A 57,671-nucleotide genomic window follows, 5' to 3' on the forward strand; every position below is an offset into this window, starting at 1 on the left:
CCGTCGATGCCGGCGCCGAGCTGACCACCAACGGCAGCCGCAAGGGAGCGTTCTACCCACCGGGTGTGCTCACCAACGTGCCCGCCGACTACCGCGAGGAGCTCTTCGGTCCGGTGGCGTCGGTGTACAAGGTCGCCGACGAGGACGCGGCCGTCGAACTGGCCAATGACACGCCGTTCGGCCTGGGCTCGTACGTCTACACCACCGACGACGCGCAGGCCGCCCGGGTCGCCGACAAGATCGAGGCCGGCATGGTGTTCGTCAACGCGGTTGGCGCCGAAGGTGTCGAGCTGCCGTTCGGCGGGGTCAAGCGTTCCGGCTTCGGCCGCGAACTGGGCCGCTTCGGAATCGACGAGTTCGTCAACAAGAAGCTGATCCGCATCGGCTGATCTCGAGTGATTTGTGCACGTTTACCGGCGTCGAGCGCCGGTAAACGTGCACAAATCGCGGGTCAGCGCTTCGTGAAAATGGTCCGGTGCCAGCCCTTTTCGGCCACGCCGGTGATATCGCTCATCACGTGCTTGATGGTGAGGTACTCCTCGAAGGAGTAGTCGCTCATATCCTTGCCGAACCCGGACGCCCCGACGCCGCCGTGCGGCATCTCCGAGATGATCGGGATGTGGTCGTTGATCCACACGCAGCCAGCGTCGATCTCACGCGACGCGCGCTGGGCGCGGTAGACGTCGCGGGTCCACGCCGAGGCGGCCAGCCCGTAATCGGTGTCATTGGCCTGACGCAGCGCGTCGTCGTCATCGGTGAAGGCGCGCACCGTCAGCACGGGCCCGAAGATCTCGTCCCGGTAGATCTCGGAATCCTCTGCGACATCGGCGATCAGCGTCGGACGGTAGAACGAGCCGGGCAGGTCGGGGATGACGCCGCCGGTGACGACGCGGCCGCCCTGGTCGGGCGCCCGCGAGACCATACCGGCCACCTTGTCCCGGTGTGCGGTGGTGATCAGCGGGCCCAGATCGGTGTCGGGATCGTGCGGGTCGCCGACCACGATCTTGCTCATCACCTCGGCCACCCCGGCGACGAAGTCGTCGTAGAGGTCGCGGGCCACGATCGCGCGGGTGGCCGCCGTGCAGTCCTGGCCGGTGTTGATCAGTGCCCCGGCGACCGCGCCCTGGATCGCGGCGTCGAGATCGGCATCGTCGAACACGACGAACGGCGCCTTGCCGCCGAGTTCCAACTGGGTGCGGTGTCCGTGTGCGGCCGCGGCGGTCATCACCTTGCGGCCCACGGCCGTCGACCCGGTGAAGGTCACGACGTCGACGTCACGGTGCCCGGCCAACGCCGTGCCGACATCGGCGCCCGACCCGGTGACGACGTTGAGCACCCCGGCGGGCAGGCCGGCCTCTGCGGCGATACGGGCCAACGTGAGGGTGGTCAACGGGGTGATCTCGGCGGGTTTGATGACGACGGCACAGCCCGCGGCCAGCGCCGGGATGACCTTCCACACCGCCATCTGCAGCGGATAGTTCCACGGCGTGATGGTGGCCACCACGCCGACGGCCTCGCGGCGGATGCTGGAGGTGTGGTCGGCCGAATACTCGGCACTGGCTTTGCCTTCCAGATGCCGCGCCGCACCGGCGAAGAACGCCACGTTGTCGACACTGCCCGGGACGTCGAACTCGGTGGCCAGCCGTACCGGCTTGCCGCACTGGGCCACTTCCTCGGCGATGAACGTCGCCGCGTTGGCCTCCATCAGTTCGGCGAGCTTTGCCAGCACGCCGGCCCGCTCGACGGGGGCTGCCTTGGCCCAGCCCGGTTGCGCGGCGCGCGCGGCGGCAACGGCGGCGTCCACATCCGCGGGAGTGGCCAGCGCATACGTCGACACCACCTCACCGGTGGCCGGGCTGATCACCGCGAAGGGCTGACCGCCGGTCTTCACCGCCTCGCCGTTGATCCAGCTACCAGCGACAACAGAGGTTTCAGTGAGGGCCACGGAGCACCACGCTACCCGAGGACTGCTGCGCATTCCACCGGTCGAGGACACCGGAAACGCGCGATTTAATCGAAATGGTTGCCTCAAACTACGGATTCCGTGCACAATCGTCAGCATGTCGAACCCAGATTCACAGCCCGGCGCCTCCGCCGTCTCCCTGCGAATCAACCACTCCCGGCCAGGCGCGGCATTCCAGCTCGACGAGCTGTCCAAGTCGATCATCGAGAAGCTGCAGCAGGACGGCCGACGTTCGTACGCGGGCATCGGCAAGGCCGTCGGCCTGTCGGAGGCCGCGGTGCGCCAGCGCGTCCAGCGGATGGTCGATGCCGGCGTCATGCAGATCGTCGCCGTGACCGACCCCATGCAGCTGGGCTTCGCGCGCCAGGCCATGATCGGCATCCGCTGCACGGGCGACACCACCAAGGTCGCCGAAAAGCTCTCAGCCATCGAGTCCGTGGACTACGTGGTGCTCACCGCCGGAACCTTCGACGCCATCGTCGAGGTGGTCTGCGAGGACGACGGCGATCTACTCGACCTGCTCAACACCAAGATCCGTGCCGTTCCAGGGGTGATATCAACCGAGACTCTTGTCTATCTCAAACTTGTCAAACAGCAATACAACTGGGGCACGCGATGACAACAACCGATGTAGCACAATCCTTTTCCAACGACACGGCACTTTCCGCCGATCTGGCCGCCAAGGCCAAGCGCCACCTGTGGGGGCATTTCGCCCGGCACGGTGCCGATATCACCCCACCCATCATCACCCGCGGTGAGGGCGTCCACATCTTCGACGACCAGGGCCGCCGTTATATCGACGGGCTCTCGGGCCTGTTCGTGGTCCAGGTCGGGCACGGGCGCACCGAACTGGCCGAGGCCGCCGCAAAGCAGGCCGAACAGCTGGCCTTCTTCCCGCTGTGGTCCTATGCCACCCCGACGGCCATCGAGCTGGCCGAACGGCTGGCGCACTACGCGCCGGGTGACCTGAACCGGGTCTTCTTCACCACCGGTGGTGGCGAAGCGGTGGAGAGCGCCTGGAAGCTGGCCAAGCAGTACTTCAAGCTCACCGGCAAACCCGGTAAGCACAAGGTGGTTTCGCGGGCGATCGCCTACCACGGCACCCCGCAGGGCGCGCTGGCGATCACCGGCATTCCCGCCTTCAAGGAGCCGTTCGAACCGCTCACCCCGGGTGGCTTCCGCGCACCGAACACGAACTTCTACCGGGCGCCGGAGGCCTACGCGCACGACGAGAAGGCGTTCGGGCGGTACTGCGCCGACCGGATCGCCGAGGCCATCGAGTTCGAGGGTCCAGACACGGTGTGCGCGGTGTTCCTGGAGCCGGTGCAGAACGCCGGCGGTTGCTTCCCGCCTCCGCCGGGATACTTCGAGCGGGTCCGCGAGATCTGCGACGAGTACGACGTGCTGCTGGTGTCCGACGAGGTGATCTGCGCCTACGGCCGCATCGGTTCCATGTTCGCCTGCGACGATCTCGGTTACGTTCCCGACATCATCACCAGCGCAAAGGGTTTGACGTCGGGTTACTCGCCGATCGGCGCGATGATCGCCAGCGACCGGCTGTTCGAGCCGTTCAACGACGGCAAGACGGTGTTCGGGCACGGCTACACCTTCGGCGGGCATCCGGTCTCGTCGGCGGTGGCGCTGGCCAACCTCGACATCTTCGAGCGCGAGGGCATCAACGCCCACGTCAAGCAGCAAGCCCCGGCGTTCAAGGCCACCCTGGAGAAGCTGTACGACCTGCCCATCGTCGGCGATGTCCGCGGTGAGGGCTTCTTCTACGGCATCGAACTCGTCAAGGACAAGACCACCAAGGAGACGTTCAACGACGAAGAGTCCGAGCGGTTGCTGCGCGGTTTCCTGACCCCCGCGCTGTGGGAGGCGGGCCTGTACTGCCGCGCCGACGACCGTGGCGACCCGGTGGTGCAGCTGGCTCCCCCGCTGATCAGCGGGCAGAAGGAGTTCGACGCGATCTACGACATCCTGCACGGGGTGCTGAGCGAGGCCGGTCGCCTGCTCTAGATCACCGACGTCACGACGGCCGGGCGGGAAACCGCCCGGCCGTCGCCGTCTGCGGACTACCGTCGGTGAGGTGTCGGCCGCTGTCGAGAAACCCGCCATCCATCCCGTCCGCTGGCAGCCGCCGCCGGTGGACCCGCTGCCCGACTACCCGCTCCCCGAGCTCACCCTCGTGCCGGTGCCCGGACCCGGACCCGAAGATGTGGTGACCGATGCCCAGGGCCGGCTGTGGACCGGTTTGACCGACGGCCGCATCGTGCGCCTGGACCCCGACGGGGCCGCGACCGTCGTCGCCGACACCGGCGGGCGGCCACTGGGCATGCACGTCGCCCGCGACGGCCGGATCCTGGTCTGCGACAGCCACCGCGGGCTGCTGGCCTTGGACCCCGGCACCGGCGAGCTGACCACGCTCACCCGGACGGTCCCAGTCGATGGCGTCGGCTCCGCGCCGCGCGGCCGACCCCTGCGGTTCTGTTCCAACGTCACCGAAACAGGCGACGGCACAATCTATTTCACCGAGTCCACCAGCGACTACCACTACGAGTGGTTCAGGGCCGCGATCATGGACGCGCGCGGCACCGGCGGCCTGTACCGGCTGAACAACGACGGCACCGTCGACACCGTGGCCGGCGGACTCTATTTCGCCAACGGGCTCACGGTCACCGCCGACGGTTCGGCGCTGGTGTTCGCCGAGACGCAGGCCCGCAGACTGTCGAAGTACTGGCTGACCGGTCCGCAGTCCGGCACCGTCACCCCGCTGGTACAGCACCTGCCGGGCATGCCGGACAACATCTGCACCGGCGCCGACGGCCGGATCTGGGTGGCGCTGGTCTGCCCGGTGAACAAGCCCGCCGATTGGCTGGCCGCCCGGCCGCCGGTGCTGCGCAGGGTGGTGTGGAAACTGCCCGCGGCCCTGCAGCCCCAGATGCCCTCGGAAGTGTGGGCGGTGGCCTTCGACGCGGACTCGGGCGCCCCGGTGGCCGGCATCCACGGTCGCCACCCGCGGTTCGGTCAGGTCACCGGACTGATCGAGCGGGACGGCCGGCTGTGGCTGAGCACCATCGGCTCGGCTGCGCTCGCACATTGCGCCCTGCCGAAGTAGTCACCTTTGTAACTTAAACCCCACCAGTCACAGCGCGGCTCCTCGAGATCGGTGCCGTCGTCACCTAATCTGCTGTCACGATGGCGACCACGAAAACCCCGCTCCACCGCGCTGCAGCCCTGGCTGCAGCGCTTTTCCTGGCCGTCGGACCGGCCCTGGCACACGCCGAGCCCGGCCCGTCCGATCCCTGCCCGTTCCGGGTGACGACCCCACCCGCCGTGGACTCATCCGAGGTACCCAAGGCGGGCGACCCGCCGGCCCCGCTGCCCGTGCCCGCCACCCCGCTGGGCGGGGACGCCATGGGCAACTGTGGAGTCGTCGTGGCACCCGACACCCCGCCCCTGCCCAACGACATCTCGGCCGAGGCCTGGGTGGTCGCCGATCTCGATACCGGCGATGTCATCGCCGCCAAGGACCCGCACGGCCGGCACCGCCCCGCCAGCATCATCAAGGTGCTGATCGCGATGCAGGCGATCAACGAGCTCCCGCTGAACCGTCAGGTCGTCGGTACCTCCGACGACGCGGCCGCCGAGGGCACCCGGGTCGGCGTCGACGAGGGCGGGCGGTACAGCGTCAACGACCTGCTGCACGGCCTGCTGATGCACTCCGGCAACGACGCCGCGCACGCGCTGGCAGTGCAGGTCGGCGGCATGGACACCGCCCTGCAGAAAATCAACACGCTGGCCAACAAGCTCGGCGGCCGGGACACCCGCGCCGCCACACCGTCGGGTCTGGACGGACCGGGCATGAGCACCTCGGCCTACGACATCGCCCTGTTCTACCGCTACGCCTGGCAAAACGACACCTTCGCACGCGTCGTGGCCACCGAGAAGTACCCGTTCCCCGGGCACCCGGCCCGCCCGGGCGAGGACCACGACCATCCCGGTTACGACCTGGAGAACGACGTCAAACTGCTCTACAACTACCCGGGCGCCCTCGGCGGCAAGACCGGCTACACCGACGATGCCGGCCAGACCTTCGTCGGCGCCGCCAACCGGGACGGCCGCCGCCTGGTCGCGGTGCTGTTGCGCGGCACCCGCGAACCCATCGCGCCCTGGGAGCAGGCCGCGCACCTTCTCGACTACGGCTTCGCCACGGCACCGGGCACCAAGGTCGGCAAGCTGATCGAGCCCGACCCCTCCCTGCTGGCCAAGGCCAAGCAGGACACGCCGGATCCCACCGCCGTGGCGGCCACCGCGCTACCGCCCGCCGACGCCGTGCCGGTGCGGGTGGGTGTCGGCCTGGTCGGCGCGATCATCGTCTTCGCGCTGATCATGGCCGCCCGGTCGATGAACCGCCGGCCTCAGGCCTGACCCGCCAGCCGGGCCACCACCTCCGCCGCCCCGAGCTCCTCCCGCAGTTCGCCGACGCCCTGACCGGCGTTGACCGCCGAACCGCGCAGCACGCGCTCGGGAATGGTTGCCGGCCAACGGTATCCGGCGGCGATATCGAATTCCCGGGTGAGTTCGGTCTCGCTGCCCGCCAGCAATTCGACACGGGCCCGCGGCGGCGTCAGCGCCTCGTGGCACACCGTGAACGCCGTCCCCACCCACACCCCGGCCGCCCCGGCGGTCAGTGCGGCGGACACCGCGGCGGCCGAGCCGATACCCCCGGCGGCCAGCACCGGGACATCGACGGCGTCGACGACGTCGGCGAGTACCACCCGGGTCGCCGACAGCGGTTCGCCGTGGCCCCCGCCCTCGGCGCCCCGGGCCACCAGGACATCCACCCCGGCAGCCACCGCGCGCTCGGCGGCGCCCCGATGCGCCACTTGGGCGCACACCCGGACTCCTGCGGCGTGCGCGTCGGCCACCCAGGACCAGTCATCTCCGAAACTCACCGCGAGCAGTGTGGGCCGCGCCGCCACCGCGATCTCGAACAGTTCGGGCTGCTCGGACATCACCCAGTGCACCAGCCCGACACCGAACGGGCCGTCGTGGTCGCCCAGCTCGGCAAGCTCCCGGCGCACCGCATCCGGGGTGGCCGCGCTGCCCATGCCGATCATCCCCAACCCGCCGGCTCTCGACACCGCGGCGGCCAACCGCCCGCCGGCCACGCCGCCCATCGGGGCGTTCACGATCGGCACCGCGATCCCCATGGCCTCGCACCATGCCTGGGCCGGTGTCATCGCGAGCGGCGGCGCCATCGCGAAAGGCCGAACGCCCCGATCGCTCCCGCCGCGAACGCGGCCACCGCACCGCGGACTCCGACTCCCTCGCGCACCTGCACCCGAGGGGCGATGGCCGCCGGACCGGGCGGTCCCACCGGCACCAGCAACATGCTCTCCGCCGATGTCGCCGCCCACGCGGTGGCGAACAGGATGAGCCGGGCGGTCACGTAGGCGAACACCATCAGACCGAGCACCGGACCGAAGGTGGCGCCGGCCGGGCCGTGCATGACCGAGCCCAGGTAGATCGACCCGACCTGTTTGAAGATCTCGAATCCCACCGCAGCCAGCAGCCCGCCCTGCACCGAGCCGCGGAAGGCGACCGGCTCACGCGGCAGCCGGGCGATCATCCAGGTGAACAGCAGCCAGGACACCAGCGCCGAGAGCAACCAGGACACCGCGCCCAGCAGCCGGCCCAGCGTCGTGATGTCGTGCAGCCCCACCCAATCCAGCACCCGCGTCATCACCGACTTGTTGGCCAGCGCGGTCAGCGCGATGGTGAGCACCATGGCGACGAACACCGAAACCAGAGCCGCCAGATCCGACAACTTGGTGCGCAGGAAGCCGTCCTTCTCGGTGCGCTGCTCCCACATCTGACTGAGCGCCTCGCGCAGGTTCGACATCCAGCCCAAGCCGGCCCAGGCCGCGGTGGCCAGGCCGATGACACCCACCGTGCCGCGGGAGGAGATCGCCGAGTCCATCAGCTGCACCAGTTGGGTGCCGAGGTCACCCGACACCGTCTCCTTGATCCGCAGTTCGATATCGGCCATCAACTGTGGCCGGCTGGCCAGCACGAAGCCGGCGGCCGCGAAGCCCACCATCAACAACGGAAACAGCGCGAACACCGTGAAGTAGGTGACTCCCGCGGCGTAGAAATCGCCCTTGCGGTCGTCGTAGCGTTCCTGGGCCCGCATGATGCGGTCGAACCACGGGAACCGGGTGCGCAGTCGGTCCAGCACACCCGGTGTGTCGTCCGGCTCAGCCATGGCGGTTTCTCCCCGGGTGTCAGCGCGTGGGCGGCAGGAAGCCCACCCTGTCATATACCCGCCGCAGCGTCTTTTCAGCGACCTCGCCGGCACGCTCGGCGCCGGCGGCGAGCACCGCCTGGAGTTCGGCCGGATCGGCCAGCAGATCGTCGACCCGGTTCTTGATCGGGGTGACGAATTCGACTACGGCATCTGCTGTTTCGGACTTCAGGTCGCCGTAGCCGCGCCCCGCGTAACCCTCGACGAGCTTGTCGATGTCGGTACCGGTCACCGCGGACTGGATGGTCAGCAGGTTGGACACACCCGGCTTGTTCTGCGGATCGAACCGGATCTCGCGCTCACTGTCGGTGACCGCCGAGCGGATCTTCTTGGCGGTCTTCTTCGGATCGTCGAGCAGGCTGATCAACCCGGCATCGGTGGACGCCGACTTGCTCATCTTCGCGGTCGGGTCCTGCAGGTCGTAGATCTTGGCGGTGGCCTTGGGGATCATCGCCTCAGGCACCACGAAGGTGCCGGGGAACCGGCCGTTGACCCGCGCGGCGACATCGCGCGCGAGCTCCAGATGCTGACGCTGATCCTCCCCGACCGGTACCACGGCCGTGTCGTAGAGCAACACGTCGGCGGCCATCAACACCGGGTAGGTGAACAGACCGACGGTGGTCGAGTCGGCGCCCTGCTTCTGCGACTTGTCCTTGAACTGCGTCATCCGGGAGGCCTGGCCGAATCCGGTGAAACACCCCAACACCCACGCGAGTTCGGCGTGCGCGGGCACGTGACTCTGCACGAACACCGTCGCCTTGGCGGGATCCACCCCGAGGGCCAGATACTGCGCGGCGGTGGCCAGCGTGCGCGTGCGCAGCACCTCGGGATCCTGCGCGACCGTGATGGCGTGCAGGTTCACGACACAGAAGTAGGCGTCGTAGTCGTGCTGCAGGCTCACCCACTGGTTGACCGCCCCGAGCGCGTTACCGAGGTGCAGGGAGTCCGATGTGGGCTGCGCGCCGGAGAAGACGACCTGGCGAGCGGAGCTGCTGGAATCACTCATGATGTGTTGATTTTGTCATGCGCGGATTTCGGACTGCACCGACTACTATTTGCGCCACCGTCAATTACTTGGGAGGGTCGTGTACCGCTTCTTGGTCGGCCTGTTGGTCTTCGCCCTCGCCACCGCGTTCAGTATCGGAATCGCCCACGCCGCACCGCGATCCGCGGGCCGCGCCGTCGTCATCGTGTCCGGCGGGGACGCCACGAGCCCGTTCACCACGGCCGACCAGGCCTGTGCGTCCGGACTGGCCGCCGGAAACACCGATACCGAGCTACGCCACTACCTGCTCGGGCAGGGCTACACCGTGTTCACCTCGCCGGCGATGGCCGGTCGCGGCCCCGTCGTCGACCAGGGCGGTTTCGGCGCCTTCGGGGACTGTCCGATCACGCTCCCGGAGAACATGACCGTCAACTCGACCGCCAGCATCGACACCGCCGGTGAGCATCTGGCCCGATTCTTCGGCCACCTGCACGACCACTACGGCGTCGACGAGATCGACATCGTCGGCCACTCGATGGGCGGGCTGTATTCGCGGTCGGCCATCCGGGTCCTGCAGAGCCTGGGATCACCCATCCGGATCCGGTCGCTGACGACCCTCGGGACCCCGTGGCAGGGGTCCTATCTGTCCGATTACGCCAACGGGATCACCCCGAGATCGGACTGCCTCGGGGACACCTTCTGCGAGACCGCCATGGACAATATGAAGGCCGAGGTGGAACGGCTGATGGCCGGCTCGGGACGCGAGGTCAACCAGGCCTACCTGATGGGCCCCGACGGCTGGAACGACTACCAGGCCGGGGTGCTGGACAAGATCCCGGTGACGCTGATCGGCGGCAACCGCTTCGCCGCACCGGCGGGCGCGGGCCCGGTGAATCCCACCGTGTGGCCCAACGACGGGCTCGTCGCGCTGTCGAGTGCGCTGGCCACCGAGATCAGCGACCGGGTGCTGCCGCACCGGCGCTGCCTCACCTTCGACGACACCCACAGCATCTTCGTGTCCGATCTCGCCGGGCTGCCCTGGCAGACGGGGCTCACCTGGGACCCACGGGTTCTGGATGCGGTGCGTGCGGCCATCGACGGCGCCGACAGTGCGCTGAGCGCACCCGGCGACCCGCACTGCCCGGTCAGCTGAATTCGACCGTCACCGGCGCGTGATCCGACCACCGCAGCGCATACAACTCGGCACGCTCGACATGGGCGGACACCGCCCGTTCGGCCAGCCGCGGATCGGCCAGGTGATAGTCGATGCGCCAGCCGGCGTCGTTGTCGAAAGCCTTACCGCGCCATGACCACCAGCTGTAGGGGCCGGCGACCTCGGGGTGCAGCCTGCGCACCACGTCGACCCACCCGGTGGCCATCAGCTCGGTCAGCCACTGCCGCTCGCTGGGCAGGAAACCGGCCTTCTTGACGTTGGCCTTCCAGGCCTTGATGTCGTTCTCGGTGTGGGCGATGTTCCAGTCACCGCACAGCACGGTGTCGCGGTTGCCACCCAGAAGTTCGGCCATCCGGGCCTCGATGGTGGCCATGAACCGTTCCTTCTCCAGCTGCCGGTCGGTCTCGGCCTCCCCGGTGGGCAGGTAGACGCTGGCGACGGTGGCACCCTCGGTGTCCACCTCGATGTAGCGGCCGTGCGCGGCGAACTCGTCTGACTGCAGCACCCGCACATCGGTGAACGGGGTCCGCGACAGGACGGCAACACCGTTGCGGCCCTTGACATGTGGCTCCGCCGACGCCAGATGCCAGCCGTCTGCCAGGGCCGGCGCCAGCGCGTCGCGCAGCTGCTCGTCGTCGGCGCGGGTCTCCTGCAGACAGACGATGTCGGCGCGGGATTCCTTCAACCAGGGCAGCAGGCCGAGGTTCTCGCTGGATCGTTGCTTGACGGCCGCGCGGATGCCGTTGACGTTGACGGTGGTGACGATCACGCCAGCACCCTAGTGGAGGCCACCGACAGGTGTGGTCCTCCCCCGCGGCGGGGGCACCACCGCACCCACAGAATCTTGCGGTACCGCCGGTATCACCTTAGGGTCGGGCGCTATGACCGAACGCACACCGATCCACCTCGGATCGGGTGAGCCCATTCTGATGCTGCACCCGTTCCTGTGCTCCCAGAACGTCTGGCGGACGGTGGCCACCCGACTCGCCGACACCGGCCGTTTCGAGGTGCTGGCGCCCACCATGATCGGCCACCGTGGCGGTCGCCGCGCACAGAACTGGCTGCTCGACACCGTCGCCCTGGTCGACGATATCGAGCGACGCATGGACGAAATCGGCTGGCGCACCGCACATATCGTCGGCAACTCACTGGGCGGCTGGGTGGCCTTCGAACTGGAGCGCCGGGGCCGGTCACGCACCCTGACCGCGATCGCCCCGGCCGGCGGGTGGAGTCAGCATTCGCCCGGCAAGTACGAGACGGTGCTGAAATTCCTCCTCGGCGGGCCGGCCCTGCTCGCCGCGCGCCTACTCGGTCCGCGCATCCTGGAGTTGCCGTTCGTCCAGCGGATCGCCACCCTGCCCGTCAGCGGGCCCGCCGACGGGCCCAGCCGTCCCGATATGGTCGCGCTCCTCGAGGACGCCACGCACTGCACGGCGTACTTCCAGCTGCTGATCAAGACGCTGCGGCTACCCGGCCTGCTGGAGTTGGCCGATGTCGGCGTGCCGACGCACCTGGTGCTGTGCGAGAAGGACCGGGTCTTCCCGGCACCGCGTGGGCACCGCTATTTCCTCGACAATCTGCCCCGCGACACCCGCGTGACCAGACTGCCGGGCTACGGCCACATCCCGATGCTGGAAGCGCCCGGCCACGTCACCGAGCTGATCGCCGACTTCGTCGACGCACACACCGAACCCGAGCGCGCGGCGCCGCCGGCGGGCTGACCGGCAGCCTCAGCTCTTGACGGCCTCCAACGCGGCGTTGAACGTCTTGCTCGGACGCATCACGGCCGCCGTCTTCTCCGGATCCGGGTAGTAGTACCCGCCGATGTCGGCGTGCCCACCCTGGACCTCGTTGAGCTCGGTCACGATGGCGTCCTCGCTGTCGGCCAGGGACTTGGCCAGCGGAGCGAAGTGCGCGGCCAGCTCGGCGTCCTCGGTCTGCTCGGCCAGCGCCTGCGCCCAGAACAGCGCAAGGTAGAACTGGCTGCCCCGGTTGTCCAACTCACCGGCCTTGCGGGACGGATTCTTGTTCTCGTCCAACAGCTTTCCGACGGCGCTGTCCAGCGTGTCGGCCAGCACCTTGGCCTTGGCGTTGCCGGTCTTGTTGCCCAAGTCCTCCAGGCTGGCACCGATCGCGAGGAACTCGCCGAGCGAATCCCAGCGCAGGTGATTCTCTTCGACCAGCTGGCTGACGTGCTTGGGCGCCGAACCACCGGCACCGGTCTCATACAGACCGCCGCCGGCCATCAGCGGCACCACCGACAGCATCTTGGCGCTGGTGCCCAGTTCCAGGATCGGGAACAGGTCGGTCAGGTAGTCGCGCAGGATGTTGCCCGTCGCGGCGATGGTGTCGAGCCCGCGGATGACCCGCTCCAAGGTGTACCGCATGGCCCAGACCTGCGGCAGGATCGTGATGTCGAGGCCCTCGGTGTCCTCGTCCTTGAGATAGGCCTTGACCTTCTTACGCAGTTCGTTCTCGTGCGGACGTTCGTCGTCCAACCAGAACACCGTGGTCATACCGGACAGCCGGGCCCGGTTGACGGCCAGCTTGACCCAGTCCCGGATGGCGGCGTCCTTGACGACCGGCATCCGCCAGATGTCGCCCTCTTCGACGTTCTGCGAGAGCAGCACCTCGCCGGTCTCGATATCGACGATGTCGGCGACGCCGTCCTCGGAGATCTCGAAGGTCTTGTCGTGGCTGCCGTATTCCTCGGCCTTCTGCGCCATCAGGCCCACGTTGGGAACGGTGCCCATGGTGGTCGGATCGAACTGGCCGTTCGTCTTGCAGAAGTTGATCATCTCCTGGTACATCCGGGAGAAGGTCGACTCCGGGTTGACGGCCTTGGTGTCCTTGGTGCGGCCGTCGGCGCCGTACATCTTGCCGCCGAGGCGGATCATCGCGGGCATCGAGGCGTCCACGATCACGTCGGACGGCGAGTGGAAGTTCGAGATGCCCTTGGCCGAGTCGACCATCGCGAGCTCCGGCCGGTGCTCGTGGCAGCGGTGCAGATCCTCGATGATCTCCTCACGCTGCGAGGCCGGCAGTGACTCGATCTTGCTGTAGAGGTCGGACAGCCCGTTGTTGACGTTGACGCCCAGCTCGTCGAACAGCGCCTGATGCTTGGCGAAGGCGTCCTTGTAGAAGATCTTCACCGCGTACCCGAAGACGATGGGGTGGCTGACCTTCATCATGGTGGCCTTGACGTGCAGCGAGAACATCACGCCGGTCTTGTAGGCGTCCTCGATCTGCTCCTCGTAGAAGTCGCACAGCGCCTTCTTGCTCATGAACATGCTGTCGATGATGTCGCCGGCGTCGAGCTTGACCTCGGGCTTGAGTACGACGGTGGCACCGCTCTTGGTGGTCAGCACCATCTTGACGTTGCGCGCCTTGTCCAGCGTCAGCGATTTCTCGCCGTGGTAGAAGTCGCCGTGCTTCATGGTCGCGACGTGGGTCCGGGAGGCCTGCGACCACGCGCCCATGCTGTGCGGGTGCTTGCGGGCGTACTCCTTGACCGCCTTGGGGGCGCGGCGATCGGAGTTTCCCTCGCGGAGCACCGGGTTCACCGCGCTGCCGAGGATCTTGGAGTAGCGGTCCTTGAGCGCCTTTTCTTCGTCGGTCTTCGGATCGCCGGGGTAGTCCGGCAGGGCGTAGCCCTTGCCCTGCAATTCCTTGATCGCGGCCAGCAGCTGCGGCACCGAGGCGCTGATGTTCGGCAGCTTGATGATGTTGGCGTTGGGATCCTGGGTCAGCTCGCCGAGGGCGGCCAGGTTGTCGGGCACCTTCTGTTCGTCGGTGAGGTAGTCACCGAACTCGGCCAGGATGCGCGCCGCCACGGAGATGTCGCTCGTCGCCACGTCGATACCGGCGGCGTCGGCGAAGGTGCGGATCACCGGAAGGAAACCGTAGGTGGCAAGAAGCGGCGCTTCGTCGGTCAGCGTGTAGATGATTGTCGGCTGCTGGGCGCTCATGGTTGTTCTTCCGGCCTCACTGTCTGTATCAGATATACGGCGTGCGACACGGACCCCAAAAGCGACGTGCCCCTTGGTGTTGGGCGCCTTTTCCTTTGGCGTGTCACTGTTCTTCTGGGACCTTCCAGGTTCTGGCAGGTCTCGACGGCAACACTACAAGGGCCCAGGCAGCCGTGAGGGGCCAACCTTGGCTACTGACCAGTAGCTTGTGGCCCGGCCGAAGGTGGGGTGTTTGCCCCATGTGCGCGGGCCGGCCCTGCGACACGCTTACCACACCCCGTCGACAAACCCGGTGGCCGACGCCCGAGGTGGTGAGTTAGGCTTTGTATCGGTCATGAGTGCCAGCATCAAGCCCCGGCTTGCTGGCCGGCAACCCTCCAACCGCGGTGGGGTGCTCCGGGTGAAGACCAGGTTGAGCAGTCGTCGGGATGTTTCCGAACGACCGCAAGGCAAGCGCGGGTCCGTTCTATCGGGCCCCTGAGGTAGGGAGACCTGATGGAGGTAAACCATGTGCTGTTGTCCGTGAATCCAGTCGGTAAGCCCCTCGCGGGTTACCGCCGTCTTCCATGACGTCACCCACCGGACACCCCTTCCACTCTTTCGCACAGGAGAACCGCTCATGACCGAACTCGAGAACAACCCCGAAGACCTCACCGCCGCCTGGTCGTTCGAGACCAAGCAGGTGCACGCCGGCCAGTCGCCCGATACCGCCACCAACGCACGCGCGCTGCCGATCTACCAGACCACGTCCTACACCTTCGACAGCACCGACCACGCCGCCGCGCTGTTCGGGCTCGCCGAGCCCGGCAACATCTACACCCGGATCGGCAACCCGACCACCGATGTCATCGAGCAGCGGGTGGCAGCGCTGGAAGGCGGCGTCGCGGCGCTGTTCCTGTCCTCCGGGCAGGCAGCCGAGACCTTCGCCATCCTGAATCTCGCCGGCGCGGGAGATCACGTCGTGTCCTCCCCCAGGCTCTACGGCGGCACGTACAACCTCTTCCACTACACGCTGCCCAAACTGGGCATCGAGGTCAGCTTCGTGACCGATCCGGACGATCTGGAGTCCTGGCGGGCGGCCGTGCGGCCGAACACCAAGGCCTTCTTCGCCGAGACCATCTCCAACCCCCAGATCGATGTGCTCGACATTCCCGGCGTCTCCGCGGTGGCGCATGACAACGGTGTGCCCCTGATCGTCGACAACACCATCGCCACCCCCTATCTGATCCAGCCCATCGCGCACGGCGCCGACATCGTCGTTCACTCGGCCACCAAGTACCTGGGCGGACACGGTTCGGCGATCGCCGGCGTCATCGTCGACGGGGGCACGTTCGACTGGACCCAGGGTCGCCATCCCGGTTTCACCGAACCGGACCCGAGCTACCACGGTGTCGTGTTCGCCGACCTCGGCGCGCCCGCCTACGCCCTCAAGGCCCGAGTACAGCTGCTGCGCGATCTGGGCAGCGCGCTGTCGCCCTTCAACGCCTTCCTCATCGCGCAGGGATTGGAAACGCTGAGCCTGCGCGTTGAACGGCATGTGTCCAACGCCCTGCAGGTGGCCGAGTTCCTCGCCGGACATCCCGACGTGACGTCGGTGAACTACGCGGGACTGCCCACCTCACCCTGGTACGACCTGGGCCGCAAGATCGCCCCCAAGGGCACCGGCGCGGTGCTGGCATTCGAGCTGGCCGGCGGCATCGCCGCAGGTAAGGCCTTCGTCGACGCGTTGACGCTGCACAGCCACGTCGCCAACATCGGTGATGTGCGTTCACTGGTCATCCACCCCGCGTCGACCACGCACCAGCAGTTGACCCCGCAGGAGCAACTGACCACTGGGGTCACCCCCGGCCTGGTGCGGCTGGCGGTCGGTATCGAGGGCATCGACGACATCCTGGCCGATCTGGAACGGGGTTTCGCCGCGGCCCGGAAGGCCGGCGCGCAGACGGCGGCGGCAGTGTGACCGTGTCAGACACCCGCCCCGTCGTGTCCCTGCCGGCCGAAGGCGAAACCGGTCTCGTCGATATCGGTTCGCTGACGCTGGAGAACGGCGCGGTGCTCGATGACGTGACCATCGCGGTGCAACGCTGGGGCGAGCTGTCCCCCGAGCGCGACAACGTCGTGATGGTGCTGCATGCGCTGACCGGCGACTCGCACGTCACCGGTCCGGCGGGCCCGGGTCACCCCACTCCGGGTTGGTGGGACGGGGTGGCCGGCTCGGGCGCCCCGATCGACACCGACCGGTGGTGTGCGATCTCGACCAACGTGCTCGGTGGCTGCCGCGGGTCCACCGGCCCCAGCTCACTGGCCCGTGACGGCAAGCCGTGGGGTTCGCGCTTCCCCGCCATCACGATCCGCGATCAGGTGAACGCCGATCTGGCCGCACTGGCCGCACTGGGTATCACCCGGGTGGCGGCGGTGATCGGCGGCTCGATGGGCGGAGCCCGTGCGCTGGAGTGGATCGTCGGTCACCCCGACACGGTCCGCACGGCACTGGTACTGGCCGTCGGGGCGCGTGCCACCGCCGACCAGATCGGCACGCAGAGCAGCCAGGTCGCGGCCATCAAGGCCGATCCCGACTGGCAGGGCGGTGACTACCACGGCACCGGACGGGCCCCCACCGCCGGGCTGGAGATCGCGCGGCGGTTCGCTCATCTGACGTATCGCGGTGAGGCCGAACTGGATTCGCGATTCGGCAACGATGCTCAAGGTGACGATGACGCCCGCTTCGCGATCCAGAGCTATCTGGAATACCAGGGCGAGAAGCTGGTGGCGCGGTTCGATGCGGGTACCTATGTGGCGCTGTCGGATGCGCTGTCCAGCCACGACGTCGGCCGCGGTCGCGGCGGGGTGCCCGCGGCGCTGGAGTCCTGTCAGGTGCCGGTGATCGTCGGCGGGATCACCTCCGATCGGCTGTATCCCATTCGCCTGCAACAGGAACTGGCCGACCTGCTGCCCGGCTGCGCCGGGCTCAACGTCGTCGATTCGATCTACGGCCATGACGGATTCCTGGTCGAGACGGACTCGGTGGGTGCCCTCATCCGGCAGACGCTGAAGCTCGCGGCGCAATGACCGATTCCACGCGCAGCCGGTCACTGTCGTTCGGGGAGGAAGCCGCGGCGTACGAACGCGGCCGGCCGTCGTATCCGCCGGAGGCCATCGACTGGTTGCTGCCGCCGGGCGCACACACGGTGCTCGACCTCGGCGCCGGTACCGGCAAGCTGACCGTCCGGCTCGCCGAACGGGGGCTCGACGTGATCGCCGTCGACCCGATCCAGGAGATGCTGGAGGTGCTCAGCGCGTCGCTGCCGGACACGCCCGCCCTGCTGGGGACGGCCGAGGAGATCCCGCTGCCCGATGACAGTGTGGATTCGGTGCTGGTGGCTCAGGCCTGGCACTGGTTCGACGCCGATCGTGCGGTGCGTGAGATCGCCCGGGTGCTTCGTCCCGGCGGGCGGCTGGGCCTGGTGTGGAACACCCGCGACGAGCGGATGGGCTGGGTGAAGGATCTGGGCCGGATCATCGGCCACGAGGATCACACCCTGGAGCAGAAGGTGAGTCTGCCCGAGCCGTTCGCGGTGATCGAGCGCGCGCAGTTCGAGTGGACGAGCTACCTGACCCCGCAGGCCCTGATCGACCTGGTGGCCTCGCGCAGTTACTGCATCACCTCACCGGCCGAGGTGCGTACCCGGACCCTGGACCAGGTCCGCGAGCTGCTGAAAACCCATCCCGCGCTGGTCAATACGTCCGGTCTGGCGCTGCCCTACGTGACGGTGGGCATCCGGGCGACGCTGGGCTGACGCCCGGACGAACACGTGGGCGCCAAACGGTCATCAGCCGATTCGCTCACCCATCGTGGACGAAGATCGCCCGGCATCCGGACGTGTTGCGACGGTTACGCCGAACCACCGCCGCAGCGCCGTGCACAATCGGTCCCAGTCAGCCCCGCCGAAAGTGTCTGCGGCCCAAGCCACGTAGCCGTCGGGCCGGATGAGCATCGCTCGCGCCCCGACGCCGTCGGTCTCACAGACGACGACATCGACGCGATCGGCAAGGTCACCGACGACAGCGCCCACGCTTGCACCGGACAGATCGAGCAGCACCGGACGGCCCCGGTGCAGCAACTCGGCCACCCGACGCCCGTCGCCTAGCGTCACATCCGGTACCAGTCGACCCGACAACGGGTGGCCGTCGGCGGTGTCGTAGCGCACGTCCGAGCCCGCCAGCAGGTGTGCCATATGCGCGCCGACACCCGGCAACTGCAGGATCTCTTGGAAAAGCTTTCGGAGCGCACCGATCTCGGCTCCCGGGCCGAAGAGAGCGGTCTGCGACATCGACTGCATCATCACGCGCTCGCCGACGGGATACCGCTCACTGTGATAGGTGTCGAGCAGATCCGCCGGTGCCTCGCCCCGGACTGCGGCGGCGATTTTCCAGCCCAGGTTCATCGCGTCCTGCATGCCGAGGTTCAAACCCGGCCCACCCATCGCGGAGTGCACGTGCGCGGCGTCGCCCACCAGGAAGATGTTCCCCACCCGGTACCGATCCACCTGCCGGGTGTTCTGTCCGGCGATACGGCGCAGCGCGTGTGGCCCGTCACCGACGGGCGCATCGAGGGGCAGGTCGACACCCAGAACCCGCCGCACACTGTCGCGCAACTCCTCGAGCGTCATCGGGGCCGAGTCATCGGGCTGCTGACCGAACTCGATGGTCCCCACCATGGGCCTGCCGCGCTCCACCTCGGCGAAAATGAACCCGCCGGTGTCCAGACGATTGTGCCCCCACCGCAGACTGCCGAAACCCGGGACATCGATACCGCCAGTGGCAGAACGCAGTTCATCGGGCAAGCTGACATGAGCTATCCGCGCGACCGTGTCAGACGTATGGCCGGGGAAGTCGATGCCCGCCAGTCGCCGGACCGTGCTGCGCCCGCCGTCGGCTCCGATGAGGTAGGTGGCGTCCAGACGGTAAGTCTCGTCGGCCGTCGATACGGTGACCGTCACGCCGTCGCGATGCGCATCCACGCCGGTCAACTCGTGACCCCACCGAACATCGACGCCGAGATCGTGAGCGCGTTCGACGAGAAGGCGGACAAGGCGCGGCTGCTGGATCGGCAGCAGAGACATCGGGTTGTCCGACATCCCGGAAAAGGGCACTCGCATACCGCTGAAAATCCACTCCTGCATCGGCTTCGGCGGCTCGTCGGATCCGGTGAAGGTTCGGTAGAGCCCACGCATGTCGAGCAACCGCACGACCTGTCCGACGAGGCCATTCGCCTTGGGCTCATCACCGGGTGCGGACAATCGCTCGATCACCACCGGACGTACGCCGGCCAGCGCCAGCTCACAGGCCACCAGCAGGCCGTTGGGCCCCGCGCCGGAAATCACCACGGTGTCTTGCGTTTTGGACATCAGCGTCATCTCTCAGGCAATCCGGCCGCGACCTCGGCCAGGCCGCGACGGAGAAGCTCGGTGTAGGCCACCGGCGGATCGGCGTTGGCATATGCCTCCATCGCCGTCTCGCCGACCGCCCGGACCACTGCGGCGACCAGCCGCGGATACATATCGCGGACCGGGTCGGTACCGGTGCGTTCGGCGATCGCCTGCACCCAGTCGGCGAACAGGTCTTTGGTCAGCGCGGCGCGAAGATCTCGCACGGCCAGCAGGTCCCGCAACACGAGCAGTTCCTCGGGAGTCGGCCGCACGTCCACGACGCCCTCGGCCTCCAGCGGCGCGAGCATGGCCTCGGTGATCGCCAACCACAGCGGCTCGCCGGCGGGCCGCTCACGAAACACTGCCAGGCTCTGCCGAGTTCGATCGATCTGCCGGAACGCGACCGCCTCGTACTTGCCTGCGAAGTAGTTGTTGAAGGTCCGCAGCGAGACGCCGGCTCGGTTCGCGATGTCTTCACGAGTGACGTTCTCCAACCCCCGCTCGAGCGCGAGGGCCAGGGCGGCATCGCTGAGCGCCCAGCGGGTGCCGAGCTTCTTCCGCTCACGCAGCCCCTTGGTGGTGGTCATGACACCAGGTTACCAAATATTGCACGGCGTGCAATATTGCACGGCGCGCAAAAATCAACCGTTGTCACGCCGTGGGGGCGACGCGGGCCGAGTCGCCACTCGACGCGGTACTAGCTGGTGCCCAGCGGGTCGATGGTCCAGGCGATGTACAGCATGACCGCACTCACGGTGGCCGTCGTGGCGACGTCGATCACCCTGGATCGCACCACCAGCAGCCCGGCCCGATCCTCGGTCAGGGCCAGGCGCAGCGCGGCGGCCACCCCGACCCCGATCGCGATCACCAACGCGCCCCGGCGCCAGTAGCCGGCGACCACCAACACGAAGGCCAGCACGAAAATCAGCCCGACGGCCAGAATGGGCCACTGCCCGCCGAACACCTTGCGGGCGAATTCCTTGAGCGTCATGGCATTCCGCTCTTCGCGCAAGCGCTCATCGGCCCATTTCCGCGCGCTCGACCACATTGGTCAACAGGAACGCCCGGGTCAGCGGGCCCACGCCACCGGGGTTGGGCGACACATGGCCCGCCACATCCCACACGTCCGGAGCGACGTCGCCGGTCAGTTTGCCGTCCACCCGGCTCACCCCGACGTCGACCACCGCCGCACCGGGTTTCACCATGTCGGCGGTCACCATGTACGGCACGCCGACCGCGGCCACGATGATGTCGGCCTGGCGGGTCAACGTGGCAAGGTCACGAGTTCCGGTGTGGCACAACGTCACCGTGGCGTTCTCGGACCGGCGGGTCAGCAGCAGGCCGAGCGGACGGCCCACCGTCACGCCACGCCCGATCACCACGACATGCGCGCCGGCGATCGGGACGTCGAACCGCCGCAGCAGGTGCACGATGCCGCGCGGGGTGCAGGGCAGTGGCGCTTCTTTCCCCAGCACCAGCCGGCCCAGGTTGGTCGGATGCAGCCCGTCGGCATCCTTGTCCGGGTCCACCCGTTCCAGTGCCGCGTTCTCGTCGAGATGCTTGGGCAACGGCAACTGCACGATGTAGCCGGTGCACTCCGGGTTGGCGTTGAGCTCGTCGATGGTGGCGTCGAGTTCGGCCTGACTGATATCGGCCGGCAGGTCCCGGCGGATCGAATTGATGCCGACCTTGGCGCAGTCGGCATGCTTGCCGCGCACATAGGCCTGCGAGCCCGGGTCGTCGCCGACCAGGATCGTGCCCAGCCCGGGCGTCCGCCCCGAAGCAGTCAACTTCGCGACGCGCTCTTTGAGATCGACGAAGATCTCGTCGCGCGTGGCCTTGCCGTCCAACGTAATCGCACCCACGGGTGCCATTCTGTCAGGCGCCGTGGCAGGCTCCGTCTATGAACAGTCCGCAGAATGTGTCCACCGACGTGTTCGGCGCGGCCCGGCTCGGTCCGGTGACCCTGCGTAACCGCATCATCAAGGCCGCCACCTTCGAAGCCGCCACGCCAGATGCCCTGGTCACCGACGATTTGATCAACTACCACCGGCTGCCCGCCGCCGGTGGCGTGGGGATGACGACGGTGGCGTACTGCGCGGTCTCCCCGGGCGGCCGCACCGACGGCTGGCAGCTGTGGATGCGCCCCGAGGCGGTGCCGGGACTGCGCCGCCTCACCGACGCCATCCACGCCGAGGGCGCGGCGATCAGCGCACAGATCGGCCACGCCGGCCCGGTGGCCAACTCCCGCACCAACAAGGCGCAGGCCCTGGCGCCCATGCGATTCTTCAACCCGCTGTCGATGCGCTTCGCCAAGAAGGCCACCAAGGACGACATCCGCGAAGTGATGGCCGCGCACGCCAACGCCGCGCGGCTGGCCATCGAATCCGGCTTCGACGCGGTCGAGGTCCACCTCGGGCACAACTACCTGGCCAGTTCGTTCCTGAGCCCGCTGCTCAACCGCCGCAGCGACGAGTTCGGCGGCTCCCTGGAGAACCGCGCCAAGGTGGCGCGCGGGCTGGTGCGCGCAGTGCGCGAGGCCGTCGGCGACCGGATCGCGGTCACCGCGAAGCTGAACATGAGCGACGGGGTGCGCGGCGGCATCAACACCGAGGAATCCCTGCAGACGGCGAAGTGGCTCGAAGAAGACGGCGGCCTGGATGCGATCGAGCTGACCGCGGGCAGTTCCCTGGTCAACCCGATGTACCTGTTCCGGGGCGATGCCCCGATCAAGGAGTTCGCCGCCGCGTTCAAGCCACCCATCAGTTGGGGCATGCGGATTACCGGGAACAAGTTCCTCCGCCAGTACCCGTACCGCGAGGCCTACCTGCTGCGCGAGGCCAAGCTGTTCCGCGCCGAATTGAAGCTGCCGCTGATCCTGCTCGGCGGTATCACCAACCGCGACACGATGGACATGGCGATGGCCGAGGGATTCGACTTCGTCGCGATGGGACGCGCGCTGCTCGCCGAGCCCGACCTGATCAATCGGATCAAAGACGCCGAAGACCCCAGCTCTGTCCGTTCGACGTGCACGCACTGCAACCTGTGCATGCCGACCATCTACAGCCACACCCACTGCGTGGTGACCGGCGCCCCCGACGCCCTGGTGCACTGATCCCGGCGCCGCCGATACCGAATCGGCATGTGCGCCGACCCATACGACGACGCCGCTACCGATAGAGTTGCAGACGATGAGCCGACCCGCCGCGCCCGCCCTGTCCGTTCGCTACGACGGGTCCGCACGGACCTTCTCCGCCGGCAACGATGTCGTCGTCGGTCGTGACCTGCGCGCAGACGTCCGGATCGCCCACCCGCTGATCTCCCGTGCACACCTGGTGCTGCGCTTCGACCAGGGCCGCTGGATCGCCATCGACAACGGCTCGCTCAACGGGATGTACGTCAACGGCCAGCGGGTGCCCACCATAGACATCACCGACGGCCAGCGCCTCAACATCGGTAACCCCGATGGTCCGCTGCTGACCTTCGAGGTGGGCCGCCACCAGGGATCGGCCGGTACGCCGCCGCAGACCGCCTCCATCCCGGTCACCCAGCGACAGAGCACGGCATGGCCGACACAGCCACCGTCGTCCAGTCCCTGGCCCACAGCGGGACCGCCCGTGTCACGGCCGCAGCCGCAGTACCCGTCGGCTCCCGGAGTGCCGGCCCAGCCGCACTACCCCACCGGCCCGCACTACCCGTCCGGCCCGCAGCCGAGCGCGCCGTACCCCGCCCAGCAGAGCGCGGCGCACCCGACCTACCAGCCGCCTGCGCCCGCCGCCGACAACTACCCGCCGCCGACCACCATCGGGCCGACCGCGGTGCCGCGCAGTGGCGGCGGCGACAACATCGGCACGACGATGCTCAAGATCCTGCGCCCGGGCCGCGCCCCCGAGGTGCCGCCGGGCGGGATCAAGATCGGTCGGGCGACCGACAATGACATCGTCATCCCCGACGTGCTCGCCTCGCGGCATCACGCCACCTTGGTGCCCGTGCCGGGCGGCACCGAGATCCGCGACAACCGCAGCATCAACGGCACCTTCGTCAACGGCCAGCGGGTCGACGAGGCGACGCTGCGCGAGGGCGACGTCGTCACCATCGGTAACGTCGACCTGGTCTTCGCCGGCGGCACCCTGGCCCGGCGCACCGAGACCGAGGCCGACACCCGGACCGGCGGCCTGGAGGTCCGTGGCCTCACCTGGACCATCGAGGGCAACAAGACCCTGCTGGACAACATCTCCCTGGACGCCCGACCGGGCACCCTGACCGCCGTGATCGGACCGTCCGGCGCCGGTAAGTCGACGTTCGCCAAGCAGGTCGCCGGGTACACCCACCCGACCAGCGGCACCGTCACCTTCGAGGGCCACGACATCCACGCCGAGTACGCCTCGCTGCGCTCCCGGATCGGGATGGTCCCCCAGGACGACGTGGTGCACGGTCAGCTGACCGTCAAGCAGGCCCTGATGTACGCCGCGGAACTGCGGTTGCCGCCGGACACCACCAAAGAAGACCGCGAGCAGGTCGTCATGCAGGTCCTCGAAGAACTCGAGATGACCAAGCATCTGGAGACCCGCGTCGACAAGCTGTCCGGCGGTCAGCGCAAGCGCGCCTCGGTGGCGCTGGAACTGCTGACCGGTCCGTCGCTGCTCATCCTCGACGAGCCGACGTCCGGTCTGGACCCGGCACTGGACCGCCAGGTGATGTCGATGCTGCGCCAGCTGGCAGATGCCGGTCGTGTGGTGCTGGTGGTGACGCACTCGCTGACCTATCTGGATGTGTGCGACCAGGTGCTGCTGCTGGCCCCCGGCGGCAAGACGGCGTTCGCGGGCCCGCCGAGCCAGATCGGCCCGCAGCTGGGCACCACGAACTGGGCCGACATCTTCAGCAGTGTGGCCGGTGACCCGGCCGAGGCGTACCGCCGCTATCTGGAGCGCAGCGCACCGACACCCCCGGCGCCCCCGTCCGAGCAACCCGGCGATCTGGGCAAGCCCGCCAAGACCAGCCTGGTGCGCCAGTTCTCGACGATCGCGCGCCGGCAGTTCCGGCTGACCATCTCCGACCGCGGCTACTTCATCTTCCTGGCGCTCCTGCCGTTCATCATGGGCACGCTGGCGCTGACGGTGCCCGGCGACGTCGGGTTCGGACTTCCGGTGCCCGCGATCAAGGGTGGTGAGGCACCCAACGAGCCGGGGCAGATCCTGGTGCTGTTGAACGTGGGCGCCATCTTCATGGGTACCGCGCTGACCATCCGCGCCCTGATCGGCGAGCGCGCGATCTTCCTGCGCGAGCAGGCCGTCGGGTTGTCGACGACCGCCTACCTGCTGGCCAAGGTGGCCATCTTCACCGTCTTCGCGCTGGTGCAGTCCGCCATCGCGGTCACCATCGCCATCCTCGGCAAGGGCTGGGGCGAGGGTGCCGTCGCGACCGGTCTGCTGCTGCCGCGCAGCCTCGAGCTCTACGTCGACGTCGCCGCCACCACCGTGTGCGCGGCGATGGTCGGTCTGGCGTTGTCGGCACTGGCCAAGTCCAACGAACAGATCATGCCGCTGCTGGTGATCGCGATCATGTCCCAGCTGGTGTTCTCCGGCGGCATGATCCCGGTGACGGGCCGCATCGTGCTGGACCAGATGTCCTGGATCACCCCGGCCCGCTGGGGGTTTGCGGCGACGGCATCGACGATCGACCTCACCCAACTCGTGCCCGCCCCGCTGTCACCCGACGATTCGCACTGGAAGCACACCACCGGGACCTGGCTGTTCAACATGGCGATGCTGGCCGGCCTGTCGCTGTTCTACGTCAGCTTCGTGCGGTGGAAGATCCGCCTCAAAGCGGGCTGATTCCTTGCGATTTGTGCACGTTTACCGGCGGGCAGCGCCGCTGAACGTGCACAAATCGCCCGGTTTACTCGCCGTGGATGTCGAGGCCGTGCGCCGCGGCGTAGGCCAGCCCCTGCGGAATGTCGATCCGGGCGCCGCGCACCTTCGCGGTGGTCCAGAAGGTCGGATCCAGCCGGGCGCCACGCAGGTCCGCCTGCTCGAACTTGGCGTCCTGGACCCGCACACCCGACAGATCGGCCTGACGCAGCACCGCCTTGCGCAGGTCCGCACCCACCAGGCTGGCCTCCCGCAGCCGTGACCCGGACAGGTCGATCCCGCGCAGATCGCAGCCACCGAGGACGGCCAGCGTCAGGTCGACCTCCGCCATGACCACCGGCCGCAGTCGGGCCTCGGTGAACACCGACCCCAGCAGGCTGCAGTTGGTGAAGGTGCTGTGCCACAGCGTGGCCCTGCGGAAGTTGCAGTTGCGGAACGCCGACCCGGTATGCACCGATTCGGTGAGGTCCACTCCGCTGAAATCGCATTCGTCGAACACCGTGCGTTCGGTGCGGATCCGGCTGAGGTCTTCCCCGCGAAAGTCGTGTCCGGTGAACTCGCGGTCCACCCAGACCTGTTCGGGTTCGGTCATGACGGCAGTGCGGCCAGGGCGTACTCGGTGACAGCGATCAGGGCGTCCCGCGCCGAGTTCCGGTCGCGGGCATCGACCGTGACGATCGGGATGGTGTCCGACAGCGCCAGGGCCTGACGGATCGCCGCCTCGGGATGCCGCGCTCCCCCGTCGAACTCGTTCACCGCGATGATGAAGGGAAGCTTGCGCGCCTCGAAGAAATCCACCGCGGCGAAACTGTCCTGCAGCCGGCGCACGTCGACCAGGATCACCGCACCGATGGCCCCGCGCACCAGGTCGTCCCACATGAACCAGAATCGCCGCTGGCCCGGTGTGCCGAACAGGTACAGCACCAGATCCTCGGCCAGGGTGATGCGGCCGAAGTCCATGGCCACCGTGGTGGTGCTCTTGTTCGGGGTGGCCTCCAGCCCGTCGACACCGGCCGACGCGTTGGTCACCAGCGCCTCGGTGCGCAGCGGCATGATCTCCGAGACCGCGCCGACGAACGTCGTCTTGCCCGCGCCGAAACCGCCGGAGATGACGATCTTGGTGGAGGAAGAGGAGCGCTTGCGCGACGACAGCGGAGGATGTGCGGTGCCGCCTTCAAAGAGCCCGTAGGCCACGCAGAGTCCTTCCGATCAGTTCGCGTCGTTCATCGGCCGATGCCGAGTCACCGAGAGTCGCGTGCACTCTCAGATACCCCTGCGTGACGAGATCTCCGATCAGGACACGCGCCACACCGAGCGGCAACGATAGACGAGCGGCGATCTCCGCGACGGACGGACCATCCCTGCCGAGTTCCAGTATCCGCGCGCGGACGTCATTGCCGGGCCAACGCGGCGCCGGGCCGAAATCCAGGGTACGGATCGGCGCCTCCCACGGCAGGTGGACGGCGGACTCGGTGCGCCCGGCGGTCAGCGTGTACGGCCGTACCAGGTTGGGTTCGCCGACGTCCGATTCCCACTCGTCCACGAGCGTGGCTTACGAAGGCCGGCCGGCTCGCCGGGCCGATTGGACGACGGTGCCGACGCGTTCGACGAGGATGGCCATCTCGTAGCCGATCTGCCCGATATCGCAGGACCGGGTGGCCAGCGTAGCGAGGTTGGACCCGTCGCCGACCCGCATCAGCAGCAGGTAACCGTTCTCCATCTCCACGATCGACTGCATGACGTGGCCACCCTCGAACAGCTGCGCGGCCCCGGTCGACAGGCTGGCCAGCCCGGATGCCACCGCGGCCAGCTGGTCGGCGCGCTCGATCGGCATGTGCTCGCTGGCCGCCATCAGCAGGCCGTCGGCGGATACCAGCACGGCGTGCGTCACCCCGGACACCTCGTGGGCGAACTTGGAGACCAGCCAGTCGAGAGACTCACGGGTCGTCGTCATTCGGGTTCCTCCACGGGGGCGAGCGAAGCGACGGGATATTCGCCGGGGGCGAGCGAAGCGACGGGATGTTCGCCGTCGCGGACATGGGTGCGGCCCGCGTGCACACCGCCGAAGTGGCTGCTCAGACTGGCCCGTACGGCGGCCGGGTCCGGCAGCGGTCCGGTGTCGAACTCGTGGTCGGCAGAGTCAGATGCTACCGGGGTCCCGGTGTCGGCCGCCTGACCCGTCCCGGGCACCAACCGGGCACCGGGCCGGCGCATCGGGAGACCGTCGGGGGTGTGCTCGGTGACCGGTGCGTCCTCGGCTGCTGCGGCGGCGGACCAGCCGTTGTCCCACACCGACTTCCAGTCCAGGTCGGCGCTCGGCCCCAGATCGGTCGGATCGACCAGCCATTCCGACAACATCTTCTGATAGATGGCGTCCTCGGAGCCGCTGCCGGATTCACCGTGCGCCGGTGCCGCGGGCGGGTCGTCGCGCACCTGCGCCCGGGCGGCGAAGAACGCCGAGGTGTCGGTGGGCTGGTCGACCGGCCGGACCTCCGGCTCGGCGTCCGGGGAGCCGCCCGCGATCCCGCTGGCCCCTGGATGACGTTGCGGGAGAAGGAAACTCTGCTCTTCTTCGGCGGGTTCAGGTTCGGGTGCCGCGAGGGGCCGGTCGAACACCGGCGGCGCCACCGAGGTCACCGGCGCCGGGACGAAATCGGCGAATGGGGCGGTGGCGAAATCGCCGGCAAGCAGGGCTTGCGGCACATACACACCGGCGGTGGTACCCGATGCCGGATTCCCGGCCTCGGTGCTGCGCAACCGCACCACCAAGCCGTGGGTCACCGCAAGGCGCCCGATGACGAAGTGCCCCATATGCCGCGCGGTGTACGGGTTGATCTCACCCCCGGACTGCAGCCGGATGTTGGCGACACGGAGATCGGCCTCGGTCATCCCCAGCCCCTCGTCGCCGACCTCGATGACGAGCGCACCGTCGCCGGTGTGGACGGCCGACACCCACACCGTGGTGCTGGGCGGCGAGTACCGCAGTGCGTTGTCCATCAACTCGGCCAGGACGTGCACCAGATCCGCGGCCACCGCGCCACTGATCTCGCTGTCGGGTACGGATCCGGTGACCACCCTGGTGTAGTCCTCGACCTCGGAGGCCGCGGCGTGCACCACCGCTGCCAGCGGCACCGGACCGGACTGCTCGCGGGACACCTTGGTGCCCGACAGCACCAACAGGTTCGCGCCGTTGCGGCGCATCCGCGCGGCGAGATGATCCAGCCGGAACAGGCTCTGCAACCGTTGCGGGTCGGCCTCATCGCGTTCGAGTTGGTCGATCAGGGCGAGCTGCTGATCCACCAGCGACCGGCTTCGCCGCGACAGCGTCTCGAACATGTCGCTGACCTGAAGCTGCAGCCTGGCCTGCTCGCCCGCCAGCAGGACGGCCTGTTCGTGCAACTCGTCGACCGCGTGCGCGACCTGGCCGATCTCCTCGGTGGTGTGCACGGGCAGCGGGCGGATCGGACCGGGATCACCACCGGAGCGCACCTGCTCCAACTCGCGGGCCAGGTCCTTGTGCGCAACCTTGAGCGCGCCGTCACGCAGCCGGCGCAAGGGCCGGACCAACGAACGCGCGGCCAGGGCCACCACCGCCAGGGCAACCAGGATGGCGCCGACGACGACGATCGCGTCCCGGATGGCGGTGGTGCGCTGCTTGGCGGCCTGGCTCTCCACCGCGGCGGTCACCGACGCCGAGGTGTCGGCGATGATCTTGCCGGCGATCTCGTTGGTGACCTGGATCGACTGGGCGAGGTCGGGGTTGTTCGCCAGTACCGCAGCCGGGTCGGACATCATGCCCATCCGGCGGACCATCTGCTCCTGCAGCTTCTGCGCTTCCGCCGACCCGACACCGAGCACCTGGCTCATCCCGAACAGTGTCGACGGTTCGGTACCGGCCAGGGTGATCATCGAGGTGCGCAGTTCCGGCTCGGGCAGCTCAGCACCACCATTGACCAGCAGCTGCTGCATCATCATCTGCCCACGCGCCCCGACGGCCCGGGACAAGCCCAGAGTCTCGGCACGGATCTTCTCGTCCTCCACCCGCACCGAGCCGTTGATCGCGTCCTCCGCGGTCAACAGGATGGGGGCGTAGGTGGTGATCCGGTCGCGCAGGCCGATGCTGTTGGAGCTCACCCCGTCGAGCAGTTGTCGACCACCCTGCAGAATCGCATCGACGCCTTTGACGACGTCGGGCACCGCGTCGGTGCCGGTGAGCTTGTCCGCCAGGGCCTTACGGCGCGAGTCGAACGCACTCACTGCCTGCTGCGCGTCGGCTCCCGTGGAGGTGGCCAGCAGCGCGGAATCCAACGCGGCCATGTAGTCGGTGATGGCGGGCACCAGTTCGGCGCGGTCGGCGGCGCGCCGCAACTCGGCGGCGGTGCTGAATCCGGAGTAGATCCGCAGGCCACCGAGAACGCCGGCGAGCACGAGCGGAACCAGGGCGATGGCAAGCACTTTCCAGCCGACGGGCCAGTTGCTCAGCGCCCAGCGCGACGGCCTACGGACCGGAGGCGCCGCGTCTTGCGCTGTGGCGTGGGTGAATTCGTCGCTCATCGGCTTCCTGCTGCGTTTGCCCGCACAGGGGCCGGCGTGGCACGCCTGTCGCAATTTTTCGAGTATGACAGCCGTATGCAGCGCTTTCTACAGTTCACAGGTAACGCGCACAGTTCGTGACCGAGATGTTGCTCGGTTGTGTGATAGCGCGGATGACATCATCGTCGGATGTTCCGCGTGCTGTTCTACTCACCCCGGATCGCGCCGAACACCGGAAACGCGATCCGGATGGTGGCGGCGACGGGGTGCGAACTGCACCTGGTCGAGCCGCTCGGCTTCGATCTGTCCGAGCCGAAGCTGCGCCGGGCCGGGTTGGACTACCACGACCTGGCGTCGGTCACGGTGCATGCCGACCTGGCCTCGGCGTGGGCAGCGTTGATGCCGGCCTCGGTGTACGCGTTCACCGCGCACGCCGACACGTCCTTCGCCGAGGTGTCCTATCAGCCCGGCGATGTGTTGATGTTCGGCCCGGAGCCGACTGGCCTGGACGCCCAGACGCTGGCCGATCCGCATATCACCGCCCGGGTGCGTATCCCCATGCTGGACGGCCGGCGCTCACTGAATCTGTCGAACGCGGCCGCGGTGGCGGCGTACGAGGCGTGGCGCCAGCACGGGTTCGACGGCGCGGTGTGACCGTTACCAGGTGTCCCAGTGCGCGAACTGCTCCGCCGGCAGCCGCTTGGCCTTCTTGAAATCGGTGCCCTTGGTGTAGGCGATCGGGAACAGGCCGGCCTGCGAGTACTTCTCGAACGGGATACCGAGCAGTTCGGCGGCTTGCTTCTCCCCGTCACCGAGCAGGTGCAGTGTCGTCCACGCCGAACCCAGCCCGCGGGCGCGCAACGCGAGCATGAAACTCCACACCGCGGGCAGCAGCGACCCCCAGAACGAGGCGCTCAATCCGGCGGGCGCACCGTCGGGCCGGCCCTCCAGGACCGGGATCAACAGCACCGGGGCCTTTTCCATGTTCTCGTTCAGGTAGCTCGCCGAGGACCGCACCGCGTCGATCTGCTCATCGCGGGCGTCACCGAAGGAATCCTTGGGCGAGGCCAGGTACGGGGTGGCGTTGGTGCGGTAGATGTCGGCGATGGCCTTCTTCTTGGCCTCGTCCTCGACGAAAACCCATTGCCAGCCTTGGGCATTGGAACCTGTCGGTGCTTGTAACGCCACATCCAGGCATTCGAGCAGCACCTCGCGGGACACCGGTTTGTCGAAATCGAGACGCTTGCGCACCGAACGCGTGGTGGTGAGGACTTCTTCCGCGGACAGGTTGAGTGTCATACCGCGAGACTACATTCGCGTCCATGACCACTGAATTGACATCGGATATCGCAGACCGGCTGAGAACCGACGACTACGGCTGGCTCACCACCGTCGCCAAATCCGGCCAGCCGGTACCCAAACTGGTGTGGTTCTACTTCGATGGAACCGACATCGTCATCTACACCACGCCGAGTGCGGCCAAGGTCCGTCACATCCGCAACCACCCGCAGGTCAGCCTGAACCTCGACTCCGACGGCCACGGCGGCGGAATCGTCGTGATCGGTGGCGCCGCCCGGATCGATGCCGACGGGGTCGACGGTCGCGAGGACGCGCCGTACTGGGCCAAGTACGAGGCGGCCGCCGCACAGTTCGGGCTGACCGAGGCGATGTCCGGGTACAGCACCCGCATCAAGATCGGCATCGACAAGGTGTGGACCACCCCGACCGAGGGCTGACACACCGAACGCCTCTTCCCCGTCCGGGAAGAGGCGTTCGGTGGTTGATCAGCGGTTCTGCAGGTGCGCGATCCGGGCCGGGCCGTGGTTGTTGTGCCAGCCGGGCATGGCGGTCGGGGCCGGGTGGGCGTAGGTGTCGGGGCTGTAGGAGTAGCCCGGCCCGCTCGGGGCGGTGGTCGTGGTGGCCGCGGCGGCGGTGCCGGCCAGGCCGAGGGCGCCGGCGCCCAGGATGCCGGCGGTGACGATGCTGAGTCCGAGGGTCTTGATCATGTTCGTAATCCTTTGCGTGAGTGAGGCTTTGGTATGTCTTGTCGGCTTGTTTCGCCGTTGAGACAAGAATGCCCCGGTTCACGCCCGAGATCTGTCGGGTGACCGGTGGATGCACCGGGTGAACTGCGTGTCCCCCGATCGGGGGAAGCGACCGGTCAGCGGAAATCGCGGGACCGCGACCCCACCCGCAGGTCCACCGGCGCCATCCGGTCGGCCACCACGGTGACCGCCCCGCTCGCGTTCTGCACGATGCCCCGGATGATCAGCGCCGACGCGGTCTGTGCCAGCTTGCGATGCCGGGACCACACCCCGGGCGAGCACAGCACGTTGACCATGCCGGTCTCGTCCTCCAGGTTCATGAACGTCACCCCCGCCGCCGTGGCCGGCCGCTGCCGGTGCGTCACCGCACCCGCCACCAGGATGCGGGTCCCGTCGGGCACCTCCAGCAGCCTGCCCGCGGGGACCACCCCGAGCTCGTCGAAGTTCTCCCGCAGGAACTGGGTGGGATAGCGCTCCGGGGACACCCCGGTCGCCCATACATCGGCCGCGGTGAGTTCCAGTTCCGTCATCCCGGGCAGCGACGGGATACGCGATGAGGCCCCCACCCCGGGGAGCCGGTCCGGGCGTTGCGTCGCGGCCGCTCCCGCCGACCACAACGCCTCGCGGCGGGAGATCCCGAAACAGTCCAGTGCACCGGCGGTGGCCAGCGCCTCGGTCTGCGGGACCGACAGCTGCACCCGTGCAGTCAGATCCAACAGCGAGGCGAACGGTCCGTGCGCCTCGCGCTCGTCGACGATGCGCTGCGCCAGCCCGTCGCCGATATGCCGGACGGCGCCGAGCCCGAGCCGCACGTCCGATCCCTCGTTCTCGCAGGTGGCATGCGGACTGCTGGCATTGACGCACGCACCGTGCACGGCGACACCGTGCCTGCGGGCGTCGGCCACCAGCGATTGGGGTGAGTAGAACCCCATCGGCTGGGCTCGCAGCAGGGCCGCGCAGAACACCGCGGGATGATGCAGTTTGAACCAGGACGAATAGAACACCAGCGACGCGAAACTCAGCGAATGACTTTCCGGGAAACCGAAATTGGCGAAGGCCTCCAGCTTGTCGTAGATGCGGTCGGCGATATCCCCGGTGATGCCGTGCTTGTCCCGCATCCCGTCGTAGAACCGTCTGCGGAGCCGGCGCATCCGCTCGGTGGAGCGTTTGGAGCCCATGGCGCGGCGCAGCTCGTCGGCCTCGGCGGCACTGAACCCGGCGCAGTCGACCGCCAACTGCATGAGCTGCTCCTGGAAGAGCGGCACCCCCAGCGTCTTTTTCAGCGCCGGTTCCATCGACGGGTGGTCGTAGGTGACCTCCTCCAGTTCGTTGCGCCGCCGGATGTAAGGATGCACCGACCCGCCCTGGATCGGGCCGGGACGGATCAGCGCCACCTCCACCACCAGGTCGTAGAACTCGCGGGGCTTCAGCCGCGGCAGGGTCGCCATCTGCGCCCGCGACTCCACCTGGAACACCCCGACCGAATCGGCGCGCTGCAACATCTCGTACACCGCGGGCTCGGAGAGATCCAGCTGCGCCAGGTCGACCTTGAGCCCCTTGTGTTCGGCCGCCAGGTCGATGGCGTAGTGCAGGGCCGAGAGCATACCGAGCCCGAGCATGTCGAACTTCACCAAACCTATTGCCGCGCAGTCATCTTTATCCCACTGCAGCACGCTGCGGTTTTCCATCCTGGCCCATTCCACCGGGCACACGTCGGCGATCGGACGGTCGCAGATCACCATGCCGCCGGAGTGAATACCCATATGACGGGGCAGGTTGGAGATCTGCGTGGCCAGGTCCACCACCTGGGCGGGGATGTCCTCTACATCAGGTGAGTCGGCGAGTCCGTTCCACCGGCTGATCTGCTTGCTCCACGCGTCCTGCTGCCCTTGCGAGAAACCCAGGGCACGCGCCATATCCCGGATCGCACTGCGTCCCCGGTAGGTGATGACATTGGCGACCTGCGCGGCGTAGTCCCGCCCGTATCGTTGGTAGACGTATTGGATGGCGTTCTCGCGCAGGTCCGATTCGATGTCGATATCGATATCGGGTGGGCCATCCCGGGCCGGGGACAGGAACCGCTCGAACAGCAACTCGTTTCTGACGGGGTCGACATTGGTGACCTTGAGGGCGTAGCAGACCGCCGAGTTGGCCGCCGATCCCCTGCCCTGACACAGGATGCCGTTCTCCCGGCAGAACCGGGTGATGTCGTGCACCACAAGGAAATAGCCCGGGAAGTTCAACTGCTCGATGATCTTCAGTTCGTGCTCGATCTGCGCATAGGCTTTGGGCGCCTGCTGCGGTGACCCGTAGCGTTCAGCGGCGCCGGCGTCGACGAGGTGGCGCAGCCAGCTGTTCTCGGTGTGCCCGTCCGGCACCGCGAACGGGGGCAGCCGGGGTGCGATGAGTCTCAGCTCGAAGGTGCACTGCTCGCCGAGATCCGCTGCCGCCGAGACGATATCGGGACCGAACAGCCGCGTCATCTCCTCTCCCGAGCGCAGATGTGCCCCACCCAGCGGGGCCAGCCAGCCGGCCGCGGAGTCCAGTGAGTGGCGCGCCCGGATGGCTGCCATCGCCATGGCCAGTCGACCACGGGACGGCTCGGCGAAATGCGCACCGGTGGTGGCCACCACGCCCACCCCGAACCGCGGCGCCAATGCGGCCAGCGCGGCATTGCGCTCGTGATCGCGCGGATGACCGTGGTGACTCAGCTCGATGCTGACCCGATCGCGTCCGAACCGGTCCACCAGGTCGGCCAACGCGCGCGCGGCCGCGTCCGGGCCCCCGCCGGACAACGCTTGGCGGACATGCCCTTTGCGGCAGCCCGTGAGGATGTGCCAGTGCCCACCCGCGGCCTCGGTGAGCGCGTCGAAGTCGTAGCGCGGCTTACCCTTCTCCCCACCGGCCAGATGCGCGGCGGCCAGCTGGCGGGACAGTCGCCGGTATCCCTCCGGCCCCCTTGCCAGCACCAGCAGGTGCGGCCCGGGCGGATCGGGATCCTCGGTGCGGGCCACGTTACCCAGTGACAGTTCAGCCCCGAACACCGTGGCCACGTTGAGCTCGCGGGCGGCCTCGGCGAACCGCACCACCCCGTAGAGCCCGTCGTGGTCGGTCAGCGCGATGGCCCGCAGATCAAGCCGGGCCGCTTCCTCGACGAGTTCCTCCGGCGTGCTGGCCCCGTCCAGGAAGCTGTATGCCGAATGCGTGTGCAGTTCGGCGTACGGGACCTTGGACCGGGCCCGTTCGAAATCCGCAGGACGGTAGGCACCGCGCTTGCGCGACCAGCCGGGGCTGTCCCCGCCGTCACCCGGCGGGGCCTCTATCCGGCGGGGCCCGCCACCCTCGGCAGGCCGAGGAAATCGGCCAGAGAGTACCCGCTCCATCTCCGACCAGGTCGGCGGTCCGTTGTGCCAGCCCACCCGACCCAGAGTAATCGAACATTTGTTCGATGACCAGTCGGGTTTGGGCCGACCCGTCGCGGAGGTCAGAACTTGTCGTACCCCTCTGCGAGAATTGGGGTTATGTCCGGTACCGCAAGAGGTGTTGTTCGACGAGATCGCCGAGTTGTGCGGGCAGCGCAACGCGATCGACGGGCGCCTGGTGCAGATCGTGGCCGAACTGGAGCGCGAGGAGCTCGCCGGTTTGACCGGCGTCCGCTCCATGTCGTCGTTGGTGGCGTGGAAGACCGGGGTCGCACCCCGCAACGCCGAGACCGTCGTCGCGATCGCACGGCGGCTGCAGGAGTTCCCGCGCTGCACCGAAGCCCTGCGCGAAGGCCGGTTGTCGCTGGATCAGGTCGGGGTCATCGCCGAACGCGCCGCCGAAGGCTCCGATGCGCACTACGCCGAACTCGCTGCGGTGGCCACCGTCAGCCAGTTGCGTACCGCAATCAAGATGGAACCGCACCCTGATCCTGAGACACCGTCCGAGCCGCGCCGCGAGTTCACCAAGACCAGCAGCCCCATGGAACCGCACCCTGATCCTGAGACACCGTCCGAGCCGCGCCGCGAGTTCACCAAGACCAGCAGCCCCGACGACACCTATACGACTTACCGGATCCGGCTCCCGCGGCTGGACGCCGCGAAATTCGATGCCGCGCTGCAGTCCCACCACGACGCGCTGATCGCCGAACACCCCACCGACACCGAAGACAGCGGGGACAGCAGCCCGTTCCCGACGCGCGTGGACGCCTTCATGAGCCTGGTCGAGGCCGGCTGGGACACCGACGTGGCCCGCCGCCCGCACGGCCAGCACACCACCGTGGTCGTGCACCTCGATATCGACAAGCCCGCAGCCGCGCTACACCTGGGTCCGATCCTCTCCGAGGACGAACGCCAGTATGTGCTCTGCGATACCACCTGCGAGGTGTGGTTCGAACGCCACGGCCAACCGATCGGCTCCGGCCGGACCACCCGCACCATCAGCCGCCGCCTGCGCCGCGCCCTCGAGCACCGCGACCACTGCTGCGTGATCCCCGGCTGCAGTGCCACCCGCGGACTGCACGCCCACCACCTCCAGCATTGGGAAGACGGCGGCCCCACCGAACTGTCCAACCTGGTCTTGCTCTGCCCCTATCACCACCGCATGCATCACCGCGGCGGCCTCACCCTCACCGGACCCGCGGACCGGCTGGCCGTCACCGACACCGACGGCCGAAAACTCGACGGCGGAGCCTTGGCCCGCCCACCCACCACACCGGCACCCGCGGTCCCGCCCAACCCCGGACCGACCGGGGAACGCGCCCAATGGTGGTGGTACCACCCCTTCGAACCCCAGCCGCCGCCGAGCACCAACTAGCGTTACGGCGCCCGTCCGACGACCTCCGTACTCATACCGTCCCCGTCCCGGTACGGGGTTCGGGGAACCACGACGATCGGGACTTCGACGACGCGCAGTATCTTGGCCGCGGTCGATCCGAGGAAGAGCTTGCGCGGCGCGGCCAGTCGGCTGGACCCGACCATGATGAGATCGCCGTCGCGCCAGGGCAGCTTGTTCACTGCGTCTTCCACGGTCGAACCATCGGTCACCGTCGCCGTCACCGGAAAATCCTTCGGCAGAGATTCTTTGGCGGCGTCCAGCACCAGGCGCCCATGTGTCAGGGCGTGTTCACGCACCGCGTCCGGATCGCTGCGCAGCCCACCCAGCATCGGGTCCAGCGCCACCAAGGAGACCAGTCGCAGCGGCGTGCCCGCGGCCCGGCTGGCCGCCACCGCCGTGTCCAGCAGCACGTCGGCGCCGGCGCGCTCGCCGAGTGCGCAGGTGACCTCACGGACCCGTTCGACGCCGGAGAGTCGAATTCCCCTGGGCGCCACGGCCACCGGAACGGGTGCCGAATGCAGCAGTTCGTTGACCACCGAGCCCAGTGACAACCTTCCGGCCAGGCCGCCGCCGGCGCCACCCACCACGATGGCCACGGCATCCAGTCGCAGCGCCTCACGGATCAGCCCGTCGGCGAACGAATCGCTGAAGCTCACGTGCGGGTTCACCACGACATCGGCAGGAACACCGGCCATCGCCTCGGCGAGCCATTCCTGCGCCTGCCGGGACAGCTCCTGTTCGTAGCCACCGGCATTCACCAGTGCGGGCACCATCCGGTCCGGCGGCAGCACGACGCACAACTCGATCTCGGCACCCAGAGTCCGCGCGAACCGGACCCCGAGTGCCAGCGCATCGGCGCCACCGGGGGTGGCCAGATATCCGACAACCAGTCTCATCGGCTCGAGTACTCGGCGACCCCGTCGTCCAGGACCACCCGCGCACCGGATCCGTCCGGTGCGGCGGCCTCGGTACGGAACACCGCCCGGCCGTCGCCGGTGCGCCAGATCGAGGTGGTCAGTGTCTCACCGGGGAAGACCGGCGAGCTGAAGCGGGCGGCCACCGCGTGGACCTTCGTCGCGTCACCGCCACCGAGTTCAGCGACCAGCGCACGGCCGGCCACCCCGTAGGTGCACAGCCCGTGCAGGATCGGCTTGGGAAAGCCGGCCAGGGTCTGGGCGAACCAGGGGTCGCTGTGCAGCGGGTTGCGATCGCCGGAGAGCCGGTACAGCAGCGCCTGGTCCTCGCGGGTGGGCAGGACCACTGTCGCATCGGGTGCCCGGTCGGGGAACTCGGGGGCGGTTGGTCGCAGGCCGGGCTGCCCGCCGAATCCGCCTTCGCCGCGGATCACCACCGTGGTCAGGGTTTCCACCACGACCTCGCCGGTATCTGGGTCGGCGCCGTAGCCCTTGAGCATCACCACGGCGTTCTTGCCCTCACCCTTGTCCTGGATGTCGGCGACCTCGGAGTGCACACGCAGCCGTCCGGCCGGGGGCAGCGGCTTGTGCAGCCGGATTTCCTGGGACCCGTGCAGCAGCATGCCGAAGTTGAAGCTGCCGATCTTGAGCGCCGCCGCGAACGGTGAGCAGGCGATGATCGCGAAGGTGGGCAGCACCTGCTGTTCGATGTCGTGACTGTTCTCGGTGGTGAAGGCCAGATCGTCGACACCGGCGCCTACGCCGAGTGCGTAGAGCAGGGTGTCGCGGTCGGTCCAGGTGAAGTCCTGGGGATCGGTTGTGGCGCCGACGGCACTCGGATCGATCGGCATGGCGGGGTCTCCCTTTTTCGTCCGGCGAGGCGGTGTGACGAGCTCGTGTCGGAACGCTAGTTGATGTAGATCCTCAGATCCACTGTCATATGACGGAGTGCTGACCTGCTGCGATTCGGGGGTGTCGCACGAGATTTCATATGGAATCTGTCTCAGATTCGCGTCGTATCCTAATGAGCCCGCATCGGGCCGGCGCGATGGCGCACCGAGCGCCGGCTGTACTGACCTGACAGGTCAGGTACGCGGTTGACGGGTTGTCGGCCGCTGAGTGTGGTGTGGTGGTTTCACCGGCAGACGTCGAACGGTCCATATAGTTCCGTGACCGCCGTTTCAACGCCGAACGCAAGCGTCACCCCGGCAGGATGCCGAAGGTCGATGCACCGGTGTCGGGGATCCCGGCTCGTGCGGCAGTGCGATCGGCCAGGTTCAGTAGTCGTCGAATTCGGCCTGCAACAGTGTCTTTGGTCATCGGTGGCTCGGCGCGGCCACCCAATTCGGTCAACGTCAGGTCGGGATTGGCCAGGCGTAGCGCTGCGACCTCTTTGAGATGTTCGGGTGCGGTGTCACCCAGGATGTGCATCGCTCGCTGCACACGTGCTGTGGACTCGGCTGCCGCCGCGGCCGCGCGCCTGGTGTTCGCCGACTCAAAGGTGGGGCTTCGTCCGGTTCCGGTCTGGGATGCGAGCCGATGGTGGCGCCGATGCGACCATTGGGCGCTTGTCTGTGGTGCTCCGATTTGCGCCAACAGCGTGGTCACGGCGTCGTCGCCGCGCACGACGATACAGTCGCGCCCGCGGTCTTCGCGTCGCTGCGCAGTGACCCCGAGCCGGCGCGCCAAGCCGACCAGTGCCAGCGCCGCTTCCGGGCCCGGGCTGGACACGGTGAGCCCTTGGCGATGCCCGGTCAACGACAGCCGCCCGGTAGCGAGAATCGCTCCGCGCCAGGCCGCTTCGACCTCGTCGCGGGTACCACGGATGATCCACGGGGGCATTCCGCTGATGGGTCGGCCTCGGTGGTCGATGAGCCCGGTCTGCCGGGCGAGGTTCTCGGCGTGGGTGACGCGCAGTAGGTAGTGGTCGCTGCTGCGCGTGCTGTTTCGCATGGTGTGCAGCGCCGGTATGGAGCCGTAAAGGGTATGGACAGCGCTGACCAGGCGTTGGGCACTCGGGAGATGATCGAGTTCGGCGTCGACGACGACCTTGTGGCCAATGATGGCAAGCCCACCGGCCAGCCGTAGCATCGCCGCGACCTCAGCCTTGCGGGCATGTGCCCTTGCCACCGCTACGGAACTGAGCTCGTCTTTGACCAGGTTCACCGGTTGCGTTGATGGCATGGACTACTTTGCCGCTCGTGCAACGAGTCGCTGGGTATCGAGGATGGTCAGGCCGCTGGAGTCCAACAGGATCCAGCCCCGGACCGCGAAGTCGGCCAAGGTCTTGTTGACCGTTTCCCTGGACGCGCCGACCAGCTGGGCTAGTTCGGTTTGCCGCAGACCGTGATGGACCCGCAGCACCGAGCCCTGTTGCGTGCCGAACTGCCGCGCCAGATGCAGAAGCTGTTTGGCGACACGACCTGCGACGTCGGTGAAGATCTGGTCCATGATGGCGTCGTTGGTTCGGCGTAGTCGCCGGGCCAGGACACGCAGCAGTTGCTCGGAGATTTCCGGCCGACCACTGATCCAGCTGCGCAGGACCGCCCGGTCCATCGACACAGTGAGGACGTCAGTGATCGCGGTGGCCGTGGAGGTGCGTGGACCAGGATCGAACAAGGCGAGTTCACCGAACATGTCCGAGGGCCCCATGACCGCGAGGATGCTTTCTCGATCGCTGGTGGTGGCGTCGCTGATCTTCACTTTGCCCGAGGCAATGATGTACAGCCGGTCCCCGCTGTCGCCCTTGGCGAAGATCACTGTGCCCGGATCGAAGTCGATCGGCATGAGCTGACCAGCGAGTGCGTCGACCGCTTCGGTACCCACCCCATGAAAAATGGCTGCACGGCGCACCACGCTATCCACTGATACCCCCGTGCAGCGTCCTCATCCCCAATCGATGTGCTCTACGGATGCTAAAAGTGTCGGTGTAACAACACTTTTCGTCATCACCAACGATGGCCCCCACGGCCCACTGTGGGCGGCCTCGCCCTCGTGAGCCCGTAACACGGCGGCGGCGAACGCTATCAGCGCTGCCACCCACGCGAGAACAACGACAATGCGCCAGACAACGGCGCTCATCTCGCTGCCGCAGCAGGGCCTTTCGGGATCTCGGTGCCCGGTACAGCCCGGCCCCCTGGAACATCGGCCGTACACACAGCGGTGAAACCTGAATGCGCACAGCGGTCCTTTCGTCGAAGGGGCACCGATGGCCGGGAGCTGCGGTGAAGCTTGCGGCGAATCGCCGGCCATCGAAGCCACCACCGCCGGCGCAGGACGGTGTTGCTCACCGCGTGGGTGAAGCCGGGGTTGTCCTCGATGAGGACAGTGACATCGGTGGGACCCGAGACCGGGTAGTCCGCCGGCGGATCGCTGAAGTGGATCACCTCGTCGGCAGTCTCCACCAGCACCGTGACCCGCAGTGTGGTGGGAATTCCAAACAACAGCTGGCGATCCGGGTTTCGGGCCTCACCGATCGCCAAAACCCCACTGGCAACGGTTAACTCGCCTTGGTACACCGGCCTTCCAAGTCCTCGGGTGTCGGTGCCGACCAGGACCCGCACCCGAACCTGGTGACCGAGAAGCTCACCGTCGAACATGCTCATGGCGTGCACCCAGATTGCATGCACAGGTCGGGGCGGAGTCACGACACAGCCCATCACCTCGTGCGCATAGATCCCCGGCACGCCACGAGCGCCGACGTCCTCGATCACCACGACAGCACCGTCGGGTGTCACCTGCGCATCACAGAGCACGGTATTCGTCATCATGGATAGACCCCCAACCCGTGTTCAGCCATCCCGCGGCTGAACACCCCCCCGGTGTTTCACCCTGACGCACACTCTGTACCGACCATCGCATATGCCGACTGACGCGTCAACCCGAAGTTAGCAGATCTTTGCCGGGCTCCGCCATGACCCAGCCCGGCGGTGACTAAGTCGACAATTCCACAGCCAGCCGACAGCTGGCACCGAGCTAGCTGAACGCCACAGCGATCTCACGCAACGGCATTGTCGCCCAACGCGGCCATTCGCCAGAGCTGAAATAGCTGAAGCCCGACTAGAACACCCCGATCGACAAAGTCGCTGCCGGCACACTCACCCACCGGGAGGCAGCGAAACCGAGAAAGCCGCATTTGCTACACACCCTCATCGACCGAACCCAGACACGCGATCCACCGATGAGTTGGTGAAGGACTTAGGCGCAACTCACATCGCCGGGATGGGATGAGTGACTCATTCGCCGCCGGTCAGCGGTGGACGGCTGGCGCTGAGGACGCCAAGGCTGGAGTCTCCGTCATAGGTGAGGCGGAGACCCAACCCGGCCACCCAGGTAGTCGCCAATTCGGGCGAGTGCGATGGCGATGGCGTGTATGCCTGAGAATCGCTAGTTGACGTCCGGCGCCCTGAGGACGACCATGACCGCATGAATTATGTCGTTACCGGCGGTACTGGGTTTATCGGCCGCCGCATCGTGTCCCAGCTCGTGCATGACCGCGACGACGCGCAAGTGTGGGTGCTGGTGCGACGGGAATCGCTCGGCCGGTTCGAGCAGCTCGCGCAGACCTGGGGACCCCGGGCGAAACCGCTGGTGGGAGACCTGGCAGAAGCCGGCCTCGGCCTCAGCGAGGACGCGATCGCCGAACTCGGGGATATCGATCACGTGGTGCATTGCGCGGCGATCTACGACATCACCGCTCCCGAGGCGGCGCAGCGTGCCGCCAACGTCGACGGCACCAACGCCGTCATCGAGCTGACCCGCCGCCTGGACGCCACCCTGCATCACGTGTCGTCGATCGCGGTGGCCGGCAGCTATCCAGGCGTCTATACCGAGGACGATTTCGACGTCGCCCAGAACCTTCCGACGCCGTACCACCAGACCAAGTTCGAGGCCGAACAACTGGTCCGCGGCAGCGGGCTGCGGCACCGGATCTACCGGCCCGCAGTGGTCGTCGGCGACTCCCGCACCGGCGAGATGGACAAGGTCGACGGGCCGTACTACTTCTTCGGGATTCTCGCGAAGCTGGCCGTGCTCCCCCGCTTCACCCCGATGGTGCTGCCCGATACGGGCCGCACCAACATCGTGCCGGTCGACTACGTGGTCTCAGCGATCGTTTCGCTACTGCACAGCCCCGGGCGCGACGGGCAGACCTTCCACTTGACCGCACCGAAAACCATTGGCCTGCGCGGGATCTACCGCGGCGTGGCCAAGGAAGCAGGTTTGCCGCCGCTGCGCGGATCCCTGCCGACGGCGACGGTGACACCGGTGCTCAAGGCCACCGGGCGGGCCAAGGTGCTGCGCGATATGGCGGCCACCCAGCTCGGCATCCCCGCCGAGATCCTCGGCGTCGTCGACCTGGCGCCCACCTTCACCGCGGACCGGACCGAAGAGGCGTTGCGCGGCACCGGGATCGAGGTGCCCGAGTTCGCCTCCTACGCTCCGAAGCTGTGGCGGTACTGGGCCGAACACCTGGACCCGGACCGGGCCCGACGCGATGACCCGGACGGCCCGTTGGTCGGTCGGCACGTCATCATCACCGGGGCCTCCAGCGGTATCGGGCGCGCCTCGGCCGTCGCCGTGGCCCAGCGCGGGGCGACGGTGTTCGCCTTGGCCCGCAGCGCCGACGCGCTCGACGACCTGGTCGCCGAGATCCGTGCCGCAGGCGGTCAGGCCCACGCCTTCACCTGTGATGTCACCGATTCGTCGTCGGTGGAGCACACCGTCAAGGACATCCTGGGCAGGTTCGGGCACGTCGACTATCTGGTGAACAACGCGGGCCGGTCCATCCGCCGGTCGGTGTCGGCCTCCACCGATCGCCTGCACGACTACGAACGGGTGATGGCGGTCAACTACTTCGGCGCGGTCCGCATGGTGCTGGCACTGCTACCCCATTGGCGCGAAAGACGTTTCGGCCATGTGGTCAACGTGTCCAGCGCGGGAGTGCAGGCCAACAGCCCCAAGTACAGCGCGTACCTGCCGAGCAAGGCGGCGCTGGACGCCTTCTCCGAAGTGGTCGGCACCGAGACGTTGTCGGACCACATCACGTTCACCAATATCCATATGCCGCTGGTGAGCACGCCGATGATCGCGCCGTCGCGCCGGCTCAATCCGATACCGCCGATCACCGCCGAGCACGCAGCCGCGATGGTGATCCGCGGCCTGGTGGAGAAGCCGGCCCGTATCGACACCCCGGTCGGCACCCTGGCCGACCTGGGCACCTATTTCACTCCCCGGTTGTCGCGGCGAGTGCTCCATCAGATCTACCTGGGCTACCCGGATTCCGCGGCGGCGCGAGGTGAGGCCGCACCGCAACCCGCCCTCGACTCGCCGCCCCCCGTGCCGCGCCACCCCAAGCGCGCGGTCCGCGCCGCGCGTACCGCCCGGGTGCCCCGGCCGGTGAAGCGGGCCGTCCGGCTGATTCCAGGGGTGCACTGGTAACCGACGGGCCATAAGGTGAGCGACGTGACGGGCGCAGTGAGGCAGCCGGTGTTCGCCGACGTGGATACGGGAGTCGATGACGCGATGGCGTTGGCGTACCTGTTCGCCAGCGCGGACGCCGAGGTCGTGGGCATCGGGTCGACAGCGGGCAATGTGCCGGTCGAGCAGGTATGTGAGAACAATCTGGGCCTGCTTGAACTGTGCGGGATAACCGGTATCGAGGTGTCCAAGGGCGCCGACGGCCCGCTGAGCATTCCGTTGCGCACCGCCGAGGACACTCACGGCCCCGCAGGCCTGGGCTACGCCCAGCTGCCGGCGAGCCGGGCGGTGCTCCCGCCCTATACCACCGCCGACGCCTGGGTCGGCGCCGCGCACGCGTACCCCGGTGAGCTCATCGGGCTGGTCACCGGACCACTCACCAATCTCGCGCTGGCGCTGCGCAAAGAGCCGGCCCTGCCGAAGCTGTTGCGCCGCCTGGTGATCATGGGCGGTGCGTTCGACTACCGCGGTAACACCACGGCCGTCGCGGAATGGAACATCAGTGTCGATCCGGAGTCCGCGGCCGAGGTGTTCGCCGTCTGGGGTGCGGCATGGGGTCTGCACAAGCCCACCCATCTACCGATCATCCTGGGGCTCAACCTCACCGAGAACGCGATCATGACTCCGTCGATCCTGAGCCGGCTCGCGGTGGCGGCGGGGTCCCCGTCGGCTCAGATGAGCGTCCTCGACGATCGCGGTACCCCGTCGGCCGCGAGCAACCCGCTGATCCGGGTACTCGAGGATGCGATGCGGTTCTACTTCGAGTTCCACTTCGACCAGGGTGAGGGTTATCTGGCTCATCTGCACGATCCGCTGGCCGCCGCCGTGGCCCTGGATCCCGACCTGGTGCGGTACCGGCAGGCCACCGTGGATGTCGAGCTGACCGGTACCCTGACCCGCGCCATGACGGTGGCGGACTGGAACGGACGGTGGGGTCGCGACCTCAACGCCCATGTCGGGATCGAGGTCGACCCGGCAGCGTTCTTCGACCGGTTCATCGATCGGGTCGGACCGTTCGCGCAGAGGCTCGGCTAGACCGGGATCTGCGGTGCCGGAGAACTATTCGTAGATCCCCTCCACATACCAGCGGCGCTGCCGGTAACACAGCAGCATGGCCGGACCGGGTTCGGCCCTGCTGCCGAGTAGCACCTGCGCCCGCGCGGTCCGGCCGGCCCGCGGCGACCCTGGATCCCACCACCGCTCGTCCACCGGCCAGGGCCCGGCCCACCACTGCAATACCGCGGCCGACTCCGGTGATCTCAGGTGCACCGGATCGGCGGAGAACAGCCCACGGTTGGTCACCCGCACCGGATTGCCCTCCGCGTCAAGCAGTTCCACCGGATCGTCGAGCAGGACAGCCGGTGCGGGCTCGGGTAGCTGCCCCGGCCATGGCTGGTGCGGATCCGCCGCAGGCACCGGTTCGTCCCCCAATGCGGTGAAGGTGATCCGCTCGGCCGGTCCGCGGCCCCCGCTGAGCACCGGTACCTGCACCGCCTCCGGCCCGAGCAGGCCCTGCACCCGCACCAGTGCGCGCCGGGCCCGCAGTCGGTCGTCGTCGCCGGAAGACCCCCACAGCGGAAGCTGGAGTGCGCCCGCCGACACCACCTCCACCGGATGCAACCGCAGCGTGGTGATCGGGCCGGTGGGCCCAGCGGGACCGTTCCTCAGCGCACGCTTGGTCAGCCAGCCGTCCAACTGCCAGCGCACCCGGTCTGCGGTGGCGTCCTCGGTCAACGGTTCGGCACACCGCCAAACCCGGTTCAGCTCTTCCCCGTTGGCGGTGACCGCCTGGATGGCCAGCCTGGTGCAGCCCACGCCCGCCGACTCAAGACTGCGATGCAGCTCACCGGCCAGGGATCGGCCGGCGAAGGCCGCCGCGTCCACCCGATCGATCGGTGGGTCGCAGTGGCGCACCGCATCGAGATCGCGTTCCGGCTCACGTCCCGACGGACCGCGGGACTGCTCACCGCGGGCGAACCGGTGGGCGACGATCGCGTCGGCGCCGAACCGGGACGCGACATCGGTGCGCGACAACTCGGCGAACTGACCGATATTGCGAATACCCATGCGCCAGAGCAGATCCGTGAGCTCGCCACGTCCAGCCGAGGCCAGACTCGGCTCGGTGGCCAGTTCCCGGATGGACAGCCCGGACAGAAACCGGGCATCCTCCCCCGGCTCGATGATCCGGCCCGCCCGTGCCGCGAACACCGCGGTGGCCAACTGGTCTGCGATCCCGGTCTGGCATTCGGCCCCGGCCGCAGCCACCGCGTCGACCAACCGTTCCGCCGCGGCATGCTCGGACCCGAAATAGCGGGCGGCACCGCGCACCGGCATCACCAGCAGGCCCGGCCGCAGTACCTCCGCCCGCGGCACCACCTCGTCGACCGCCGCCGTCACCTCCTCGAAATGCCGGGCGTCGCGCGCCGGGTCTGCAGTGCTGACATACAACTGCGGGCATCGGGCCTGGGCCTCCCGGCGCCGCAGGCCACGCCGCACCCCGACGGCCCGCGCCGAGGCCGAACAGGCGATGACCCGGTTGGCAAGCGTCACCGCGACCGGATCCGTTGCGGTCAGGCCGGCCGCCGAAGCCGCCGCCACGGCAGGCCAATCCATGCACCAGAGCGCGAGGACCCGGGACACGCTAGCCACCCACGGCAGCCACCCGCGGCAAGCCGGGGATCCGGCCGCGGGCACGGGTGACCAACCGCACCCGGCCGATCCGTCCGCACCCGGGCACCGGCTCGGCCTCACCCGCGCCGACCACCTCGTAACCGCTGACGGTGGCATCCAGCCGGACTTGGGCGCCAGACCAATCGCCTCCGGTGACCAACAGCGTGCACCCCTTCTGCCGGGCCCTCGCCGTCACCGCACGAGCCCGGGCACCCGGGACAGAGCGGCCGCCCAGATCGAGCACCACCAGATCCAGGCCGTCCAGCAGAACCGCGGCCACCTCGACCGGATCAGCACCGGGGTCCGGGATGACCGCGACCCGGCTCAGGTCCGCCCCCATCTCGACCGCGGCCAGCAGGCCCGCCCGCGGCTGGCCGACGATCGCGGCGTGCCCACCGGCAGCCGTCACCGCGGCCACCATGCTCAGCGGTAGCGAGCGGGCGCCGGTGAGCACCGCCACCACGCCTCGCGGCAACGCGGCGGGGACCCTCTCGGCAAGGGTTTCCGGAACCTCCAGCAAACCTTCCGAGGTAGGTGTCGAGTCGCCTGTACGCACCCTTCCCTGACTCCGGACACCTACCTTGGCGGAGACTTCCGCCATCCTGCGGCGCAGATGTTCGACCTGATCAGCGCGGTTTACCAGGCGCGATTCAAGGCTTGAAGCCGCTGTCACAGCAGCACCTCCCGCACCACCAGATCCGATCGTATTCGAACACCTGTTCGATCACTCGAGTAAACACCGCACCGGAACCGTCGTCAAGCGCAGTCCCCCGGCCTGCCCAAACGTCACACCACACCGTCGACCAGCGCAGGAAGGCCTGTGGAATGCCTGTGCGGCACAGTGAACGCTGCGCTAAAGTCTGGGCACCAGAACCCCGCTTCGGAATGGGACTGGTGTGCGGGAACACAGCGAATCACCAGGTAGGCTGTTTATGAACCGTGCGGAATCGATATCGATTTCCCGAAGGCCGGCTCATACACCACTCGGGGGAGAGGTAAGGACCGCAACATGAACTCAAATCTGACCCGTCGCGTCTCAGCAGCAGTCGGGGGCGTCGCCATCCTGGCCATGATCGGCTTCACCGCTGCGTGCGGGAACGAGGAGAAGAAGACTCCCGAAACGTCGACGACCACGACGACGACCACGACCAGCACCACCGCTCCTTCGGTCGAGCCGACCGAGAAGTCGATCAGCCCCAGCGGTGGCAACAAGTTCACGCCCACCGTCAAGGCGCCGCCGGCTCCGACCGCCATCCCCGGCGACAACTGACACGTTGGCACGAGTGAGCCGGGTCTGCTGACATGCGGGCCCGGCACCTCGGAACGTGAACCGCCACCACACGGGCATCGCCCACTGGCTACCGGCGCTGGTGCTCGCCGGTGTGCTGGTCTTCGCCTCTGATCTTCCGATCAGTCGTCACTTCTCCGGGCCCCACATCATCGACGGCCCCTATGCGTCGCTGTTGGCCGCCTCGACCGACCTCGGTCCGGCCCGGCCGCAACAGATCCAGCTGACTGCTGCCCTCACCGATCAGCAGCGCCCCAGCGAGCTCATCGACTGGACGCATGACCATGGACTCTCGGTCTCGTGGCGCCCCAGTGACAACTGGGCCATCGTCGAGGGCACCCCGGATGCCATAGCGCGCGCCTTCGATGTCACCGTGCACGACTACCGCGGCCGGCAGGGGCAGCAGTTCTACGCTTCACCGCAACAGCCGGTGGTGCCCGAAGCGCTGCGCGACGAGGTCGCCGAACTCGGACGCATCCTGGGCTACACCCCGCACCACGTGTCCCGCCCGGAGATCGCGCTGGACGTCCCGGATCGTGGACTGACCCCGAGCGCCCTGCTCACCACCTACAACGCGGACAAACTGGCCACCGCCGGCTTCACCGGCAAGGGCACCACCATCGTCATCTTCGCGTTCAGCGGTTACGACCAGAAGGACCTCGACAGCTTCTCCGCCATGTCCGGCCTGCCCCGGTTCACCCCGGAGACGCTCGGCGATCCGCTCCCGGTGGCGCACGGCGAGACGACGATGGACCTCGAACTGGCACATGCCGTGGCCCCCGATGCACACAAGGTCGTCGTGAACGCCCGCCCGACCGTCCAAGGCGATGGCGCCTATCAGAAGATCGGCACGCTGTTCGAGGACACCGACCGCGCCTATCCCGGCGCGATCTGGAGCCTCTCGATCGGCTGGGGTTGCGACAAGCTGCTCACCGCCGCGGACCTCGCCCCGGTCCGATCGGCGCTGCGCACCGCGCAATCGCACGGCACGACCGCCTACAACGCCAGCGGCGACCTCGCCGGCCTGGAGTGCAAGGGCGGCACCGACTGGGATTCGGTGCCGGGACCCAACGACATCGGGCTGGACTCGGTGTCCTCGATTCCCGAGATGACCAGCGTCGGAGGCACCACCCTGTCCACCGACGACCGTGGCACCTGGCTGGCCGAGCAGACCTGGTTCGACGTCCCGTTGTCCCAGGGCACCGGCGGCGGGCTGTCCGCCCTGTTCGACCTGCCGCCCTGGCAGCGTGCCGCGGCCACGCAGGTGCCTCCCGCGCGCAACACCGGCAAGCGGATGACCCCGGACATCTCGGCCGTGGCGGACCCGTTCACCGGCGTGAAGATCGTGCTCGACGGCAACGTGGTGATCGGTGGCGGCACCTCTCAGTCCGCCCCCATCTGGGCCGGCCTGACCGCCGTGATGGACCAGTATCTGCTCGCCAACGGCGGCAACCTGATCGGTGAGATCAACCCCCTGCTGTACCGCATCGCCACCGGTGCGCCGCTGCCGGCGTTCCGGGATATCACCCTGGGTGCCAACGCCGTCGACGTTGCCGGCCCCGGTTATGACCTGGTCACCGGATTGGGTACGCCCGATATCGACAACCTGGTCCGCAATCTGCTCATCGCACAGAGGATCCAGGCCTGATGACCACCACCTCCGACGGTCCGGACACTTCACCGGCTCCCGGCATGGTGGAATGCCCCATCTGCCGGGTCGACGTCCCCGCGGGCAAGTACTGCGGGCTGTGCGGGGTACCGCTCTCCGAGCATCAGGCCGGTGACGGCCCGCATTGGCTGCGGGCCCGGACCTTCAGTGCCGCACCCGGCCAGCATCTGCTGACACCGTCCATCACCAGCTCACTGTTCCCGCACCTGTCCCCGCGGTCACGCAAGGCATTCCTGCTGGGGCTGGCGCTGCTCGTCGCGGCACTGATCATCGCGACGGTGTTCCGGTTGCCCGCCGCACTCATCACGGTGGCCTCCCTCGGCCTGCCGTTGTTGTTCGCGATGTACATTCGCGAATCCGATCTCGCCAAGGACATTCCGCGCAGCACGCTGGCACTCACCGCGGTGCTCGGAATCGGGCTCGGCGTGGTCTGGGTGCTGCTGACCGGAGCCGCGGTGGCGCGCGCCTACGGCGTACCGCTGGGTGCGGGCATCGCCGGGGGCCGCATCATGCGCGACGGTATCGGCATCCCTGTCGGCGCCATGATCATCATGCTCGTCCCGGCGGTGGTGGTGCGTCTGTCCCGGCCCGGTGTGCGAGAAGCGCTGGACGGCTACGCAATCGGCGCTCTGGGTGCGCTGACCTTCAGCGGCGCGGCCACCTTGACCCGGCTGGCCCCGCAGTTCACCACCGGCATGGTCGCCCGCGCCCGGCCGCTGGACGGCCTGCTCGTCGAGGCGGGTATCCGCGGGATCGCCGTCCCCCTCACCGCGGCCGCCGTCGGTGGGCTGGTCGGCGCAGCCCTGTGGTTCAGCCGGCCCCCCTCCAAGGTCGGCAAGAACCGCGGGTTCGTGCGCTTCACCCTGATCTCGACCGCCGTGGTCGTCATCGCCGTCTACGCGGGGTTCGGCCTGATCGACGTCGCCCGGGTGCCCCAGTGGCTGCAATTGGCCGTGCATTTGACGTTATCGCTGCTCGCCCTGCTGGCCCTGCGTATCGGCCTGCACCTGGCACTGCTGCACGAGGCTCAAGACGAGATGCGGGCCGACGAACCGCTGCTGTGCAACGAGTGCAACCACGTCGTGCCGGATGCCCCGTTCTGCGCGAACTGCGGTGCGGCGATGCACGCGTCGTCGCGATCCTCCCGGAACTCCCGGCGTGAGGAACGCCCGATCCGGCTCGCGGAAGAGGCCCCGACAGGCGAGATCGTCGTCGGCCTGACCCCCGGCTACTCGCTTCATTCCGGGTCCTTCACCGCCCCACCGCCGTCCAAGACCACGTTCCGCTGGATCGCACTGGTGCTCAGCACCACCATCCTGGTGATCGCCGGTGGGCTCGTCGGACTGTCCGGACTGCTGGCCACCCCGTCCGCACGGTACGTGTGCCCGCCGGACTGCGGCCGCCCACCGATGGGGCAGCCGGTGAACGTCAACCCACGTTTCACCGCGGCGGACGGATCCTTCTCGGTGTCCTACCCCTCCCCCGAGTCGGCCTACACGGTCACCAAGACCGATAACAGCGTGACGGCCGTCTTCCAGGTCAGCGACGGCGGCACCCTGCGTCTGTTCAGCGAGCCGGCCCGCGGCCGGTCCCCCCGCGATATCGCGAACACGCTGCTGAAGCAGACCTTTCCCGACACCAAGATCGCCTACGAGATTCCCAACGCGATGGTCGGCTACCAGCCCGGCTACGGGCTGGTAGCCGACTGCTGGCCCCAGGGTGCGATGAGCAGCTACACCCGGATGCGGGTCGTCGTGCTGGTCTCGGTGAAGAACGACGTCGCGCTGGTCGCCGGAGCCGTCGGGCCCTATCACGCTTTCGGCCCGGATTTCGGTTCCGGCAAACCGTCGGCGGTCGGCCTGGAGATCGCCCTGGACATGGGCAAATACGTCAACAGCTTCAGCTGGCGCGGAGACCCGCCCCGCTGATTCTCCGGTGACCCGCGGAGCACCACGCGTCCGCCAATACTGACATTGACAAATGTCATCAATCGTTGGTGTACTCGATGGACGTTCGACCAAGGGAGGTCCGGATGCCCACCCACCCCATCCGCCGCGTCACCACGGAGCTTCCCACCCGCGGATCGCTGCAGTCACGGGCAGCGGCCACCGTCGGCGGCCTCACCCTCCGCCCGCTGAGTGGGCTCCTTGCGCCCGAACAATTCTGGGGCGTATGGGCGGCCCGGCAGGTCATCGCCGGGGTGATGGACACCTTCGGCCCCTCGCTGTCCGGCACCACGGTCGAACCCGTCGATGTGCGCCTGGCCGATGGCCGCCGGGTGGTCGGCGAATGGGTGTACGGCCGGGGCGTCCCGGGGAACCACGACAGTGCGATCTACTACCTGCACGGCAGCGGATACGTGCTGTGCTCACCCCGCACCCACCGCAGACTGACGGCGTGGTTGTCCCGGCTGATCGGGCAGCCGGTGTTCTGCATCGACTACCGGCTGGCACCGAAGTACCGATTCCCCACCGCCGCAACCGATGTGCGTGCCGGCTGGGACTGGCTGCACACCGAACTCGGGATCGCGCCGGATCGCATCGTGATGGCCGGCGACTCCGCCGGCGGGCACCTGGCCGTCGACCTGCTGCTGCAGCCGGGCGTCCCGCATCCCGCGGCGCTCGCGTTGTTCTCCCCGCTCTTCGATATGACCTTCGGCCTGGCCCGCACCCGTGATGCACTGCGCCGCGACCCGGCGATCAGTCCGCGGGACGCCGCCCGGCTGGTCGGCTTGTACTGCGGCGCAGACGATATGGCCCACCCGGGATTGACGCTGGACGTCAGGAACGGACGCCGGCTACCACCGACGCTGATCCAGGCCGGCGGGGCGGAGATGCTGCTCGGCGACGCCCGCAGATTGCACGAGGATCTGCGCGCCGCCGGCGCCGACTGCGAACTCCAGGTCTGGCCCGACCAGGTGCATGTCTTCCAGGCCCTGCCCAAGCTCAGCCCCGAGGCCCGCCCGGCGATGCACAGCGCGACCACATTTCTGGCGGAGGCCTTGCACCGCAACACCATCGCCGAAGTCGCCGGATGACCATCGTCGTGGCTGCCCCGCCGGCTGCACCCGCGCACGCCGCGCACACCGCGCTCAGCTGGCCGGCGTAGATGCCGCCACCCCAGCCGCCCCGGCCCCCGGCCGGCGCCATCGCGGCCATCCTGGGTGGTCTGCGCCGGGCACCGCAGCAGATCCGCCGGAGCTCACGCGATGTGGTGGAGACCGCGGTGTCGCAATTGTTCGACGCGGCAGTCCAACCGCACGGGGTGGCGGCGTCCGGTGAGTACCGCATCGAGGAGTTGGCACGACTGGCCGGCAGCACCACCCGCAACATCAGGGTGTATCGGGACCGCGGGCTGCTGCATCCACCGCTGCGGGTCGGCCGCATCGTCCTGTTCAACGACACTCATCTGACCCGGCTGCGGCTGATCACCTCGATGCTCGACCGCGGATACACCATCGCCCATGTCCACGAGATGCTCAACGCCTGGGAGCAGGGCAAGGACATCGGTGATGTGCTCGGCTTGGAGAACGCCATCGCGGGCAGCTGGGCGACGGAGAAATCCGAGCGGATGCCGGTGGCGCAGGCCAGGGAACTCATCGATGACGACGCGGCCTTCGACCGGCTGTGTGACAACGGTCTGATCAAGCTGGCGGGCGAAGACGCAATCATCCTGCGGCCCAAGTTGATCGAGGCGTTCAACGATATCCGACGGTACGGCATCGGTATCGACACCCTGATCGATGTCCACGAACGGGTGCTACCCCACGTCGACGAGATCAGCTCGATCCTGGTGCAGGCCGGGGTGGATCATCTCGCCCACCGGATCAAACCGGGCGAACCTCTGCCCGCCGATACCGAGGTCGCCGAGCTCATCACGATGCTGGTCCGGTTCCGCACCCAGGCGGTGGCCGCGGTGACGGCGACGCTGGCCGTCTCGATCGAGTCGACGATCGAGAACGTCGTCGCTCAGATGCTCACCGAATACCTCGGGAAGGATCCCGGCGCGGACGAGCCGACGTGATACCGCCGGCACGTCACGGCGTGGCCCATCGTCGCGGCCGGCGCGGGAAGTGCGCCACCATCCCGGCCCCGTCCGAACGCGGGTCGGATGCCGCGGCCATGTCGTCGCCGGCGATGAACACGACATTGCTCTGTCCCATCGACTCGGTGTGCTGGGGCACCTCCCGCACCGCCAGACCCGACCTGCGCAACGCGTCCCGCCCCTGGTCGCACAGCTCGGCCTCCACGGTCACGGTGTCGGGGGTGTCACCGTCGGCCTGGCTGCCGACGATCGCCCGGGGATCGGACACCGCGACCGCGGCGGACGCACCCTCGACGGCCCGCAACAGCACCTGGGTCAGAATCTGGGGCTGGCCCTGGCCACCCATGGTCGCCAACACGTGGCGCAGCGTCCCGTCGTGCGTCGTGATGGCCGGCATCAACGTGTGTGCGGGCCGTTTGCGCGGTGCGAGCACATTCGGTGATTCGGCAGCCAGCGAGAAACTCGTGCCGCGGTTGTGGAACAGCACACCGGTGGCCGGATCGATGAGGCCGGACCCGAAGGCGTGATAGACGCTCTGGATCAGGGACACCGCATAGCCGTCGCTGTCGGCGACCGCGATACCGACCGTGTCACCCTTGGGCACCAGCACCGGCCCTGGTACCGGCTCGGTCACGCCGAGCTCACCCAGGGCATCGTTGACCAACGCGGCGCTGTCGACACCGATGTGACGTGGGTCGGCCAGATAGGTCGAACGTAACCGGTTGCCCTGCAGAAAGATCCGCATCAGGGTGCCGATATCCGCGGTCAGCGGGTGGCGCAGCCGAAGGTCCTCGATGGCACGCAACGCTCGCAACATCAGGAACCCATGGGTGTTCGGCGGGCTGGTGAAGACCGTCAGGTCGCCGAAGCGGGCCGACAGGGGTTCCACGACATCCGGTACGTAGTCGGCGAAATCCTCTGCCGTCAAACATGATCCACAGCGGCGCAGGTATCCGACCATACTGTCGGCCGGGCCGCCGGTATAAAAGGCATCGGGGCCGTCGTGGCGCAGTGCGGCCAGGGTGGCGGCCAGCTCCGGTTGAACCAGGACGTCCTCGGTGGTCAACGCCCGGCCGCCGGGCCGGAACACCCGGCAGTAGTCCTGCACCTCGGCAAGATCGGCGTTCTCCGGGTCCGCGATATGGCGGGCCAGCGAAGGCGCCACCGGCACACCACCTTCGGCGACCCGCTGGGCGCGTTCCAGGTTCTGCGACCATGGCAGCCGCGCGCCCAGTCCACGCAACACCTCCCACCCCCGGACCGCGCCGGGGACCGTCACCGAATCGGCGCCGCGCAAGGGCAGGGCCGCGCCGTGTCGGGATCTCATCCCAGCGGCGGTGCTGCGCCGGCCCGACCAGCCGGAGGCATTGACACACCGCACCATCCCGTCTGGGGTGCGCACCAACGCGATGAGGTCACCGCCCAGCGCGACATTGTGCGGATAGACGACGGTGAGAACGGCGGCAGCACTGATCGCGGCGTCGACCGCGCTACCCCCTTCGGCGAAGGCGGCCATACCCGCGTCGGTGGCCAGGGCGTGCGGTGCCGCCAGCGCACCGGTGAAAGTGGACACGATGTGTCGAACTCCTAGTGAATGGTGGACAGAAATGCCTGGGTGCGCGGATGGCGCGGGCTGCCGAACACCTCGTCCGGCGGTGCGTCCTCGATGATGCGGCCGGCATCCATCACGATGATCCGGTCGGCCACCTCACGGGCGAAACGCATCTCATGCGTGACGACCACCATCGTCATATGTTCGGCGGCCAGCTCACGCATCACGGCGAGCACCTCGCCGACCATCTCGACATCCAGTGCGCTGGTCGGCTCGTCGAACAGCATCACCTTGGGCCGCATGGCAAGTGCACGGGCGATGGCCACCCGCTGCTGCTGGCCGCCGGAGAGCTGACTCGGCCGCGACGACGCCCTGTCGGCCAATCCGACGCGTTCCAGGAGGGCCAGCGCATCCTGCTGCGCCTTGCCTTTCGGCGTACCGAGCACGCGGACGGGACCGCTCCACACGTTCTCCAGCGCGGTCATATGCGGGAACAGGTTGAAATGCTGGAACACGAAACCGATTTCGCGGCGCCGTTTGGCGAGCTCGGCGGTGCCGACCTTGCGCATGCTGGTCAGATCTCGATGTCCGATCGGCAGCCCGGCGATCAGGATCTCACCGCTGTCGACCTTCTCGAGATGGTTCAGCGAGCGCAGCAGTGTCGTCTTGCCGGCACCCGAGGGTCCGATCAGGACGACGACCTGTCCACGCCGGACATCCAGGGACACGTCATCGAGGACCCTTCGCCCACCCAGGGTGCAGGACACCCCACGCACCGAGACGACCGTTTCGGCAATCGCATCACTGTCGCTCATCATGCTCTCTTTCAACACTTTTCAGCTCACCCCGGCGGGCTGCGGCGATGCGTCCGAGGTCCGGCGGCCGCCGAGGAGTCGCCGGCTGATCGGAACCCGCTGTTCGATACCGAGCTGGCGGGCCAACCGGTTCTCGATGCCGGCCTGGATGAACGTCCAGACCGTGGTGAGGGCCAGATAGTAGATCGCGGCGACGATGAAGATCTCGAAGGTGTGGAACGTGGCGGAACTGATGGCCTGGGTGACCAGGAACATCTCGCTGACCCCGATCACGCTGAGCACCGAGGTCGTCTTCATCAGCCCGTTGAACGAATTGCCCAGTGGGGGCACCATGACCCGCAGCGCCTGGGGGACGATGACCCAGCGCATCACCTTGACCGGTTTCATCCCGAGTGACGCAGCGGCCTCGAACTGCCCCTTCGGCACGGAATCCAGACCAGCCCTGATGATCTCGGCGATATAGGCACTCTCGTTGACCATCAGGCCGATCACCGCAGCCTGCACGGCGGCCTTGACCGACAACCCCAGGATCGCCACATCACGGAATTGATAGAGACCCACGGCCGCCAGACCGGTGTAGATCAGCACCAGTTGCACCAGCAGGGGTGTGCCCCGGATGGACCAGATGTACACACCGGCCACCCAGCGCAGCGGCGCCAGAACGGACCGCCGCATCAATGCCACGACGAGCCCGGTCACCGTCGCCAGCACCATCGCGACGACCGAGATCACCACGGTGAGAACCAATCCGTCGAGGAACGGAGCACTGGGCGTGAGCAGACTCTTCCAGAAGAACGGCCAGTCGAAGTTCATACCGATTCAGGTCACTTCTGGATCGACAGATCCGTCTGGCCCCACTGGGCGAGGATCTTGTCGTAGGAACCGTCGTTCTCCAGCGATTGCAACGCCTGCTGGATCGCGTCCCGCAGGACGGTGTTCCCCTTCAGGGTGGCGGCACCGATCTTGATGGTGCCGAACGGAAGGCCCGCCAGCTGGATCTGCGCGCCGGTCTTGGTCGCGTAGTACCCGAGCGTCTCGGCGGTGTCGAGGTAGGCGTCGACCTGGCCGTTCTGAACCTGCTGTATCGAGACGTCGGCATGGTTGTTGCGGTTGATGTCGATGGCCTGTTGCCCGGCCGCGGTGCATT

51 protein-coding genes and 1 riboswitch (2 of these 52 running past the window's edge) are annotated in these 57,671 nt (G+C 67.9%); of the genes, 22 read left to right on the plus strand and 29 right to left on the minus strand.

The genetic code is table 11. The annotated features are described in order from the left end of the window. A protein-coding gene (locus H7J86_RS08555) for an NAD-dependent succinate-semialdehyde dehydrogenase (protein WP_090356104.1) crosses the window boundary here: on the plus strand, window positions 1-389 show its 3' portion. The gene continues 952 nt to the left of window position 1, outside the view; 389 of the gene's 1,341 nt are visible here — the last part of the coding sequence; its start codon lies beyond the left edge, outside the window; its stop codon occupies window positions 387-389. A gap of 62 nt (window positions 390-451) precedes the next feature. Here H7J86_RS08555 and H7J86_RS08560 read toward each other — a convergent pair whose 3' ends face one another. Next, window positions 452-1,945, minus strand: a complete 1,494-nt coding sequence (locus tag H7J86_RS08560) for a gamma-aminobutyraldehyde dehydrogenase (protein WP_372517231.1) — start codon at window positions 1,943-1,945, stop codon at window positions 452-454. Window positions 1,946-2,060: 115 nt separating this feature from the next. Here H7J86_RS08560 and H7J86_RS08565 point away from each other — a divergent pair, with 115 nt between their 5' ends. The 4 genes from H7J86_RS08565 to H7J86_RS08580 all read left to right on the plus strand — a co-directional run bounded on the left by H7J86_RS08565 (window position 2,061) and on the right by H7J86_RS08580 (window position 6,394). Next, window positions 2,061-2,582, plus strand: a complete 522-nt coding sequence (locus H7J86_RS08565; RefSeq protein WP_170847184.1) for an Lrp/AsnC family transcriptional regulator — start codon at window positions 2,061-2,063, stop codon at window positions 2,580-2,582. Continuing rightward, the gene (locus tag H7J86_RS08570) at window positions 2,579-3,982 is read left to right on the plus strand and encodes an aspartate aminotransferase family protein (protein WP_090356107.1); all 1,404 of its coding nucleotides are present in this window, start codon (window positions 2,579-2,581) and stop codon (window positions 3,980-3,982) included. Before H7J86_RS08565 ends, H7J86_RS08570 begins: the two co-directional genes overlap by 4 nt. 70 nt (window positions 3,983-4,052) lie before the next feature. Beyond that, a complete protein-coding gene (locus H7J86_RS08575) occupies window positions 4,053-5,081 on the plus strand; it encodes an SMP-30/gluconolactonase/LRE family protein (protein ID WP_267290410.1) in 1,029 nt (342 codons plus the stop codon). Between the two features lie 80 nt (window positions 5,082-5,161). Further along, on the plus strand, window positions 5,162-6,394 hold the full coding sequence (locus H7J86_RS08580) for a D-alanyl-D-alanine carboxypeptidase (protein ID WP_267290412.1): 1,233 nt from the start codon (window positions 5,162-5,164) through the stop codon (window positions 6,392-6,394). On the opposite strand, the gene H7J86_RS08585 is transcribed toward H7J86_RS08580, so the two are convergent. The 3 genes from H7J86_RS08585 to trpS are packed head-to-tail and all read right to left on the minus strand — an operon-like array spanning window position 6,385 to window position 9,279. Then, window positions 6,385-7,209, minus strand: coding sequence for a nitronate monooxygenase (locus H7J86_RS08585; protein WP_372517246.1), 825 nt, complete (start codon window positions 7,207-7,209; stop codon window positions 6,385-6,387). The genes H7J86_RS08580 and H7J86_RS08585 overlap by 10 nt on opposite strands. Continuing rightward, window positions 7,206-8,234, minus strand: a complete 1,029-nt coding sequence (gene yhjD, locus H7J86_RS08590) for an inner membrane protein YhjD (protein ID WP_267290414.1) — start codon at window positions 8,232-8,234, stop codon at window positions 7,206-7,208. Before yhjD ends, H7J86_RS08585 begins: the two co-directional genes overlap by 4 nt. 19 nt (window positions 8,235-8,253) lie before the next feature. Next, on the minus strand, window positions 8,254-9,279 hold the full coding sequence (trpS, locus tag H7J86_RS08595; protein ID WP_267290416.1) for a tryptophan--tRNA ligase: 1,026 nt from the start codon (window positions 9,277-9,279) through the stop codon (window positions 8,254-8,256). A 79-nt stretch (window positions 9,280-9,358) separates the two neighbouring features. Between trpS and H7J86_RS08600 the strand changes: the two genes are divergently transcribed. Beyond that, window positions 9,359-10,411, plus strand: coding sequence for a lipase family alpha/beta hydrolase (locus tag H7J86_RS08600; RefSeq protein WP_372517232.1), 1,053 nt, complete (start codon window positions 9,359-9,361; stop codon window positions 10,409-10,411). Here H7J86_RS08600 and H7J86_RS08605 read toward each other — a convergent pair. Continuing rightward, window positions 10,404-11,201: an exodeoxyribonuclease III gene (locus H7J86_RS08605; RefSeq protein WP_267290418.1), complete on the minus strand. Its 798-nt coding sequence runs from the start codon at window positions 11,199-11,201 to the stop codon at window positions 10,404-10,406. The genes H7J86_RS08600 and H7J86_RS08605 overlap by 8 nt on opposite strands. A 112-nt stretch (window positions 11,202-11,313) precedes the next feature. Here H7J86_RS08605 and ephH point away from each other — a divergent pair, with 112 nt between their 5' ends. Then, window positions 11,314-12,153: an epoxide hydrolase EphH gene (ephH, locus tag H7J86_RS08610; protein WP_267290420.1), complete on the plus strand. Its 840-nt coding sequence runs from the start codon at window positions 11,314-11,316 to the stop codon at window positions 12,151-12,153. A gap of 9 nt (window positions 12,154-12,162) precedes the next feature. Here the strand turns inward: ephH and H7J86_RS08615 are convergent, their stop codons facing one another. Then, a complete protein-coding gene (locus H7J86_RS08615; protein WP_090356125.1) occupies window positions 12,163-14,400 on the minus strand; it encodes an NADP-dependent isocitrate dehydrogenase in 2,238 nt (745 codons plus the stop codon). 330 nt (window positions 14,401-14,730) lie between these two features. Continuing rightward, window positions 14,731-14,862, plus strand: a riboswitch (SAM riboswitch). A gap of 157 nt (window positions 14,863-15,019) precedes the next feature. Here H7J86_RS08615 and H7J86_RS08620 point away from each other — a divergent pair. From H7J86_RS08620 to H7J86_RS08630, 3 genes are read left to right on the plus strand one after another with little or no spacing between them, the layout of a single operon-like run. Then, on the plus strand, window positions 15,020-16,360 hold the full coding sequence (locus tag H7J86_RS08620) for a bifunctional o-acetylhomoserine/o-acetylserine sulfhydrylase (protein WP_267290422.1): 1,341 nt from the start codon (window positions 15,020-15,022) through the stop codon (window positions 16,358-16,360). Then, window positions 16,357-17,469, plus strand: a complete 1,113-nt coding sequence (metX, locus tag H7J86_RS08625) for a homoserine O-acetyltransferase MetX (RefSeq protein ID WP_267290424.1) — start codon at window positions 16,357-16,359, stop codon at window positions 17,467-17,469. The genes H7J86_RS08620 and metX overlap by 4 nt, the downstream gene beginning before the upstream one ends. Next, window positions 17,466-18,197 carry a class I SAM-dependent methyltransferase gene (locus H7J86_RS08630; protein WP_267290426.1) on the plus strand — a complete coding sequence of 244 codons (732 nt, stop codon included), beginning with the start codon at window positions 17,466-17,468 and terminating at the stop codon, window positions 18,195-18,197. The genes metX and H7J86_RS08630 overlap by 4 nt, the downstream gene beginning before the upstream one ends. Window positions 18,198-18,230: 33 nt before the next feature. On the opposite strand, the gene H7J86_RS08635 is transcribed toward H7J86_RS08630, so the two are convergent. From H7J86_RS08635 to H7J86_RS08650, 4 genes are all read right to left on the minus strand, one after another. Further along, window positions 18,231-19,808, minus strand: a complete 1,578-nt coding sequence (locus H7J86_RS08635; protein ID WP_267290428.1) for an FAD-dependent monooxygenase — start codon at window positions 19,806-19,808, stop codon at window positions 18,231-18,233. Window positions 19,809-19,813: 5 nt separating this feature from the next. After that, complete coding sequence (locus tag H7J86_RS08640; RefSeq protein ID WP_267290430.1) at window positions 19,814-20,416, minus strand: TetR family transcriptional regulator; 603 nt, start codon at window positions 20,414-20,416, stop codon at window positions 19,814-19,816. A 110-nt stretch (window positions 20,417-20,526) separates the two neighbouring features. Beyond that, window positions 20,527-20,820: a DUF3017 domain-containing protein gene (locus tag H7J86_RS08645; protein WP_187098505.1), complete on the minus strand. Its 294-nt coding sequence runs from the start codon at window positions 20,818-20,820 to the stop codon at window positions 20,527-20,529. A 25-nt stretch (window positions 20,821-20,845) separates the two neighbouring features. Then, window positions 20,846-21,694, minus strand: coding sequence for a bifunctional methylenetetrahydrofolate dehydrogenase/methenyltetrahydrofolate cyclohydrolase (locus tag H7J86_RS08650; RefSeq protein ID WP_267290432.1), 849 nt, complete (start codon window positions 21,692-21,694; stop codon window positions 20,846-20,848). A 38-nt stretch (window positions 21,695-21,732) separates the two neighbouring features. Between H7J86_RS08650 and H7J86_RS08655 the strand changes: the two genes are divergently transcribed. Then, entirely contained in the window at window positions 21,733-22,944 is a 1,212-nt protein-coding gene (locus tag H7J86_RS08655) for an NADH:flavin oxidoreductase (RefSeq protein WP_267290434.1), read from the plus strand. A 76-nt stretch (window positions 22,945-23,020) separates the two neighbouring features. Beyond that, window positions 23,021-25,663, plus strand: a complete 2,643-nt coding sequence (locus H7J86_RS08660; RefSeq protein WP_267290436.1) for an FHA domain-containing protein — start codon at window positions 23,021-23,023, stop codon at window positions 25,661-25,663. Between the two features lie 64 nt (window positions 25,664-25,727). Here the strand turns inward: H7J86_RS08660 and H7J86_RS08665 are convergent, their stop codons facing one another. Genes H7J86_RS08665 through H7J86_RS08685 form a run of 5 tightly spaced genes read right to left on the minus strand, consistent with a single transcriptional unit; the run spans window position 25,728 to window position 30,253 of the window. Beyond that, complete coding sequence (locus H7J86_RS08665) at window positions 25,728-26,291, minus strand: pentapeptide repeat-containing protein (RefSeq protein ID WP_267290438.1); 564 nt, start codon at window positions 26,289-26,291, stop codon at window positions 25,728-25,730. Continuing rightward, window positions 26,288-26,851 carry a GTP-binding protein gene (locus H7J86_RS08670; protein WP_090356331.1) on the minus strand — a complete coding sequence of 188 codons (564 nt, stop codon included), beginning with the start codon at window positions 26,849-26,851 and terminating at the stop codon, window positions 26,288-26,290. Before H7J86_RS08670 ends, H7J86_RS08665 begins: the two co-directional genes overlap by 4 nt. A gap of 22 nt (window positions 26,852-26,873) precedes the next feature. Further along, window positions 26,874-27,242 carry a DUF742 domain-containing protein gene (locus tag H7J86_RS08675; protein ID WP_187098500.1) on the minus strand — a complete coding sequence of 123 codons (369 nt, stop codon included), beginning with the start codon at window positions 27,240-27,242 and terminating at the stop codon, window positions 26,874-26,876. Window positions 27,243-27,251: 9 nt separating this feature from the next. Next, entirely contained in the window at window positions 27,252-27,653 is a 402-nt protein-coding gene (locus tag H7J86_RS08680) for a roadblock/LC7 domain-containing protein (RefSeq protein ID WP_090356155.1), read from the minus strand. Continuing rightward, on the minus strand, window positions 27,650-30,253 hold the full coding sequence (locus tag H7J86_RS08685) for a HAMP domain-containing sensor histidine kinase (RefSeq protein ID WP_267290440.1): 2,604 nt from the start codon (window positions 30,251-30,253) through the stop codon (window positions 27,650-27,652). The genes H7J86_RS08680 and H7J86_RS08685 overlap by 4 nt, the downstream gene beginning before the upstream one ends. Window positions 30,254-30,421: 168 nt before the next feature. Here H7J86_RS08685 and H7J86_RS08690 point away from each other — a divergent pair, with 168 nt between their 5' ends. After that, entirely contained in the window at window positions 30,422-30,886 is a 465-nt protein-coding gene (locus H7J86_RS08690; protein ID WP_187098498.1) for a tRNA (cytidine(34)-2'-O)-methyltransferase, read from the plus strand. Window positions 30,887-30,889: 3 nt separating this feature from the next. Here H7J86_RS08690 and H7J86_RS08695 read toward each other — a convergent pair whose 3' ends face one another. Then, on the minus strand, window positions 30,890-31,531 hold the full coding sequence (locus H7J86_RS08695; protein ID WP_090356163.1) for a nitroreductase family protein: 642 nt from the start codon (window positions 31,529-31,531) through the stop codon (window positions 30,890-30,892). A 23-nt stretch (window positions 31,532-31,554) separates the two neighbouring features. On the opposite strand from H7J86_RS08695, the gene H7J86_RS08700 reads away from it, so the two are divergent. Next, window positions 31,555-31,968 (plus strand): TIGR03667 family PPOX class F420-dependent oxidoreductase, encoded by a 414-nt coding sequence (locus H7J86_RS08700; protein ID WP_090356164.1) that lies wholly within the window; start codon window positions 31,555-31,557, stop codon window positions 31,966-31,968. A 48-nt stretch (window positions 31,969-32,016) separates the two neighbouring features. Here H7J86_RS08700 and H7J86_RS08705 read toward each other — a convergent pair whose 3' ends face one another. Next, the gene (locus H7J86_RS08705; RefSeq protein WP_276064988.1) at window positions 32,017-32,238 is read right to left on the minus strand and encodes a hypothetical protein; all 222 of its coding nucleotides are present in this window, start codon (window positions 32,236-32,238) and stop codon (window positions 32,017-32,019) included. A 155-nt stretch (window positions 32,239-32,393) separates the two neighbouring features. After that, on the minus strand, window positions 32,394-35,696 hold the full coding sequence (locus H7J86_RS08710; RefSeq protein ID WP_267290442.1) for an error-prone DNA polymerase: 3,303 nt from the start codon (window positions 35,694-35,696) through the stop codon (window positions 32,394-32,396). Window positions 35,697-35,781: 85 nt separating this feature from the next. On the opposite strand from H7J86_RS08710, the gene H7J86_RS08715 reads away from it, so the two are divergent. Further along, window positions 35,782-37,074 (plus strand): HNH endonuclease signature motif containing protein, encoded by a 1,293-nt coding sequence (locus tag H7J86_RS08715; protein ID WP_267290650.1) that lies wholly within the window; start codon window positions 35,782-35,784, stop codon window positions 37,072-37,074. A gap of 2 nt (window positions 37,075-37,076) precedes the next feature. On the opposite strand, the gene H7J86_RS08720 is transcribed toward H7J86_RS08715, so the two are convergent. The 5 genes from H7J86_RS08720 to H7J86_RS08740 form a co-directional block, all read right to left on the minus strand. After that, entirely contained in the window at window positions 37,077-37,991 is a 915-nt protein-coding gene (locus H7J86_RS08720) for a universal stress protein (RefSeq protein ID WP_267290444.1), read from the minus strand. Continuing rightward, window positions 37,988-38,860 carry a MaoC family dehydratase gene (locus H7J86_RS08725; RefSeq protein ID WP_267290446.1) on the minus strand — a complete coding sequence of 291 codons (873 nt, stop codon included), beginning with the start codon at window positions 38,858-38,860 and terminating at the stop codon, window positions 37,988-37,990. The genes H7J86_RS08720 and H7J86_RS08725 overlap by 4 nt, the downstream gene beginning before the upstream one ends. A gap of 349 nt (window positions 38,861-39,209) precedes the next feature. Next, entirely contained in the window at window positions 39,210-40,193 is a 984-nt protein-coding gene (gene whiA / locus H7J86_RS08730; protein WP_267290448.1) for a DNA-binding protein WhiA, read from the minus strand. A gap of 3 nt (window positions 40,194-40,196) precedes the next feature. Continuing rightward, window positions 40,197-40,874 (minus strand): Crp/Fnr family transcriptional regulator, encoded by a 678-nt coding sequence (locus tag H7J86_RS08735; RefSeq protein ID WP_267290450.1) that lies wholly within the window; start codon window positions 40,872-40,874, stop codon window positions 40,197-40,199. A 212-nt stretch (window positions 40,875-41,086) separates the two neighbouring features. Further along, entirely contained in the window at window positions 41,087-41,779 is a 693-nt protein-coding gene (locus H7J86_RS08740; protein ID WP_267290452.1) for a hypothetical protein, read from the minus strand. Window positions 41,780-42,434: 655 nt separating this feature from the next. On the opposite strand from H7J86_RS08740, the gene H7J86_RS08745 reads away from it, so the two are divergent. Both H7J86_RS08745 and H7J86_RS08750 read left to right on the plus strand, forming a co-directional pair. Continuing rightward, window positions 42,435-44,447, plus strand: coding sequence for an SDR family oxidoreductase (locus H7J86_RS08745; RefSeq protein ID WP_267290454.1), 2,013 nt, complete (start codon window positions 42,435-42,437; stop codon window positions 44,445-44,447). Between the two features lie 24 nt (window positions 44,448-44,471). Continuing rightward, window positions 44,472-45,521, plus strand: coding sequence for a nucleoside hydrolase (locus tag H7J86_RS08750; protein ID WP_308204834.1), 1,050 nt, complete (start codon window positions 44,472-44,474; stop codon window positions 45,519-45,521). 24 nt (window positions 45,522-45,545) lie between these two features. On the opposite strand, the gene H7J86_RS08755 is transcribed toward H7J86_RS08750, so the two are convergent. Further along, the gene (locus tag H7J86_RS08755) at window positions 45,546-47,099 is read right to left on the minus strand and encodes a DNA polymerase Y family protein (RefSeq protein WP_181953115.1); all 1,554 of its coding nucleotides are present in this window, start codon (window positions 47,097-47,099) and stop codon (window positions 45,546-45,548) included. Window positions 47,100-47,127: 28 nt separating this feature from the next. Then, complete coding sequence (gene imuA', locus H7J86_RS08760) at window positions 47,128-47,829, minus strand: DnaE2-dependent mutagenesis accessory factor ImuA' (protein ID WP_267290456.1); 702 nt, start codon at window positions 47,827-47,829, stop codon at window positions 47,128-47,130. Between the two features lie 336 nt (window positions 47,830-48,165). Here imuA' and H7J86_RS08765 point away from each other — a divergent pair, with 336 nt between their 5' ends. The 5 genes from H7J86_RS08765 (at window position 48,166) to H7J86_RS08785 (ending at window position 54,136) form a co-directional block, all read left to right on the plus strand. Continuing rightward, entirely contained in the window at window positions 48,166-48,426 is a 261-nt protein-coding gene (locus H7J86_RS08765) for a hypothetical protein (protein WP_170847451.1), read from the plus strand. A gap of 55 nt (window positions 48,427-48,481) precedes the next feature. Further along, a complete protein-coding gene (locus H7J86_RS08770; RefSeq protein WP_372517233.1) occupies window positions 48,482-50,092 on the plus strand; it encodes a S53 family peptidase in 1,611 nt (536 codons plus the stop codon). Then, window positions 50,092-52,041 carry a zinc ribbon domain-containing protein gene (locus H7J86_RS08775; protein ID WP_235633061.1) on the plus strand — a complete coding sequence of 650 codons (1,950 nt, stop codon included), beginning with the start codon at window positions 50,092-50,094 and terminating at the stop codon, window positions 52,039-52,041. The genes H7J86_RS08770 and H7J86_RS08775 overlap by 1 nt, the downstream gene beginning before the upstream one ends. A 104-nt stretch (window positions 52,042-52,145) precedes the next feature. Then, on the plus strand, window positions 52,146-53,150 hold the full coding sequence (locus H7J86_RS08780) for an alpha/beta hydrolase (protein ID WP_267290457.1): 1,005 nt from the start codon (window positions 52,146-52,148) through the stop codon (window positions 53,148-53,150). Window positions 53,151-53,221: 71 nt separating this feature from the next. Next, on the plus strand, window positions 53,222-54,136 hold the full coding sequence (locus tag H7J86_RS08785) for a MerR family transcriptional regulator (RefSeq protein WP_090363196.1): 915 nt from the start codon (window positions 53,222-53,224) through the stop codon (window positions 54,134-54,136). 13 nt (window positions 54,137-54,149) lie between these two features. On the opposite strand, the gene H7J86_RS08790 is transcribed toward H7J86_RS08785, so the two are convergent. The 4 genes in view from H7J86_RS08790 to H7J86_RS08805 are tightly spaced (at most 21 nt apart) and all read right to left on the minus strand, a layout consistent with a single transcriptional unit that may run on beyond the window. Continuing rightward, complete coding sequence (locus H7J86_RS08790; RefSeq protein WP_267290458.1) at window positions 54,150-55,730, minus strand: gamma-glutamyltransferase family protein; 1,581 nt, start codon at window positions 55,728-55,730, stop codon at window positions 54,150-54,152. A gap of 14 nt (window positions 55,731-55,744) precedes the next feature. Then, window positions 55,745-56,524 (minus strand): amino acid ABC transporter ATP-binding protein, encoded by a 780-nt coding sequence (locus H7J86_RS08795; protein WP_267290459.1) that lies wholly within the window; start codon window positions 56,522-56,524, stop codon window positions 55,745-55,747. 21 nt (window positions 56,525-56,545) lie between these two features. Next, window positions 56,546-57,337 (minus strand): amino acid ABC transporter permease, encoded by a 792-nt coding sequence (locus tag H7J86_RS08800; protein WP_090363192.1) that lies wholly within the window; start codon window positions 57,335-57,337, stop codon window positions 56,546-56,548. 11 nt (window positions 57,338-57,348) lie between these two features. Continuing rightward, window positions 57,349-57,671: the end of an ABC transporter substrate-binding protein gene (locus H7J86_RS08805; RefSeq protein WP_267290460.1), read on the minus strand. 523 nt of this gene lie beyond the right edge of the window; the window shows 323 of its 846 coding nt (coding positions 524-846); its start codon lies off the right edge, out of view — the gene reads right to left on this strand; it ends in the stop codon at window positions 57,349-57,351.

The organism is Mycobacterium hackensackense, assembly GCF_025822555.1.
GTDB lineage: Bacteria > Actinomycetota > Actinomycetes > Mycobacteriales > Mycobacteriaceae > Mycobacterium > Mycobacterium fluoranthenivorans.

Coding starts and splice junctions, on each gene's coding strand:
- H7J86_RS08655 (WP_267290434.1), top strand. CDS start 21,733: ATGAACAGTCCGCAGAATGTGTCCACCGACGTGTTCGGCGCGGCCCGG.
- H7J86_RS08695 (WP_090356163.1), bottom strand. CDS start 31,531: ATGACACTCAACCTGTCCGCGGAAGAAGTCCTCACCACCACGCGTTCG.
- H7J86_RS08795 (WP_267290459.1), bottom strand. CDS start 56,524: ATGAGCGACAGTGATGCGATTGCCGAAACGGTCGTCTCGGTGCGTGGG.
- H7J86_RS08580 (WP_267290412.1), top strand. CDS start 5,162: ATGGCGACCACGAAAACCCCGCTCCACCGCGCTGCAGCCCTGGCTGCA.
- H7J86_RS08720 (WP_267290444.1), bottom strand. CDS start 37,991: ATGAGACTGGTTGTCGGATATCTGGCCACCCCCGGTGGCGCCGATGCG.
- trpS (WP_267290416.1), bottom strand. CDS start 9,279: ATGAGTGATTCCAGCAGCTCCGCTCGCCAGGTCGTCTTCTCCGGCGCG.
- H7J86_RS08765 (WP_170847451.1), top strand. CDS start 48,166: ATGAACTCAAATCTGACCCGTCGCGTCTCAGCAGCAGTCGGGGGCGTC.
- H7J86_RS08615 (WP_090356125.1), bottom strand. CDS start 14,400: ATGAGCGCCCAGCAGCCGACAATCATCTACACGCTGACCGACGAAGCG.
- H7J86_RS08775 (WP_235633061.1), top strand. CDS start 50,092: ATGACCACCACCTCCGACGGTCCGGACACTTCACCGGCTCCCGGCATG.
- H7J86_RS08785 (WP_090363196.1), top strand. CDS start 53,222: ATGCCGCCACCCCAGCCGCCCCGGCCCCCGGCCGGCGCCATCGCGGCC.
- H7J86_RS08745 (WP_267290454.1), top strand. CDS start 42,435: ATGAATTATGTCGTTACCGGCGGTACTGGGTTTATCGGCCGCCGCATC.
- whiA (WP_267290448.1), bottom strand. CDS start 40,193: ATGCCATCAACGCAACCGGTGAACCTGGTCAAAGACGAGCTCAGTTCC.
- H7J86_RS08680 (WP_090356155.1), bottom strand. CDS start 27,653: ATGACGACGACCCGTGAGTCTCTCGACTGGCTGGTCTCCAAGTTCGCC.
- yhjD (WP_267290414.1), bottom strand. CDS start 8,234: ATGGCTGAGCCGGACGACACACCGGGTGTGCTGGACCGACTGCGCACC.
- H7J86_RS08740 (WP_267290452.1), bottom strand. CDS start 41,779: ATGATGACGAATACCGTGCTCTGTGATGCGCAGGTGACACCCGACGGT.
- H7J86_RS08635 (WP_267290428.1), bottom strand. CDS start 19,808: ATGTCCAAAACGCAAGACACCGTGGTGATTTCCGGCGCGGGGCCCAAC.
- H7J86_RS08685 (WP_267290440.1), bottom strand. CDS start 30,253: ATGAGCGACGAATTCACCCACGCCACAGCGCAAGACGCGGCGCCTCCG.
- H7J86_RS08660 (WP_267290436.1), top strand. CDS start 23,021: ATGAGCCGACCCGCCGCGCCCGCCCTGTCCGTTCGCTACGACGGGTCC.
- H7J86_RS08630 (WP_267290426.1), top strand. CDS start 17,466: ATGACCGATTCCACGCGCAGCCGGTCACTGTCGTTCGGGGAGGAAGCC.
- H7J86_RS08585 (WP_372517246.1), bottom strand. CDS start 7,209: ATGACACCGGCCCAGGCATGGTGCGAGGCCATGGGGATCGCGGTGCCG.
- H7J86_RS08700 (WP_090356164.1), top strand. CDS start 31,555: ATGACCACTGAATTGACATCGGATATCGCAGACCGGCTGAGAACCGAC.
- H7J86_RS08780 (WP_267290457.1), top strand. CDS start 52,146: ATGCCCACCCACCCCATCCGCCGCGTCACCACGGAGCTTCCCACCCGC.
- H7J86_RS08690 (WP_187098498.1), top strand. CDS start 30,422: ATGTTCCGCGTGCTGTTCTACTCACCCCGGATCGCGCCGAACACCGGA.
- H7J86_RS08570 (WP_090356107.1), top strand. CDS start 2,579: ATGACAACAACCGATGTAGCACAATCCTTTTCCAACGACACGGCACTT.
- H7J86_RS08640 (WP_267290430.1), bottom strand. CDS start 20,416: ATGACCACCACCAAGGGGCTGCGTGAGCGGAAGAAGCTCGGCACCCGC.
- H7J86_RS08725 (WP_267290446.1), bottom strand. CDS start 38,860: ATGCCGATCGATCCGAGTGCCGTCGGCGCCACAACCGATCCCCAGGAC.
- H7J86_RS08705 (WP_276064988.1), bottom strand. CDS start 32,238: ATGATCAAGACCCTCGGACTCAGCATCGTCACCGCCGGCATCCTGGGC.
- H7J86_RS08565 (WP_170847184.1), top strand. CDS start 2,061: ATGTCGAACCCAGATTCACAGCCCGGCGCCTCCGCCGTCTCCCTGCGA.
- H7J86_RS08755 (WP_181953115.1), bottom strand. CDS start 47,099: ATGGATTGGCCTGCCGTGGCGGCGGCTTCGGCGGCCGGCCTGACCGCA.
- H7J86_RS08645 (WP_187098505.1), bottom strand. CDS start 20,820: ATGACGCTCAAGGAATTCGCCCGCAAGGTGTTCGGCGGGCAGTGGCCC.
- ephH (WP_267290420.1), top strand. CDS start 11,314: ATGACCGAACGCACACCGATCCACCTCGGATCGGGTGAGCCCATTCTG.
- H7J86_RS08665 (WP_267290438.1), bottom strand. CDS start 26,291: ATGACCGAACCCGAACAGGTCTGGGTGGACCGCGAGTTCACCGGACAC.
- H7J86_RS08800 (WP_090363192.1), bottom strand. CDS start 57,337: ATGAACTTCGACTGGCCGTTCTTCTGGAAGAGTCTGCTCACGCCCAGT.
- H7J86_RS08620 (WP_267290422.1), top strand. CDS start 15,020: ATGACCGAACTCGAGAACAACCCCGAAGACCTCACCGCCGCCTGGTCG.